This window comes from Okeania sp. SIO2C9 (assembly GCF_010672455.1).
In the GTDB taxonomy this organism is placed as follows: Bacteria; Cyanobacteriota; Cyanobacteriia; order Cyanobacteriales; family Microcoleaceae; genus Okeania.
On sequence record NZ_JAAHGO010000042.1, the window covers coordinates 5,996 to 63,666 of the forward strand.

The following is a 57,671-nucleotide window of genomic DNA, read 5'->3' on the forward strand; positions in this document are numbered from 1 at the left end:
AGAATTTTCCCAGAAAATCTGACTAGGGCAATCTTGATTTGAAAATGGTATTAGAAAAAATAATTTGTCTGGTTTTTCTTAAGTCAATTAACTAGAGGAAGCTTTGAGGTTGTAGGTGAGAAAAGTTGGGTAATAGTTAATTCTAGCAATGGCAGTTAATTGAGAATTTTCCCACAAAATCTGACTAGGGCAATCTTGATTTGAAAATGGTATTAGAAAAAATAATTTGTCTGGTTTTTCTTAAGTCAATTAACTAGAGGAAGCTTTGAGGTTGTACAAAAAACTGAGTAATAAGTGATCAATAAAAATAGTAGCTGTATTTCCACCGCACCCTACTAGCATCTATAGCAACTTCCATTACTACTCTTGACTTATGGAATCTCTAAAACAACAGAATATCTAATATGTCTTCTTCCTTCTTCCTTCTTCCTTCTTCCTTCTTCCCTCTTCCTTCTATAATTGCTATAATCAATAAGAATAAAATTAACAACAAGAAAAATCAATAAATAGAGAAAATGATGTTAACAAAAAAACTCAAAGAACTGAAAACAATATTTTCAGAAATGGAGAAAGCTTTGATTGCTTACTCCGGCGGAATAGATAGCACTTTAGTAGCAAAAGTTGCTTATGATGTATTGGGAAATAAAGCTTTAGCTATAACTGCTATTTCTCCCTCTTTATTACCTGAAGATTTAGAAGATGCTCGTATTCAAGCAGCAGTAATTGGTATTTCCCATGAAGAAGTAGAAACTAATGAAATGGAGAATCCCAATTATACTTCTAATCCAATAAATCGTTGTTACTTTTGTAAAAGTGAATTGCATGATACTCTTAAACCTTTAGCTTTAAAGCGGGGTTATTCTTATGTAGTAGATGGGGTAAATTCAGATGATTTACGAGATTATCGTCCTGGTATTCAAGCAGCAAAAGAAAGAGGAGCTAGATCGCCTTTAGCAGAATTAGGAATTAGTAAGTTTGAAGTTAGACAACTTGCTAAAGAATTGGGTTTGCCTTGGTGGGATAAACCAGCTCAACCTTGTTTAAGTTCCCGTTTTCCTTATGGGGAAGAAATTACTTTTGAGAAGTTACAAAGGGTTGGTCGTGGGGAAAGATATTTGCGAGATTTGGGATTAAAAAATTTACGAGTTCGTTCGGAAAAAGATACTGCTAGAATTGAACTTCCACCGGAACAAATTAAAGAATTTGTGTTGACAATAAATTTGCCTCAGTTAGTAGAAAGGTTTAAAGAGTTTGGATTTATTTATGTCACTTTAGATTTAGAAGGATACCGGAGTGGGAAGTTAAATCAGGTTTTGTCGTCGGAGGTATTGGGGGGAAAAGTTTAAAGTAGATTTCCTAGAAATTAAGTTATTTCCATAATTAGGCATATAGTTGCCACCCTCGATCTGCCAAAACTATATTTGCCCTTTATTTCCTAAGCGTCTTAGAGACTGCTATATCTACTCCCCCTCTCTATTGTGTATGTCGCAATAGTCAAATCATTTTGTGAAGCGCATAACTTCCGAGTCTGTTGTAGAGAAATATCTACTTCCTCTCTATTATGTATGCCGCAATAGTCAAATCATTTTGTGAAGCGCATAACTTCCGAGTCTGTTGTAGAGAAATATCTACTTCCTCTCTATTATGTATGCCGCAATAGTCAAATCATTTTGTGAAGCGCATAACTTCCGAGTCTGTTGTAGAGAAATATCTACTTCCTCTCTATTATGTATGCCGCAATAGTCAAATCATTTTGTGAAACACCAGAATTTAAAGTGGGAAAATATCTAATACCAATTTGGAAAAAGAATGTTACGAATAATAAGAGCCATTAAAATACTTTATAGGAGATATCCATTGGACGAAAAAGATAAATTATGACCTAATAAATAGTATCAAAGCGATTCATTCTGACTCCTGAATCCTGACTCCTGACTCCTAAGAAATAACTATGACAATTAAACTAGAAAAAATAGTACCTTGGGGTCGAAATCTTGACGAATATATTTCTATGTTCGACCTTACTCCAGAAGAAAAGAAATTAAAAATTCTCGACTGTGCAGTAGGACCTTCAAGTTTTAATTATGAAATGACTTTTGAAAGATATAATGTCATTTCCTGCGACCCAATATATAAGTTTAATGCTGATGAAATTTCTCAACGTATTCAGGCAACTTCTCAAAATATTATTGACCAAATAAAGGCAAATTATGATACTTTTGTTTGGCAAAATTTACAGTCGCCAGAAAATCTACTAAAGGTAAGAATGGCAGCAATGGAAAAATTTTTATTAGACTTTCCTAATGGATTTCAGGAAAAACGTTATTTAACTGCTGAATTGCCGAAACTGCCTTTTGATAATCACAGATTTGATTTAGCTTTATGTAGCCATTTTCTATTTTTATATTCCGATCGTCTCTCAGCAGAATTTCATCTAGAATCAATTTTAGAAATGTGTCGAGTTGCTAAACAAGTACGAATTTTTCTTTTGCTTAAACTTTCTGGAGAAATCTCACCATTATTAACGCCAATAATTGAAAAATTAACAACTAAAGGATATAAAGCAGAAATTAAACAAGTAACTTATGAATTTCAGAAAGGAGGTAATCAAATGTTGCAAATATTTGTTTGAAGAAGGAAGAAGGAAGAAGGAAAAAGGAAAAAAAGGAAGAAAAAATGGATGGGGACTCAAACCCCGACCAATTGTAAACACTGCGGGTGACAGTGGGGTATTAAATCCAAAATAAAAAGATAATTAATGAAGGAATAATTCAAGAATTAACAATTACCGAAAAAAGGATTTTTTTTCTTCTTCTCTGTTTCCAGTGCCCAGTTCCGGTGTTCCCTAAAAGTTTCCAATATCTCACAACTCAAATCATATTGCTGTATATAGAAATCAACTTTTTCTGAACAGTTTCCTATTTCCAAAAATTGTGGCAAAGTCTATAATAAATGACATCCTCTAATTAGGGCTTACCGATCTAATCTAAAAGCATTGACATATAAAGGCTTTAGCCTTTTTGGGGCCTTTAAAAAGTGCAAATTTTTCAGCTCTTTATGCTCAAAAAGTTAGTATTTTAGGCAAGAATTGGGCAGAAACATCATTCTGACAATTGTTAGCGAATAATGAAGGTAAAAATCCTCTCCTTTCAAAGAGAAACAAGAAAAATTTTTCCTTTGAGTCAATCAATTCCGTTTTCAAGGAGAGGTAATTATTAATTATTAATTATTAATTATTAATTGTTGAATCTTACCTCCTCGCTCATTCCAATTTCTCCTGTATCCTATCTTCTACCCCTACTAAAAGACTTTTTCAGCAAACTCTAATTAGGATGTAAAAATAACTCTAAAAAATTTATGTTACCTTTTATTCGTTCAGAACTGAGTAATCTTAAAGCTTATACGCCTCATCCTGGTGGCAGTTCAGAAATTCCTTTAGATAGATTAGATACTAATGAATGTCCTTATGATTTATCAGATAATTTAAAGCAAAAGTTAGCTGGAAATTATCAAGAATTAATTGAAACAAACCGTTATCCAGATGGCAGTCACTTCCAACTTAAAGAAGCTATAGCTGAATATGTGAATGAAGCAACTCCATCAGCTAATATTTCTGCCGATAATATTTCTGTTGGTAATGGCTCAGATGAGTTAATTCGTTCTATTTTAATTGCTACTTGTTTAGGGGAAGAAGGTTCTATTTTAACTGCTAATCCTACTTTTTCTATGTATTCTATTCTTGCCAAAACTCTTGGTATTCCCATAGTCAATGTTGCTAGAAATGAGGCAAATTTTGAAATAGATATTTCTGCAGCTCGCGATGCTATTAATCAAACAAAAAATTCCACTGTAAAAGTAGTATTTGTTGTTAACCCAAACTCTCCTACAGCTAATGCTTTAACTGCTAAAGAATTAGAATGGTTGCTTAGTTTACCTGAAGAAATTATGGTAGTAATTGATGAAGCCTATTTTGAGTTTAGTCAGACTACTGTAGCTGAACAATTAAAGCAACACCCTAATTGGGTAATTTTAAGAACATTTTCAAAAGCTTTTAGATTAGCTTCCCTCCGGGTAGGATATGCGATCGCTCATCCAGAAGTTATTATTAATTTGGAAAAAGTTCGTCTTCCTTACAACTTACCAAGTTTTTCTCAAGCTGCTGCTAAATTAGTGCTTACCTACAGACAAGATGTATTATCTTTTATACCGGAAATTTTGACAGAAAGAGCTAAGTTATTTGATAGTTTTGCGGAAATTTCAGCTTTACAAGTTTGGGAAAGTACAGCTAATTTCTTTTATGCCAGACTTACGGATAAAGGGTTGAGTTTATTAGGAGAAAATCTGTCTCAGGAAGAAGGTTTAAATAATTTGATGCAGCAGCTTAAAAATCAGGGGACTTTAATTCGCCATACAGGTGGTGGTTTAAGAATTACGGTAGGAACTCCTGAAGAAAATCAGCGTACAATTGAGAGAATTAAAGGTATTTTTTCAACAATTAATAATTAATAATTAATTATTAATTATTAATTATTAGGGCTTGCTGATTAAATCTAAAATCATTGACATATAAAGGTTGAGCGCATTTTTTAGTTAAAAAAAGTCCAAGCTTAGTGGTCCTAATGGTTCAAAAAATTAGCATATTAGGCAAGAGTTGGGCAGATTGACATCCTCCCGACGCTGCTCTCACGAGACAGCGCGGGATTCCCTAGCATCACTGTTAGGGGCTTTCTGTTTCATAGCACCTGCCTTCCGAGATTTACTCCCAGATGGTCTTACAGTCGCTCCACAGACTGACACTGCTCCTCCCGCAGCCTTCGAGCGTGGGCGTTCCCTTGCGTCTATCGCCGACGCGGGTTCCCATCCGCAAAATATTTATACTTGCATTGATGTCCCGATCATGGTGAGCTGCACATTCGGGGCAATCCCACTCTCTAATGTTTAATGGTAATTTTTCTACTATGTGCCCACAACTAGAGCAACGTTTAGAACTGGGAAAGTATCTATCAATTTTGATTAACTCTCGGCCATACCAATCAGCCTTATACTCTAATTGCCTGAGTAATTCTCCCCAGTTGGCATCACTAATTGCTCTAGCTAATTTATGGTTTTTGACCATATTTTTTACTGCTAAATCCTCAACTACAATAGTTTGATTTTCTCTAATTAATTGAGTAGTTAGCTTGTGAGTATAGTCAAGCCTTGAATCTTTGATTTTTGCGTGTATCCTAGCTACTTTTATCCTGGCTTTGTGATAGTTATTAGAGCCTTTGGTTTTTCTCTTTAGAGACTTCTGAGCTAACCTTAATTTTTTGTGTAACTTGTTGAGTTTTTTTGGGTTAGCAATTTTTTCTCCATCACTGGTAGTAACTAAACTGGTAATTCCGCGCGTCAATACCAACTTGCTTGGTTACTGGGTTCAGTTTTAAATCTCTAGGGTCATTGACTCTCAAAGACACTGACCATCTACCACTTGGGTCAAGTTTTACGGTAATTGTCGTTGGTACACAGTTTTGTGGCAGTTGCCTACTCCATCTGATCGGTAATGGTTCAGCACATTTAGCTAGGTAGACTTGACCATCTTTCCACTTAAATGCGGATTTTGTGAACTCTGCACTACCACCATTCCGCTTTTTCTTAAAATTAGGGTATTTAGCACGCCCAGTAAAAAAGTTAGTGAATGCAGTTTGTAAATGCCTCAAGCCTTGTTGCAATGGGACACTACTAACTTCACTCAGAAAATCTAAATCTTCCTGTTTCTTCCAATTCGTAAGCATGGCTGAGGTTTGAGTATATCCTACCCGTTCTTTGTTCTCATGCCAAGCTTGAGTCCTCGCAGCTAAAGCTTTGTTGTAGATGAGGCGTACACAGCCTAAAGTCCTCCGCAACAAGTTTTCTTGTTCTGGTGTTGGGTAGACTCTAAATTTGTATGCTTTCTCGACCATTTACTACTAGCTAATTAACTTTCCACAGTTTAACACAAAGTCTTTGAAATATCAGCATTGATTGCGATTCCCATGCGACGCTCCCGTATCCGGAGAGCGCGGGTCTTCTCGCAACACTTAGATAATCAAGGGATTATTCTTTCTCCTACCTCCTCTATAATTCCCATTTCTCCTGTCTCCTGTCTCCTACCCTTACCCATAATACTAGTGAAGCGCAAACCCTAATTAGGGCTTGCTGAATAAATCTAAAAGTCTTTGCAGATAAAGGTTTGAGCCCACATTCCGCAGGTCAAGAGCGTAACATTAAAAGTAGTATATGAATCTGTAGCTTGGTAGGTATTCATACTATGCAAATCATCTCAATACTTTTTTCGTTCATCAAATTCCAAGTAAAAAATTTACGCATAAATACTTGCAGTATTGATGACTCAATCACGGCAGCTATAATTTTCTTCTAAAATTATGTCTCCTGTCTCCTGTCTCCTTCTTTTATATTACATTTTGTCGTGCGGAATGTAGGTTTTAGCCTTTTTAAGTATCAAAAAGTGCGAGGTTTTAGGTAGTAATGATTCAAAAATTTAGTATTTTAGGCGCATAGTTGTGCAGAAAAATAATTCTTACAATTCTTACTCCTACCTCCTCGCTCATTCCCCGTTCTTCCTGTCTCCTGTCTCCTGTCTCCCGTCTCTACTAAAAGACTTTTGAGCGCAGACCCTAATTATAAATTAAACATATTTTTCAGACGATTTCTGACCCAAACCACAGGATTTTTATCATCTTCTTCTGCATCAACTAATCCCAATCTTCTAAGTTCATTTTGACGTTCAGATAATTCTTCTTGATGTTTACCCAATTCTTGTACAATTACCTCTGCTAATTGTGGATTTTCATGTAATATTTTTTCAAAGCCTTTTTTATGAATAGCAAATAAAATTGTATCTTCAAGTGCCCTAACTGAAGCTGTACGAGGAATACCTAACATTAAAGCTAATTCTCCAAAAAAATTGCCAGCTTTTAGAGTAGTCAGATTTTTATTAATTTTTTCAACAAAGACCTCTACTGAACCGGAAAGAATAATATAAAAAGTATCACCAGGGTCTCCTTCATGGAATAAAATATTTAATGGTCTGAGACGTTTTCTATACCCTACTTCTATCAATTTTCGTAACTCAACATCAGTAAAGTTTTCAAAATAAGCCACTTGTAATAATAAATCTCTAGCTGATAGAGGTTTACTAGGTATAGACTGATGGTCTATTACCCCATGAAGAACAGTATTTTGAGATGATTCTAAGTGTGGTGATTCTTGTGTATTATTCAGATATATCTTAATATGGTCCCAAGGAATTAAAATACCCTGTTTATGTAAATTATTGTAGATAATAAACCGTAAAGAACTCATATAAATTGGTTGATTATAAATTTCCTTTACCCATACCCATAATTGAAACTTAAAGGCGTTATCTTGAAACCCCAGAAACAAAACTTTTGGAGGTGGTTCTCGTAATACTACAGGTTCCATATAAGCTGACATTAGTACCGTTTCTGTAACTAATACTGGGTCACTATCATCAGATACAAAAATATCAAGGTCAATCCTACCTTTAAAACTATCGTAGCTTAAGTTATGTATTTTTCCTTCTATTAAGACACCATTAGGAATAATTATATGACTACCATTTAATGTTCTAATTCTAGTTGAACGCAAACCAATTTCTTCCACAAAACCTAAATCATTATCTAATTCAATAAAATCTCCTATTTTTATGGGTCTTTCTATCAGTACATTCAAACCACTAATAAAGTTTTTAGTAATATTCTGAAATCCTAAACCAATACCTACACCTAAACCCCCGGCTAAAACTGCTAATGAAGAGACATTAAAACCTTGTGTTTGTAAAATAATTATCACGCCTAGGGTACTCACTCCATAGCTGAATATTGTAGATATTGCCTCTCGATTAGCTTCATCTATACCTAGTTTTACTAGAAATACTTTTTTGAGTAAATTTTTGAATATTCTACCGAATATAAGAACTGTAATTAGATATAAACATAGTTTTAAAAGTAAACTTAAAGATATATAAGTATCCCCGACAAAAAGTAGGGGAGTCGTAAACATTTCAGCTAGTTGTAATAATAAATTTTGTACTTTTTGGAGCATAAAGTTTAAATATTTATTCTATAGCAATTAGATTTTGATTTTATGGAGAGATAATCTAAAATTTTTCATATTAATGAAGTAAAACAACTAATATCATGTCCCCTTGAATACTTAAACCTAGGAGGAAGAAAGGCAGAAGGTAGAAGGGAAAGAAAGGTTCCAAGGGAGAAGGTTTTTTGATCACTGATTATCCGGATATGATATAACCTGAAAAGCAAAACAAATAAAGGTAAAACAAAATAAAGATTCTCCCTAATAAATGAATGCTAATAAATTGACAATAATTAGTAACGTAATTAAATTGTAAATTATGTTAATTTATGCTCCCTATTTATCCCCCAAAAAAGTATAAATTACTATCTGAAAAATCAGTATATAGCAATCGAATCAAACACAATATTTGTCCTTTTTCCTTCTCTCCTAGATAACTAAAGTCTTCTTCCTTTTTCCCTCTTCCTTCTGCTATAAAACAATAAACAATGATTATAGCGATGATGAACCTGAGACAGAAAAATATGAAGAATTAATCGGTTAGTTATGGATAAATTTCTCACTCATGTACCGTAGTATCAGGCATTATTGTGCCATGCAAATTTGTATGAGTTAGGTCTACATTCTTTAAATCAGCTTCAGTTAAGTCAGCTTGACTGAGAGATGCCTTATATAAATTGGCCTTGCGCAAAGATGCTTTTTTGAGATTTGCCCCACTTAATGAAGCCAAACGCAGGTCTGTCTCTCGTAACGAAGCGCCCTCTAAACAAGCCTCTCGCAAAGAAGCTTCCCGAAAATCTGCCTCACGAAAGTCAGCCCCACTTAAATTTGCTTTAGTTAAGTCTGCTCTGTAAAAGTCTGCTTCACGGAATTCTGCCGACCCTTTAACTTGAGCCTCACTTAGGTCTGCATCTATCAATGAAGCACGATTCATTCTCACATCAGTTAAGTCTGCTCCTCTGAGGTTAGCTCCCCGTAGGTCTGCTTTTTCGAGAGAAGCTTTTTTTAAGCAAGCATTCCGTAAACATATTCTGTGTAGATTAGCTCTCTCTAAGTTAGCTTTCCGCAAATCTACTCCTGTGAAGTCAGTTTCTCCATTATTGTAGCGTTCAATTAATTCTTTTGAATCCATTTTAATATCCTCAATTACTTTCAAGAAAAATATTCACTTAATCAACTAATTTAAGTCAACTAAATTACTTAATTATTATTTTTATTAGGTTGGCTACCTGTCCAGAGTCAAGTTTTTATTTACTGATAACTTATACCATGGGTTAAAAATAATTTTACAAATGCTGTAGGAAAGGAATAATATCATGTTCGGTTGAATACTTATAAATAACTTAGTGAGGAGTCAGGAAGTAGGGGCGCAATTGCGAAGCCCATGCCGTCAGGCTATATGGCCATTTGCCCGTACAGAAGTCAGAAGGGAAGAAAGAAGGAAGGAACAAAATTCAACATTCATTGTTGAACAACCCGGTCTCTAGGAGAAACCGGGTGTTTTAGACATTGATTATTTAGGGTGAATTTTTAGAGAAAAACTGTTCATCAAAAAAGACAGCCGATTTTAATTTTTCGGAGTCACAATATATTCTGATGAAACCTGTTCTACCCTTCCTAATCTTACTAAAGCCTGATAAAACATCGCTGTAACTTCAGCACGAGTAGCAGGTTTATTTGGATTCAAAATTGTTACATCTGGATGATTTACTACCAATCCAGTAGAAGTTGCTGCTGCTAATTTTTCCTTAGCCCAATCAGGTATTTTTTCTTTGTCTTTATAAATACTTAAAACCTGATCAGGATTTGATGGAATTTCCAGATTTAAGCCACTAGCTAAAGCAACTAATACCTGTAATCTTGGTACTTCTTGTTCTGGACGAAAAATATTTCCTGGATACCCACTCAAAAAACCAGATTTAGTAGCTGTTTGAATTTCTTTTTGAGTCGGTGAATCTGCTGGTACATCCTTATAGTTAACAGCACTTTCTGTTAATTTTTCCTCAAATACTTTAGGAATTTGAGTAGCAAATTCGGCTCGCGTTACAGGTTTATCTGCCTCGAATTTATCGTTATCAACCTTAGCAATAATATCACGTTCTTCCAAAGGTTGAATGAAATTACTGGCCCAAAAATTATCTGGAACATCAGAAAATTTAATTTTGCCAATAGGAGATATTTCAGGAGATGGCGCTGCTGTACCGACTAACGGAATTTCAGAAGTTGCCACCTCTGGAGATGGAATTGTTGCTGTGGGTGATTCAGAAGTTGCCACCTCTGGAGGTGGAGTTGTTGCTATTTCACTCACCTCTGGCGAGCCAGAAGTTGCCACCTCTGGAGATGGAGTTGTTGCTGTTTCACTCGCCCCTGGTGACTTAAAAGTTACCTGCTCTGGAGATGGAGTTGTTGCCGTGGGTGACTCTGTTGTTAAACTAGGAATCGGAGGGGCTAGAGGTAAAGATGGAGTTGCCATTGGAGATTCAGATAACATACTTCCAATACCTAATGTGGCCAAACCCTTTCCAACTTGTGGGACTTTTGGCGGTTTGGCTAATTTGAGTGTTGTCTCAGCCTCAGTATTAGCTCGATCCAAACCTTTAACACTTGTCTCTAACTGCTCAAAAGTATCAGTAATAGGAGTCAGAGTAGCCAAACTTGTTTCTAACTCTTCAGAAGAAGAAAGTGCTTGACCAAAATTTGATGCTGGTTCGCCAGTCAGGGTATTAAGTTGTGGTGAGCCTAAGCTAAAGATTGACTCTTCTGTACTAACATCTGGATTATCAACTGTTTCAGATTCAGATTCAGATAAAGAAAGAATAGGTTTAGAGAATAGATTAAACCCATTATTTCCTTGAGTAGTTGTCCAGAAAAATACACTGCCAAGAGTCGCTAAGGCTACAAATATTGCAATCCACTCATCACGTTCCACTGGCCTTGACCGTGAAGGTGGGTTCGGAGGTATATTTGTCATTGTTATAGCTATATAGTGACCGAAAAATTTGCTCCCAAGTCTCGCCCTTGAAGGGCGATTTTTAGTTGCTAAATGTTTCAATAAATATGTTACAATACTATTAGTTTAGTTGACAGATTATGAAAGCTATATTTAAGTATCGTATATATCCAAAACCAGGAAAAAAATACCGATTAGCCAAGCTATTTGCTTGGGTTTGCTGACGCAACACTTTCCTATCGGAATGCTACCGCAAACGTGAACATGTTGTTTGGAATGATAGCCTAGCTTGCTGTCAATAAAAATATACTTTAGGAGGTAACAAACCCACTAAAGAAAAGCTGCAAAAACAGTTTATTACCAAAGCAAAAAAGACTGAATATAGAGAGTGGCTTAAAGAAGTTTATAACATACCATTGCAGCAATATTTGAATGATTTAAACCAAGCTTATCAAAACTTTTTTAAAGTACGGACGTTGCATGCAACGTCCCTAGGTCGGAGAAAAGGTAGACCTATTAAACCTCCTAAATTCAAAAGCAGGAAATCAAAACAAACTGCAAGATTTACACTCATGAGGGTTTAAAATTGGTCAACATAAAGTTGATTTAGCTAAGATTGGAAAGCTGAAAATTGTTTCGCCTGTGAGAGTTACCTGCTGCTCCATCATCAGTAACAGTAATCAAAGACGTAGGGGCAAACTGCCGTTTGCTTCGCATAACTATCGTTAACGCCCCTACATAGATATTTCTTGAGTTTTGTAGTAGAAATACAACCAGAAATCTTACCTCAAACTGACAATTCAGTAGGTATCGATTTAGGCATTTCTACCTTTGCTACATTTAGCGACGGTACAAAAGTTGATGCTCCTAAACCCCTCAAAAAACGAATTAAGAAGTTAAGAAAGTTAAGTAAGTCATTATCTCATAAAACTAAGGGGTCTAAAAGGTATGAAAAAGCACGGGTAAGAGTAGCTAAATTCCATGCCAAACTGAAAGATACGCTTGACAGATTTTCTGCATAAATTATCTACTGAAATAATTCGTGAAAACCAAGCAATTGTTTTAGAGGATTTGTTTGCGAAGATTAGGGAGAAAAGGAAGAAGTCAAAAGTTAAAAGTTAAAAGTGATATTTTAGTCAATCCTCTTCTTTTCAAGGAGAGGTAATAATTAATAATTAATTATTAATTATTAATTATTAATTGTTCCCTATTCCCTAAAATTATAAAATGACTACTAAACCATTAATTATTGCTCACCGGGGTGCATCTGGCTTGGTGGAATTTGAAAATACTTTAGCTTCTTTTGAAAAAGCTATTGAATTGGGTGTACCAATGGTTGAGTTTGATGTGAGAAAAACTCAGGATAATTTATTTGTTACGTTTCACGATGAATCAATTGATGGGATGAAAATTAGTGATTTGAATTATCAAAAACTTTTGGATATTTCTCGGCAAAAAGGTTTTGATGTGCCATTGATAGAGGATGTGTTGAAGTTGTGTCGGGGGAAAATTAAACTTGATATTGAATTGAAAGAAGTGGGATATGAATTGGAGATAGTTAATTTAGTCAAAAAATATTTAGATTATCAAGATTATGTGATTAAGTCTTTTCTTGATGCTGCTATTATTGCGGTCAAAAAAGCTGATAATCGAATTACAACTGGGTTGTTATTAGGAGTTGGTAAACCCCAAAAATTAATCGCTACTCGATTATCAGAAATCTTTCCTGAATTTCGTTTGTTTACAACTAAAGCTGATTTTGTTTCGCCTAATTATCAATTGATAAAATTTGGTTTTGTCTGGCGCATGAAATTGATTAATCAGAAGATCTATGTTTGGACGATTAATGATGAAAATTTAATGGTTAAAATTGTCAAACAAGGAGTATTTGCATTAATTACAGATAGACCAGATTTAGCTTTGAAGTTATTTGATGGGAATTAGCATTCGTTGTATCCAACGTTCCTACCCACTCCCCCACTCCCCTACTCAATAAAATGTAGAAAAGTTTTTGAGAAATGGTGTTATACCAATTTGATAAATATTTGCTACAAATAGTTAGGCTATTTCTTAGGAGTCAACCCACCTCTAACCCCTCCCAGGAGGCAGGGTCTATTTATTGTCACCAGAGAAAAAAGGAGGGGGGTGGGAAGTGTGGGGAGTGTGGGGAGTGTGGGGAGTGTGGGGAGTGTGGGAAGCACAGGATATCAAAAAAATATAGGGTTGTAAATATTCTCTGACGACAAAGAATTAGCCCTGCTCCCAGGAGGGGAAGTCAGGAGGACCGAGTCGTATGGGAATTGCTTCAATACGTTTTTAGGTCGTAAATTCTTTTTTTCTCTTGGTGCGCGTTCCACAAGCGAGCTGGCGTCGTCGCGGGGTAGCACCGCTCTCTTGGTCGATTGGATATGGCGAGGGGACTAGCTCTTGACAGAGCCGCTCCGCTGTTAGCGTTTGCGGTAGCAAACGCCATCCCACCCTACGGGAAGCTCCGAAGATCGACCGCTTTGTCAAAGGGACATTTCCTGCAAAATCTTTTTATTGCACTTATTATTCATAACATTCTTTTTTCAAATTGGTATTATGTAACCATCCAACAGCACGCGGTGCATGAGACATAAAATTGACCATTATTCCAAAAAATGGTAAGCATACTCTCACACACGTTACTTAATCTTTTGTTTATAGTAGTCGAAGGAAAGGTTAAGACAGATCAAAAGTTTAAAACTCAGGCAACGCAATATTTTTCCTTCTTCCTTCTTTATTCTGCTATACAAACTATTCTGTGACATACTCCCACACACTCGCTGACGCTATAGTGTGGGCTTCTCGTTTCGTAGCCCCGGTATCCCGTCGGGCAAGCGCGTGCTTTAAGGACGGAATGCCCTACCGCCCTATTTTTTATATTTATTGCTGCATTTAAGTCGCGGTCTATGACAATACCGCAGTGTGGGCAAGAATGAGTTCGTATGTTTAATTCTTTCGGGACTTTTCCACCGCAATTCGAGCAATCTTGGCTGGTATTTTGAGGATTCACTGCTATAGTTTTCACCTCCAGCATTTGCCTCTTTCACAGGAGCTGCGCTAACGGCTTTGACAGTTAAAATAGTTAGAAATTGTCCCCAGCCAGCATCATTAATTGATTTACTCAAACGAGTCTTTGCTAGCCCTTTTATATTTAAGTTTGCCTCCGGCACGCCGCTCCGCGTCTACATGGGCGATAACTTCTGCTTTTAATAACAATTCATTGGCTGTTTTGAAATGAAAGTCTTTACGTTTATCGGCTACCTTTTTATGTTGTTTAGCTACAGCTTTAACAGCTTTTAACCATCTTTTGCTTCCTTTCTTTTTACGGGATAAACGTTTCTGTAGAGTTTTTAATCGCTGCTGAGATTTTCGATAGTATTGAGGGATGGGGACTGATTCTCCTTCACTTGTTACTAAGAATTCTTTCAACCCCATATCAATTCCTAGAGTGTTTTTTAATGTTGGTTCAACTTTAGTTGTTAAAGCTGGAACAGATTTTTCTTCTAGGGATAAAGTTACATAATAACCATCTGCTTTACGACTAATTTTTACTGTTTAAGAGTGAAAACCATCAGGTAACGGTCGATGTTTAATCAACTTAATGTTGCCTATTTTTGGCAAATTAATTTGATTTCCTTCAATACAGTTTTGTTTGATTTGAGGATAAGTAAAACTACGATAACGTCCAATTCCATTAAACCTTGGTTTTCCTAATTTCTGCCCATTTTTGTTTGCTGTCAACCATCTATCAAAGGCAAGTTTAACCCGTTTTATGCAATCTTGGCATACCTGAGAGTGAATTAGTTTGTACTCAGGAAACTTGTCTTTGGTATTGACCAAATCTCGTTTTTGAGAGTAATAATTTGGATTATCTCTTAGTTGAGGAATTGGCATCACTAAAGGGCAAGTGTTAACTGGACAACGGTTTTCTGACCACCATGAAAACCTTTCACCCAACCGATAGTTGTACTGCCGACGCAACAATTCCAACCACAATTGAATAGTGGCTATTTGATATGATTTGGGCCTTAATTTATATTGGTAGGCAGTGCGCATGGTGGAAATTTTCTGGGGTTATTGCAATATCATAATACAAGTTTTTCAACTAGGGCGAAGGTTTTTGCTGAGATATCATGCAAATTGAATCGGCATCGAACCCATTCAATTGGCCGCCGATTCATCTGGTCGCCAAATCACAGATTATGGCGTGAGGCTTCTCGGCGCTCTAGCTAAACAAAAAGAACCTCTTAGTTGTGAGGCTCTCTTTTTACTAATAATTTTATTTTTAATTGAATTAATTGAATCGTGATTTTTGAAGCGGTGGAAAATTATCAGGAGTTTATTCTGAATAAACTTGTTTGATTTAAGCTTTATTGGTTCCCTTCATTTTTGATAAAAAGCCTGCTCCAGCAAATAAACCTAAACCTAGTATTGCAGAAGGTTCAGGTATGTCTTCTGCTGCTTCAAATTCGTATGTCACTGTAACACTTGCTCCAGCTTGTGTAGAAATAATAGAAGCAATGTTAGCTGCACCTGTTACCGTTGCATCAGTGGAAGCAGAGAATAAAAACTCTACATTACCAGGACCAGTGAAGAAGTTTAATGCAATTTGGTCATCATAGATGTTCTCTCCAGTGAATGTACCTGTTAGTCCGCTAAAGACTTGACCAGAAGTACCTGCAAAATCTATATTACGATCATGAGCAGTTGCATCAAATGAATCTGATGCATTCACTGTTTCCTCTAGAAACAAAGGGTTTGGGAGAGTATCAGTAGACTCAAGTAACTCTAAACCACCAGAAAGATTAAAAGTTAGAGTTTGAGCTTCTGCATCCAAGCTTTCTACTAGGGCATCGCCAACGATCTGTCCATCAAAGCCGATCGTGACGTTTTGAAGTTCACCAAGACTACTATCGAATTTTTGAACTGATAAAATGACTTCAGTAATATCTGTTGGTGCTAGCTCAAAGACGTCTGTATATGTCTTAACCAGGGCATTAGCAATGCTAGCATTAGTCATTACGCCAGTAAATGCGGCTGTAGCAGTTAGACCTGCAAAGAATTTAGAGTTAATTAGATTGTTAATCATAGTTCGTTAGGTATGTGTGTGTGTAATTAGCTACTATCAAATTTATTAACAGGCCATGTTTTAGTAATACTCTACTTTTGTATTCTAGATGCACTGCCTGCGTTCCTGTATCTATTTTTATTCAACTTGAAAGTTTTATACTGTGATTAAAATCATTTTAATAAGTGATATCGATCGCTGTTTTTTAAGCTAAATAATGCATACATTATAGTTAAATATCTTATAACGTTTATTATTAAAGGCTTTTAGAGAAATAAAATTTAATCCTAAATCTGTACTGAAAGTGTAAAAAAACAGTATCAATCGTGCAAGCACTTAAGCAATATGTTTTATTTTTTACTTAAATGTAAGTGATATTCAGTAGAAATCAAAAATCTTGTCCCAGTTTAAGTACGGAATATAAAATAGTAATATTTGTTACATTAATCCCAAAATAAGCGATCGCATATCAGACATTTATCTCAACGTTGGTTGAAGACCCGCGCTCTCCCGAAGGGGAGCGTCGGGATGTTTGCGCAGCATTCCGCAGGAAAAACCAATCAATTTTGCGGTTTTTTCAATAGAGTTGTCGCTAAATAAAGGGAAAAAATAACTCTAACCTAGACAGAGCAATAATTCCAAGCATTTTTGCTATCCAATAGCTACAATCCTTACAGAACAAGGTTTTTGGGGATTTTTTAAGTTATAAAGCGACAAGTCTAATAGTGTGTTAGACTTAAAATATGGCTGCTGGACTAGCAGTGTCAGTCTGTGGAGCGCGCTTTTAGACCGAAAAGAGGCTCGACCTTGGAGGCTGGTGCATTGAAACAGAAAAGCCTAATCAGCGATGGTTAGGAATCCCGCGCTGTCACGCAAGTGCAGCGTCGGGAGGATGTCAAGAATGTGTGCATTGCATATATAGCAGAAGAAATAAAAAGGAAAAATCTGAGGTTGTCTGAGTTTTACAGCGCTTTTGCTGATTGATGACCCACATCTTCATAACCAAAACCCTATAGAGGCGTTTTGCTCCGCGACATATAAAGCGCAGCTTTGCCTTAGCAAATGGCCATTAGCTACGCACAACTACGTTATAGCGCTGCGCGCAGGCAACAGCTCCGGAAGGCAATAGGGGGAATAAAAAGCTGATCATATAAGACTTTTAGCTATTGGACAATTCCTGCAATTTGTAAATATGCCAGCGCACATTGCTATAACGCCCCTACTGTGGTCTACCGTGCAGGAAAACCGCTGTAAGCTTCTTCCTTCTTTCTTCCCCTATATAGAATAGAACCCATTTGAGATCTGTATAATTATGGTAGCCAAGTCTTTTCGCGCATCAATGAGTGAGGAAAAATCTGAAAAGGAGTGTTGAATTTTTTGTATTATTTCTCCCCACATCTTTCCTCTTCCCTCTTCCCTCTTCCCTCTTCCCTCTTCCCTCCTGTCTCCTGTCTCCTAGCTAAAAAAATTTAATATTTATGAAGATACGCTTAGGGGTTCTATAGATATCTCCACAACAGAATTTAGGGACATTTGATGAGATGTCCATACTCTACAGCACAGCGGTTCGATCAAATATGTAATTTCTGGAGATGTCTAATATAGAGACTGCGACTTAATTACTCAGTTGAGCAGGAAAATAATCTATGCTTTGGCTTTTTTTAGCTACTTCAGTAGCATTTCTTCAATCTGTTAAAGATGTTTATAACAAGACACAACTAAAAAATTTTGATGAATATATTATTGGATGTAGTCTGACATTTTTTACTGCTTTATTTTTAAGTCCCCTATTATTTTTTATTGAAATTCCTCAGTTAGGAAATAATTTTTGGTTAGCTCTATCAGTCAGTTCCTCTTTGAATGCGATCGCCTATACAACTTATCTCAAAGCTATTAAGATTTCTGACTTATCAATTATTGCCCCTATTACCACTTTTACTCCCTTATTTTTATTAATAACTTCGCCATTAATTGTGGGAGAATTTCCTAACCGGCTCGGTATAATAGGCGTATTATTAATTGTAGTTGGTTCATATTTGTTAAATATCAAAGAGAAACAGCGAGGATATTTTGCTCCCTTTCTAGCAATTATTACAGATAAAGGTTCACGACTAGTTTTATTAGTTGCTTTTATTTGGAGTCTTAGCAGTAATTTTGATAAGGTAGGTGTGCAAAATTCTTCACCTATTTTTTGGGGAATTTCTGTATTTTTCACCATATCAATTTTGCTATTACCAATTGTTTTATATAAATCCCATCATAATCTATATAAACTTAAAACTGGTGGGTGGAAATTAGTTATATATGGTATGATTAATTCCGTAGCTATGGGATGTCAAATGATGGCTATAAATTTAACTTTTGTGGCTTATGTAATTTCTGTCAAAAGAACCAGTGCATTATTTAGTGTTATTTTGGGAAAAATAATTCTCAAAGAAAAAGGCATTACAGAAAGATTTTTAGGAGCTGCAATTATGGTATTTGGAGTATTTTTAATCGGTATTTCACAACTTAATTGAAGAAGGAAGAAGGAAGAAGGAAGAAGGAAGAGGGAAGAAGGAAGAAGGGAAAAAATAAAAATAAGTAGTGAAGCACAATTAATTGTATATTTGACTCCCTACTTCCTACTCCCCATTCCCTATTCCCTTATATTTTTTATTCCCTTTTAAATAATTAGGGCTTGCTGATTAAATCTAAAAGCATTGACATATAAAGCCAAGTGCCTTTTTGGGGCCTTTCAAAAGTGCCTGGTATCACGTCTAAAACGCTCATGCATGTTAGTATTTTAGGCGCATAGTTGGGCAAAAAAAATCATTCTTACAATTGTTACCGAATTATTAATAATTAATAATTAAATAATTATGGTTTAAAGCCTCCCCTTTTAAGGGGAAAAAAGAAATAATATCTCCTTATATTCAATTCCGTAGCGGTTTTAACCAGAGGTAATTATCAATTATCCATTATCAATTATCAATTAATGAATCCTATCTCCTCTAAATTCCCTGTTCCTCCTGTCTCCTGTCTCCTGTCTCCTGTCTCCTACCCCTACTAAAAGACTAGTGAAGCGCAAACCCTAATTACTTATGACATTTAATTTACAAACAAGATTAGAAAATCATCTGAATGAAATAGTACGCGATCGCGACCCATATTTAGCATCAGGAGGACATTTTTATGTCAGACAATATATTTCTCAGCAGTTGTCACAGTGGGGAAATGTAGAAATTGATGAATTTAAGGTAACAGGCAAAACTCATCAAAATTTAGTGTTAAATTTACCTTCTATTAATAATAGTAAAAAACAGAACTTAGCACCAATATTAATTGGCGCTCATTATGATGCAGTGCCAGGTACACCAGGAGCAGATGATAACGCAACTGGTGTAGCAGTTTTACTAGAATTAGCCAGAGAATTTTCATCTCAACCATTGAAATATCCAATTAGTTTAGTTGCATTTGATATGGAAGAATATGGATTATTAGGTAGTCGTCATTATGCCGAAAAACTCCAACAAAAACAACAGCAACTTAGACTAATGATATCCCTGGAAATGCTAGGTTATTGTGACTATACTCCTGGCTCCCAAAGTTATCCTAAAGGATTAAAATACTTTTATCCAAACCAAGGTAATTTTATTGCATTAATTGGTAATTTATTGACCATTATTGATATGTTCCGAATGAGTAGAAAATTTAATAAAATAGGAACTAATTGTCAGTTTTTGCCAGTACCAAATCGAGGTTTAATTGTGCCTGATACTCGTCGCAGTGACCATGCTCCATTTTGGGATAGAGGATATAACGCTATAATGATTACTGATACTGCCAATATGCGAAACCCGAATTATCATCAACAAAGTGATACTCTTGAAACTTTAGATTTAGATTTTATCACGGGAGTTTGTCAGGGATTAATTGTCGCTATTAGAAATATTGTGTAATGTGAAATACTAAAATTTTTGCTACAAATAATTAGGTTGTTTCAAAGAGTCAGGATTCGTAGGGGCGAATGGCATTTGCACGCCCAAGAATCAGTATAAATAGCCTATATATCATTATAGCTAGAGTAAAACTCTGTTTTTAGTAAAATAAACTTTCTAGGTAAAATATTTTAAGTAGAAAAATTATTCGTACCATTCTTTTTGATCTTTCAAATAAATTATAATTGTGCCCAAAAAATCTACAATAAAAATCTCCAGAAATTAACATAAATCCTTTTGAACAAGCTTTTTAGAGACATTACATGGAAAGTCCTGACCTCAGAGATGTCTAATAGATATGAAACATGGTTTAACCAAGTCAGAAGTCAGAAGTCAGAAGTTAACCCATCCCTAGCCCCTCCCCCTCCCAGGAAGGGAAGTAGGGGATTTGAGCTTCGCTCCAAAAATATTTCGCCTTAAAAGGCGGGGTTTTAGACCCATGTTATTTTGATAAATGACCAAAACCTAAGAATACTGAATCTAGTTATACAAATTAAAGAATTAACTAGAAATTGGAGGAAAATTGTACAAAATGAAACGCTCTCTATATTTATTTATAAGTCTAGCTATTTTAGGGTTAACATCCTGTAGCGCCGTCAAAGAAATTCAGGAATTAATTGATCCACCCCCACCACCAACCCCCACAGCATCGCCTGTCAAAAAAAAAGTCAGAAAATTATTTCAGATTCAGCAAAATGGAAAATATGGGTTTATTAACAAGACGGGTAAAATAGTTATCCCTCCAAAATTCGAGCGGGTAAAAAACTTTTCAGAAGGATTAGCAGCAGTAAAAATTGCAGAAAGGTGGGGCTATATTAATGAACAAGGAGAAATAGCTATCAAGCCAGAATTGGATTCTGTTGTACGTTTTTCTCAATCTTTAGCACCAGTCAAAAAAATTGGTCAGAGATGGGGTTACATTGACAAAGGTGGACAAATGCTAATTCAACCGCAGTTTGAAGAGGCGGTCTATTTTTCTGAAGGTCTGGCACGAGTTACAATTGATGGTAAGTGGGGTTATATCGATCGAGCTGGCAACATAGTGATTCAGCCAGAATATAGAGGACAAACAGGACGCGGGTTCTTTGTTGATGGATTAGCTGCAGTGAGAATTGGCAGTGTTTATGAATATGGGTACATAGACCAGACTGGAAAAGTGGTAATTGAGGCAAAATATGATTTTGCTGGAGATTTTATCAATGGTTTAGCGAGGGTCAAAATTGGGGATAGGTGGGGGTATATTGATAAAACTGGTAGAGAGGTTATTAGACCACAGTTTGTTTTTAATCAAGAATTCTCCGAAGGGTTAGCAGCAGTAAAAATTGATGACAAGTATGGTTATATAGATATTTCTGGCAACAGAGTAATTCAACCGCAATATGATTTTGCTGGCAACTTTTCAGAAGGTTTAGCAGAAGTCAGAATTGATGACAAGTATGGCTATATCAATGCTTCTAATGAGATGATTATTGAGCCAGAGTTTGATAATGCTTTTGGGTTTTCTAATGGTATTGCAGAGGTGTGGGTAGATGGAAAAAAAGGTTATATAGATAAAATTGGTAGATTTGTCTGGAATTTAAGTAATTAGGGTTGGCGTTCAAAAGTCTTTTAGTAGGGGTAGGAGGTAGGAGACAGGAGACAACCCACCCCTCGCCCCTCCCCCTCCGGTGGAGGGGAAGACAGGAGAAATGGATTGGGAGCGAGGAGGTAGTCAGAAAAATTTTCCCTTGATTTTTCTGCCCAACTATGCGCCTAAAATACGCTTATTTTTGAGCATTTTAGACTGAAACAGGCGTACTGTTTTCGACCCTAAAAAGCCTAAAGTCTTTATAGGTTAATGCTTTTAGATTTAATCAGCAATCTCTAATTAAAAGGCTTGTTGGGAATTAATCTACAAAAGTAGCTATACCCTTTAAGTGATAAAGGGTATACCCCTTTCAGGGTTTAAATGACACAAAGACTTATATATAGCAAGTATATAGCAAGGAACGAGTTGGTGTTTGATATAGACTAATGATAAATCTTAGATTAGGCAATGTTTTTCCCACTGTTACCAGATGAGCTGTTGCCTCCTATAGTAAGCTTTTGAGTAGTTTCATTTTTGATTTCCCAACAACTCTAAATTAATACTATGTTATGGCTTTGTTGCATGACAGTAGCGTTCTTAACATCCATTCCGCAGCTTAATCGCTCTGTTTCGCGATTATTGATGTTCTATTGATCTATTGTCCAATAGTTATTACTCTGCTGAGAAAGCGTACGCTCTGTTTCGCAATTATTGATGTTCTATTGATCTATTGTCCAATAGTTATTGCTCTGCTGATTAAACCTCAAAGCTTTTACAGGTAAAAGTTTTAGCCTTTTTATGTCAAATATTGATGTTCTATTGATCTATTGTCCAATAGTTACAGCAATTTCTGCACGTTATGAAGTACATATGCACAAGCAAGAAGGTTGAAGTTAAGCAAGGTCATTTTAGTCCCTGGTATTGGATTGTAATTCACGGTAAACATCAAGGTGTTGGGGTCGAAGCTGAACATTTTCAGTTGGCACTTGAAGCTCTTGATTTAGTTGCAAAATATAGAACTGAGTCAGATAGGGAAATTCAAAAATTGGCTTTACAAGGTTTTTCAGAGTTTGTGGCTATTCAACAAAAGCTTTTTCAGGAAATTTCGCAAGAATGTTCTGAGTTCCTGAAACAGAAAAACAGGCGCTCAGAAGTTAGCCGGGGTGTTTTAACCCCTGGTTGAATAACGACACACGGATTTTAACTCGTAGTTACTTTCCGCTGTGGAGTAAGCTACAGAGACGTTGCTGAATTGAAGTATGAATGTGCGATTGTTTGGTTCTGGTAAAGCCCCCGCGCATCCCCCAATTTTGGGGGACTTTTAGAGTTTTATTCCCCCCAATTTTGGCTTGCTCGGGGGGGCTTGCATCATACCCAGAATCAGCAACGCCACTACAGAGAGTCATTTGACTTGATTTGCTTACTCTTTTTTATACTCTGGGAAATATTAAAGCCGTTATACATCTAACTTGCAAGTAATAAATATATTATCTCTTTTATTAGCAGTAGTTTTTAATATTTACCATGGAAAAAACAATGTTTTTTTAGTATAATTATGTTAATTGATTATCAATTTTAGATTGTTTTGTGCTTAAAATGATATCGAAAAAACCTATTTTTGTCAATAACGAAATGAGCTTTTTTTGAAAGTAAACAAAAGTAACTCTTGATACTAAAACCCTTTTAAAAGTTGTGATATTTTGAAAATAAGGTTGCAACATAACGACCATTAAAGGCTAAAAAAAGTCACTATTATTAAAAAGCGTTTCCTAGCGGAATGCGGAGCTAACAGCAGTTCAGCAGTTCAGCAATCAGCTTTGCGCGGAAAGCAAAGTATTCCGGAACGAAAAGGGGATTTAAACCCTTCCCAAAATTAAGCGACAAGCTAGAAGTAGGGGACGTTTTACCCAAGCTTTTCAGTCCGGAATTTTACGCAAACAGATGGCTAATTGCGCAAATTTTTAGGCTGATAACTGATAGCTGATAGCTAGTTAAATAGTAATTACTAAGTCGAAAGAGGGAAATAACTATGAGTCTAAACAAGGAAAAACATCAATCTCCTCATCATGTTGTCATCGTTGGAGGTGGATTTGCAGGGCTAGAAGCAGCTCTAAAGCTAGGAAAAGCACCTGTCAAAGTAACCTTGGTTGACAAAAGAAATTTCCATCTATTTCAACCATTACTTTATCAAGTAGCTACAGGTAGTCTTTCTCCCGGAGATATTGCTTCTCCCCTTCGCGGTGTAGTTGCAGAACAGAAAAATACCCATGTTTTGATGGGTGAAGTTGTGGATATAGATCCCGAACAGAAAAAACTATTTTTGCGAGATAACGAACTAGATTACGATACATTAATCATGGCGACCGGTGTTAGCCAGAATTATTTTGGAAACGATTGGTCAGAAAAAGCTCCAGGACTAAAAACAGTAGAAGACGCATTAGAAGTACGTCGTAGAATATTCGCCTCCTTTGAAGCTGCAGAAAAAGAATCAGACTTAGAAAAAAGAAAAGCACTGTTAACCTTTGCGATCGTAGGCGCAGGTCCAACAGGGGTAGAATTAGCAGGTGCTTTAGCAGAACTAGCTCACACTAAATTAAGAGAAGAATATCGTTCTGTTGATACCAGAGAAGCTCAAATATACTTAATTCAAAGCGGAGAAAGAATTTTACCTACTTTCAAACCTGCTTTATCCGCTAAAGCAAAATTAGAACTGGAGAAGTTGGGAGTCACTGTGTTGACTAAAACACGAGTGAGTAATATAGAAAACAATATCGTCACTGTTCGCTCTGGAGAAACAACCCAAGATATTCCCGCTCACACAATATTGTGGGGAGCAGGAGTTAAAGCATCAGCAGTTTCTCAAGCAATATCTAATCGCACCGGAGCAAAATTAGACCGTGCAGGTCGTGTTTTTGTTAATGAAGACCTGACAGTACCTGGTTATCCCAACATCTTTGTGATTGGAGATTTGGCTAACTTCTCTCATCAGGGAGACTCACCAGTACCTGGAGTTGCACCAGCAGCAATGCAGGAAGGAGATTATGTAGCAACTCTGATTAAAAAGCGGTTGAAAAATCAGACTTTGCCTCCATTCCACTATACTGACTATGGCAGTTTGGCGGTTATTGGCCGTAACCAAGCCGTTGTACAATATAGAAAAATTCGTTTTTCTGGTTTCCCAGCTTGGATAGCTTGGTTGTTTATTCACATTTTCTATATGATTGAGTTTGACAACCAACTCATTGTAATGATTCAGTGGGCCTGGAGTTACTTTACTGGTCAAGGTGGTGCTCGTCTGATCACTGAAAAAGGAAGCAATAAAAATAACGAAGGCGATGGTCGCTATACTCCTCTTGTGACGAGTAAATCATCTGCTGAAGCTTAACTAGCTATCAGCTATTAGCGCTTCCCTACGGGATGCTACGCAAGCAGCTATCAGCCTAAAAAGGCAGTGCGGCCGATAATTGTATCTGGCAAGCGGAGCATTCCGGACCGAAACGCTTTTTAAGGTTATATAATTTAGCGATCGCCTTTCTATCGTTCAGAGAGGAGAGAGGGGCGATCGCTCTTGTATTTTGTTTTCTAACTAAATAGAGGGACGTTCCATGGAACGTCCCTACTGTGTCCTACCCAAATGAAAACCGCTGTAATTTCCATTTCTCCTGATATCAAATCCGGTTAATTGTACATAGAATCTGGTTATATAATATCTGTTTATACTTTCTTAAATTACTTCAATATTTAATCTTCCCTGCTCCCCCACTCCCCTACTCCCCTACTCCCAAGTATATAGAACCCCTAAGCGGATCTATTTAAAAGGGAGTGTGGGAAGTGTGGGAAGGGTGGGGAGTGTGGGGAGATGGAAGCATTATTCTACCTGCTTGGTGCGCATTCCCGAAAAGGAGTCAGCATTCCCCAAGGGAGCTGACGGCAACGCGGGGTCTGACCGCTTGTGACTTGCCTCCTTCAGAGGAGCTGCCCTAGCGTCGTCGCGGGGTCGCATCCGCTTTTTCTCCTATCCTATTTCTGGAACTCCTGATATAGAATCCGGTTATATAGTATTATGTTCATTATTCAATCTCCCCATCTCCCCATCTCCCCATCTCCCCCAACAATACAATTAAGTATTCAACTGGATTTGATATTACTCGTTACTCGTTACTCGTTACTCGTTACTCCTTACTCCTCAGTAATACGATAACTAATTACCCGGATTCTATATGACTCGGTCCTCCTGACTCCTTTGCCAAAAACTTGTACCTTTGCAAAGATACGGTTAGGGATTCTATAATAACAACCGGATTTGATATGACTCGGTCCTCCTGACTCCTGACTCCTAAATATAAGTTTGAAGTTCCGACCGTAGGAAAGTGTCAACCCGCTGATATTCTGCCTGTGCCTGAGATAAAATCTTATCCGCTGCTTCTGTTGTACCTTCATGCCCAATATATTCTAACTCTTTGCAAAGCTCAGACAAATTAGTGGCTCCCACAGAAGCACTACTAGATTTCATACTATGAGCAGATATTTGTAGTAATTTTGCCTGTTGTTGTTTAATTGCTTGACTCATTTCATCTAAAAGTTTAGGTGAATCTTCCAGATAACAATCAATTACTTCTACTAAAAGCTCTGAGTCACCTCCAGCCATTTCCTTCAACTCTTGCAGCACTGCTAGATCGACCACTCCTTCTAACTCTGCTTGAGGTAAAACATCTTTTTCAGTTGTTGTTTCTGGGAGACCATATTTACTTAAAACTGTAGTCAATGCTTCTAAGCGAACTGGTTTACTAATATAATCATCCATACCAGCAGCTAGACAATTTTCCCGGTCGCCCCGCATTGCATTAGCTGTCATCGCGATAATATGGGGGCGTTTTTCTTTTTCCCATTCAGTACAAATTTGGCGTGTAGTAGTCAAACCATCCATTTCTGGCATTTGTACATCCATCAGTACCACATCATAAGATTGACGACGTAAAGCTGCTAATACCTCTAAACCATTAGCGGCAACATCAGCTCGATATCCTAAATTTTTGAGAATATTAATTGCTACTTTTTGGTTAACGACATTATCTTCAGCTAATAGAATTTTCAGAGGTAATTTTTCTGCTAACTTGACATTTGATTGAATTTTAGATTTTTGGGTACTATTAACTATACCCCCTGTCAGGAGACCTACTAAAACTTTTTCTAGTTGAGATTGTTTAATTGGTTTGTTGAGATAAGCAGTAGCATTGATATTAACGTTCTGAGTAGAGTATTCTAGTTGACTTAGAGAGCTGAGAAAAACTAAAGGTAATTTTTGACAATTCGGTAACTTGCGAATTTTATTAGCCAGAGTGAAGCCATCCATTTGAGGCATTTGTACATCTAGAATAGCAAGATCAAATTTCTTTCCTGACTGTAATAAATTTATCGCCTCTTGCCCACTACCTACAGCTTGAGAAATCATACATAAAGATTCTGCTTGAAGTGTTAGCACTTGCCTGTTAGTAGCATTGTCATCTACAACTAACAAATGTTTATTTTTTAATATTGTTTCAGTTTCTGATTTCTTACCAAGACATGAATTTTCAGCAACAGCAGTAGCTACTACAGTGAAAAAGAAAGTCGAACCAACTCCTGCTTCACTTTCTACCCACATATTTCCTCCCATGATTTCACTTAACCGCTTGCTAATAACTAACCCCAATCCTGTGCCACCATAGTGACGAGTTGTAGAAGCGTCAACTTGACTGAAAGGTTTGAACAGACGATCCATACGATCTTGAGGAATACCAATACCAGTATCTTTAACCGCAAATTGTATTTCGTAGACAGCAGAGCAAGGAATATTTGATTCTAGACATTCTGTTTGATTGGGAATGGGACAATCCCTTTTTTGGGAAGGGTTTAAATCTTGATTTTGAAGTGAAGCTGTTACTGATACTATCACTTCCCCAGTTTCTGTAAATTTAACTCCATTGCTGAGGAGATTAACTAATACTTGACGTAATCTAGTTACATCTCCTACTATAACTTCAGGAGTTTGTGGTTGTATTAGATAAGCTAGCTCTAATTTTTTTTCGGCTGCTTTTGGAGCTAACAAATCTAGACATTCTTCTATACAGCTTCGGATATTAAAAGGTTGTTCCTCTAAATCTAGTTTACCAGATTCAATTTTAGAGAAATCAAGAATATCATTAATTAAGATCAATAAAGCATCTCCACTGTTGCGGATAATTTCTACAAAATCTTGCTGTTGTAGGTTTAGCTCTGTGTCTAAAAGTAAACCTGTCATCCCAATGACTGCATTCATTGGAGTCCGGATCTCATGGCTCATTGTTGCCAGAAATTCACTTTTGGATCGGTTAGCAACTTCTGCTTCTTCTTTCGCAGCTCTGGTTCGATCTTCTGCTTGCTTATTCTCTGTGATGTCTGTTATTGTGCCAACAGCGCGATAGGGTTGACCTGATTCGTCACAAATACGTTGTCCTTTGGTAAATATCCAGACATAATGTCCATCCCGATGTTTGATGCGATGGGTATTTTGATAACGTTCTGTTTCTCCTGCTAAATGTGCTTCTACATCTCTGACGGTTGCTTCTAGATCGTCTGGATGTATATTATCTGACCAAGTAGATAAAGTATGGGGAAGTGGATCGTCTTCATGGCCAATAATTCTCATCCAGGTAGGTGAGTAGTAAACCTGATTTGTTTGTATATCCCAATCCCAAATACCATCGTTTGTACCAGAAATAGCAAGTGCATAGCGTTCTTCGCGATCGCTCAAAATAGATTCTATCCGGCGACGTTGAAGAATTTCTGCACTGAGGTCTTGATTTTTTTTATGTAGTTCTTGAGTTCTTTCCCTGACTCGGTTTTCTAGAGATTCATTTGTGTGCTTAATTTCAGTAAACTTTTCCTGTAGAGCTAATACCATTAACTGAAAGTTAGCAGTAAGAGTATTAATTTCTGAGATTCTACTCTTCTTTGGCAAACCTATAGGTACTTCTTGATATAGCAGTTTTTGAGATAAGTCTGTGGTTACTTGTGTTAGTGTCAATACTGGCGCTACTAATCTTTTGCTCACTAAGACTGATATAATTAATCCTACCAATGCGATTATTTGCATTGTCACCAGATTTTTAATATAACTAGTTTCTAGAAAGTCTATATAGGTTGCTGTTGGTAAGGTGACATATAAATTCCAAGGAAGATCGTCACTAATTTGTATCTTTTTTCCATATAAAGATTTTTTCCATCGTTTCATCTTTGGCATTCCTGGTGTTGTTGGTTGCCACTTAAAAATATCTCTATTGTATTCCACTTTTCCTGTTTCCAGTAAGTCAAAATTTTTCTCCGTAGTTACCTCTGAGTGACTCTCAGCAATGATGTATTCTTTGCTATCGACCAGTATTGTTTCTATTTCTTTTATTTGATTATTTAGTTGCCGGAGTTTACCTAATCCAGCTATGCTTAGAGAAGCATAAGCTATTCCCTGGAAGTTATTATCTTTGACTATTGGTACTATGATACCTATATGGGGTGCAGTAGATGCTCGATCTCTATGAATATCTGTAATTTGTGGTTGCAACTCTTTAGCTAGTTTGCTCCAACCATACTTATCAGATATGTTCAAGTTGAGTAATGATTCTCCAAATTCATTCAATGCAGGTTCGGCAGCAATTATATTACCCCTAGCATCAGTAACATATACTTTTAAAAAAGAGCTAAATGCTTTTTTCATTACTAATGTACTTTGTTGGAGAGTAGATATTTCATCATCAGGTACTTGAGCTGCTATTTTTGCTAACTCTTCAACAGCATACAAGTGTTTTTGATACCAAAACTGTAAATTATTTACCAGAGGAATTGTTGCTGCATTTAGTTCTTTTTGAATATCTTTTTCTACTATTGTCAGTATATGTTGGCCATTAAATATTGTGAGGATTAAAGCGGGGAATAAAATAAATGCGACTAATAAGTTAAAAATAGTTTGTTGAAAAGAGATTTTCTTGTAATGTTTAGATAATTTTAACAGTTGACGTATGGGTAAATAACTGATAATCAAGTTAGCAATTAAGGCGTTTAAAAAGCCATTAATTGACTGCTTCAACATAATTAATACAGTTTGTGTTGTACCTACGTTCAACACTAATCCGTAAAATAAAACTACTAGAGGCATCCCAATCAAAAGCCAATATATTCCATCTAGTAAGACTATATTTTGCAAACGGCGACGCTTTAACATTATTCCCACAAACATAGCTTCCAGAGTAAAGATAACGATTGCATAGGGATGGTGCCAGAGGAAGTATGTGTGGCTACTGACGATTAAAGCGGCTATTGTTCCCCATATAGCTCCATAGAGTTCGACTATCATCAAAACTGCAATACTACCAAAGAGAAAATCTACCCCAAAGAATAAAGGTAATTTGAAATAATTGCCTAAATAACCTAAGATGATTAGTAATATCAATCCGAGTTGGACTGTGAGGCTAGTATTTTTTACAAATTTGTTATGTTTATGGAAAAAGTTCATTTTTTTTTAACTTTAGTTTGTGGAAATTCTCAATATTCATTAAATTACATTGAACTTGATGGCATTCAAGTCGTCTACATTGGGATAATTAAACTCCGTAATTATCCAGAAGTTTGAACAATAAATATTATATTAACTGTCTTGATATTAATCTATTAATGAAAAAATAGCTACAGAGATAAGCTGATAATTTGGTTAAGGTTAAGTTCTGATCATCAGTTATAATACTGTAGGTTTGGTTTTGCTGCGCAGCATTAAAAGCTATAGCGCAACCCAATATTATTATTGGGTTATATCAAATCCGATCAGGTTCGGTCTAAAAAAATGTTTCACTTGAGCGCCATTGCCAAATCTTTCTTTATATCCCCATCTCCCCATCTTCTCCTCCTGGGAGTGGTTAGGGGTTGGTCCCCATACTATGAATCTAATTATACCAATGCTACCAGATTTGATATTATTCTGGGGGAAGCAAATTTTACTCAAGCTAATTTACTCTAGCTATGTCAAGCAATTTTTTATTATAAGTATTTAAACGAAAATGATACTAATATCAAATCCGTTTAATATCATGTCCAGTAGCATCGGTATTGTATAGCAAAGGTAGGAAACAGGGAACAGAGAACAGGGAACAGGGAACAGGGAACAGGAGGAAAGCTTAAGAAATAGTAAGAAAAAAACTTAAATTCCCTGTAGATATTCACGCTAACTTTTACACAAACGATTGCCTTCGGACATGATATAATTAGGACTTGCTGATTAAATCGAAAAGCAATGTTCCACCTGAGCGCCATTGCCAAATCTTTCTTTAGAGAACCCATAAGTTTTTTTCTTGCCTGTTGCCTGTTGCCTTCCGGAGCTTTTGCCTACTTACTATACAAGACCGATGCTACCGGACATGATATGACTTCTAATTATATGCTCAAAATAACATGGGTTGCGCAACCCCGCCTTTTAAGGCGATCGGGTTTTTGGAGAGTTGCTCAAATCCCCTACTTCCCCTCCACGGTCGGGGGAGGAGCTAGGGGTGGGTTAACTTCTGTACGTTGCCAATCCGACGGCTCTCCTATCTGACTTCTGACTTGTGACGCGCGTTAAGTCCGGTAGCATCGGAGCGTGTATAGAATTAAGTTTCAATTGAAAGAAACTCTTCAGCATAGCTGTCTTCCTTCCACCAAATTATAAGTATTCAAGCGGAAATGATATTATATAGAATCCGGTTATATAGTATATGTTCATTATTCAATCTCCCCATCTCCCCATCTCCCCATCTCCCCCAACAATACAATTAAGTATTCAACTGGATTTGATATTACTCCTAACTCCTAACTCCTTACTCCTTACTCCTTACTCCTCAGTAATACGATAACTAATTACCCGGATTCTATATTACCACTAAAATCTTACAACTGAAATATGATTGCTATAAATATGTTTATTGTTGATAATTTATCATTTTGATGTTGATGATAAACTACCAACAATAACTCACAAGTATTAACTTCTGAGATTTACTTGAAATTTATCAACCAAAGCATCTCGTACCTTTTGCTGAATTGGATCAATATCTGCATCCGTAAGAGTACGATCGCTCGTCCGATAGATTAACCGAAATGCTAGACTCCTTTGACCTTCAGGTACATTTTCACCCCGATATTCATCAAATAATTCTATTGACTCTAATAACTTCCCAGCAGACTCAGAAATTACCTGTTTGATCTCATTCACAGACACCTCAACTGACACAAAGAAAGCAATATCTCGGTCAGCAGGTGGGAATGTAGAATAACCGCTAAACTTGCGCCTCAACATATCTGCTTGAGTCATCACTGACAAGAGTAGCTCTAAATTAAGTTGAAAAACATAAACCTCATCTGGTAACTCTCGCTCCTGTCGTAGTTGAGGATGCAATTGCCCGAATACACCGAGTGATTTACCTTCCAACCATAATGACGCTGTTCTCCCTGGATGCAATAAAGGATTTTCTGAGCTTTGTTTATATGCAACTGCTAAATAGAGACGTTCAAACACTTGTGTCAAAATACCTTTAGCTTCAAACCAACTTAAAGGTTGTTCCCGACCACCGAGCGTCCAACTTTTGGGAGCATTGCTAATAATTCCGGCGATCGCATCTGCTTCCTGAAATTTTTCTCCCTGTTTCCAGAAAATACGACCTATTTCAAACCCATTTAATGCTCCATTTCCTTGTTCGAGATTATATTGAAAAGCATCAATAAGTCCAGTTAGTAACTCTGTACGGAGAGCAGAATATTCCACAAATAGAGGGTTAGCGATCGCTATTTGATTTTCCCCACCTTGCTTAACCAAAGAATAATGCATCAATTCTGTTAACCCTGCTCCGCGGAAAGCTGCTCTGAGATTAAGCACCGCAGACTGTTCCGGTGGTAAATAACCCGCAGCACTTTTGCTGGGTAAAGTTTCACAGAAATTATCATATCCATACAAACGAGCGACTTCTTCTATCAGATCAATTTCCCTTTCTAAATCTCGATCACGATATGGAGGTACTGCAACATTCCAAACTACTTCCTCTGTAGTCTCCGATCTAATTAAACCACATCCTAAAGATGTGAGAATACCTTCAACTTCTTCTGGTAGGAGACAAGATTCATACAAAGTACCTTCTCCGCGCTTCAGCGGTCCTAAAATTTCATTAATTCGGTTGAGACGGAGGGATAATTCACGAGTTACTGTCAGGTGGTCTCCTGCCGTGCTAAAAGTTTCTTGAGTAGTAGCATTTCCGCCAGCTAATTCAGTAATCAACATAATAGCACGACGGCACGCTAATGCTAATTCAGCTTGATTAACCCCACGTTCAAATCTAGTTGATGCTTCTGTACGCAGACCTTGAGTCCGAGCTGAACGACGGATGGCGATCGGAGCAAAAATTGCTGCTTCCAATAATATGTTTGTGGTCTTGTCATTAACTTCAGTTTCTTCACCACCCATTACTCCAGCTAAAGCAACTGGTTTGTCATTGGCCGTAATCAATAATGTTTCAGCTTCCAGGGTGCGCTTTTGACTATCTAGGGTAGTGAGAGATTCATCAGGTTTTGCATAACGAACTCCTATTGTCAACTGCTCATTACCTGTGAGGGTTATTAGCTTGTCTAGGTCAAACCCATGAAGTGGTTGACCCCACTCTAACAAAATATAGTTAGTAACATCTACTACATTATTGATAGACCGGATACCTGCAGCATCCAATCGTTGCTTTAACCATCCTGGTGAAGAAGCAATTTTTACTCCTTTAATAACAGTACCAATATAGATCGGGCAAGCTGCCGACTCTGAGATATCTATTTTCAGACTACTGGAGCTTTCTTGGTCTGTAATCAGAGTGCCAGACGCTTCTGGTATTCTCAGAGATGCTCCTGTCAAGGCCGCCACTTCTCGAGCAACGCCAATCATACTGAGAGCATCAGCACGATTTGCCGTTGTTGTCAAGTCTAAAATTACATCGTCTAGACCAAGTAAAGGCCGAACATCACTGCCTAACTTAGGATTTTCTAACTCAAAGATATGAATTCCTTCAGCATCTTTTGTTAAGCCCAATTCTGCCAAGGAGCAAATCATCCCTTCAGAGGGGACACCTCGCAGTTTACTCTTTTTAATTTTCAAGTCAATTTTCGACAAATAAGTGCCAATAGTCGCTACTGGCACATAAATATCTGCTTTAGCATTAGACGCTCCACAGACAATATTTAATGGCTCTGCTTTACCAATGTCTACTTGGCAAACTTTGAGTTTATCAGCATTAGGATGCTTATTAGCTTCTAGTATTTTTCCTATGACTACCCCGGTTGCCCAGGTACTTCGATATTCTATTTCTTCTACCTCAAAGCCTGCCATTGTAAGAGTTTCGGCTACGTCTTCAGGAGAAATTTTGATGTCTACCAGTTCCCGCAACCAGTTCAGAGAGATACGCATTCTTTAATAATTCCCGATCTTTAGGCGCAGTAGAGCAAGATATTTGCTCTTAGGCCATATTTATAACTTCAAGTAACATTTTATCTCTCTGGTGGGTGGGGTCATAATTTGTCGAACTTTTAATTTATCGTCGGTCTTTATGGTCAATGGGATATGGCAAAGAAAGCGCTATATGTTCTATCATCAATAGAGGGTAGTATTTAGTTAGTAGTTGGCCTTAACCTGCCACTAATTAATTCTGTATGCCAATACTTCCTTTAACGGTTAGATCCTTTTCCTGACTTATAACTTCTTCTTCCAGCATTACAAAAAGTAAAAGTAACATTTGTCACTTTATTAATTACTAATTAACTCAAATAATTATCAGTTAAAATTTTTAACCTATATGTATCTACTTTTGACTTTTGTGGAGGTTGCAGATACAGAACTCAAAAGTCATATTAATGGTTTCGAGTAACTCATTAGTATTACGGATTGCTATTTTTGATTTTTAATATTTGATGCTTCTACTTTTCTGTCCTGGCTAAAATACCTTTTCTGATTCTGGAAATAGTTGATTTAGAGATTAACTTAATCTTAATCAAGAATTTTGTGATTTGAGATAATTTGGCAAAATAACTATAAACTTTAATTATATTATCATCTTACTATTACATAAGTATAATGTAATATATCTAGATTATTAAGTTAATTATTCAAAATCAACCTATTTAAAAAATGTGTAGTATACCTACCTCTTGTTAGGAAATATATATAACTATACTATAACTATATATCTGGACTCATCAAGCCGGGACTACGAGCAATGTATGAAATTTTAGATAATAAGCTTTGTGTAAATCAAAATAAATTGGCCTTAGTTTAGTGAAATTAGTGTGAAGAGATTGATCATTCAAAGAAAAATTCAAGTTAATATTTTTGCATAATATGAGCTACTGTATAAATCCTGCCTGTCCTCAACCTCAAAACCCAAATAGTGTAAATAGGTGTCAAGCTTGTGGTTCAGAGTTGATTTTGCGCGATCGCTATCAAGTTATTCAACCTCTTGGTAAAGGAGGTTTTGGAGCAACTTTTTTATCTAAGGATACTTCCTTGCCAGGAGATCCAATTTGTGTAATCAAGGAATTGCGTCCATCGACAACAACGCCAAATGTATTAGACATGGCGCGAAGACTATTTGAGCGAGAAGCTGAAACCCTGGGAAAAATTGGCCATCATCCCCAAATACCTAGATTATTGGGTTATTTTGAGTGGAAGAAACATTTTTATTTAGTTCAAGAATATGTAAGTGGCTCAACATTAAAACAGGAAGTCAAAAAACAGGGTTTACTTAATCAAGAACAAGTTAAACAATTTTTGCTCGAGATATTGCCAGTAATAAGTTATATCCACAGTCAGGAAGTAATTCACCGAGACATTAAACCTGCTAATATCATTCGGCGGAGTCAGGATGGTCATTTAGTTCTGATCGACTTCGGTGCAGTGAAAGATCATGTTAATCAAACTCATCTTGCCAGTGGTGGTACAGGAGAAACTGCTTTTACAAATATTTCTATTGGTACTTCTGGTTTTGCTCCACCAGAACAAATGGCTTTGCGACCTGTATACGCAAGTGATATTTATGCCCTAGGAGTAACTTGCATTTTTCTGCTGACAGGAAAAACTCCAAATAGCCTTGGTTACGATCAGATAAATGGTGAAATTCTCTGGCGCCCTCTTGTTAATATTAGCGACTGGTTTGGGGAAGTATTGCAGAAAATGCTAGAAGTTTCCGTGCGACATCGCTTCCAGTCAGCAGAAGAACTTTTAAAAGCATTGAAGAAAAAAGAATCTGAGAAAAAACAGGTTGAACCAACTCCAGATAATAATCTAAATACAGTATTTAGAGAAGAGGAAACAGTTTTTCATGACAATGAAAATGATTTTTCCTGGATGTCTCCTAATACTCAAATTGCTCAAAAAATTCGAGAACGCAAAACTCGTTTAGAAAAAAAACCTGCAGCTCGAACTCGACCTCAGATGAAGATGAGGAAAGAAGTTACTAAGGGATATTTGACAACAGTTTCTCCAAAAAAGACTACACCATTAAATTCTAAAACTCCCGAGAAATGGACTGCTGCAACGTTGCGTAGTGCTTATGCTAAAGGTAGAAGAGATTTTGCTGATTGTAATTTAAGTCGCTTGAATTTGCGTAATGCCAAGTTGTCTGGAGTTAATTTTTATGGAGCTAATTTACATCAAAGTAATTTGCAAGGTGCAGATTTGTCCGATGCTAATCTTGGTCATGTTAATTTAACTAATACTACTCTCAAAAATGCAAATTTGACTAAGGCTTATTTAAGTACAGCTAGTTTGGCAGGATGCGATCTGCGGGATGCAGACTTGACAAATGCTTATTTGAATGGTGCGAATTTACGAGGAGCAAATCTGTGTGGTACTAATCTTAATCATGCAATAGTAAATCAGAAACAACTAGATATGGCAAAAACTAATTGGTGGACAATTATGCCCAACGGTAAAAGAGGTTCGGGATTCTAAAATAGTGCATATTTACTAATATATATAATATAATAGTGGCCGAAAAATTTTCAGGAGTTGCTTCATGCTCGAAAAATTTTTTTATGCCACGATAATTACGTTATTACTGCCTATTTTATTAGGTATATCACCTTTTTCCAAACCTCAAAGTTTGAATTTTAAGGAAATAATATCATGTCCGCTTGAATACTTATACTGTGGTGGAAGGAAGGCAGAAGCCAAAAGGCAGCTATGCTGAAGGGTTTCTTTCAATTGAAACTTAATTCTATACACGCTCCCATAGGACCGGACATGATATAACATGGAAAAACCTAAAAAATGACGGGAGGAAGTACGCAGCGCCTGTTTTAACGGCTGGATGAATAACGACTGGAGTTTAGACTAAATAGTTGAATATAAAATCAAGTAAAGGATTGAAAAAATCTGGACTATCAACAGACGTGAGAAACAATTTTTGATCTCAATTAAGCAGATTTGACATTTTTTGTGTCTTTTTTGTGACTTTCAAACTTGCCACTACCTTTTTTGACTATCGGATATCGTTTTCTTTTGTGACGAAGTTGACCTTTATTCCAGCCTGGAGATTTTCCACGGGGTTTGGGATGTGCAGAAAATATTTTGGAATTAGGGAGAAAGAATGACTGGGAATACTAGAAACCCACGTCGAATGGCGTGGGATCTTTTTAGTAATATCAAATCTGTTTAATTAGGTATAAAAATATTGTCCATCTTCACCATTAGGAAATCTTGATATAGCGTTTCTCAGACTACTGAGGTACAGTTGTTTTTCTTCTTTTCTCACAGGAGTGCGCGTCTCCTTGCGACTGTCGTTGTCGCGGGGTCGCACCGCTATTCTCTGTTTTTCCTCTTGACTGCTCTATAAAACTGATACAAAGCGTTACATAACGTAACAACCCGATGTTTACTTCCTGCTTCTTGTGAGGCCGTCGGCGGTTACTCATCCACAGGCATTCATGCACAGGCATTCACGGTCGAGCCGACCGCATGTCTTGAGTGCGTCTTACATTCTGAGGAAACCTCGCCAATTAGCACTCGCTTTCTTAAATTTATACTGGCGTTTAAATCTCTATCTATTGACCACCCACAGTCGGGGCAGTCATAAGTTCTCAGATGCAAGGGCATGTCTTGAACATGACCACAGTTAGAACAAGTCTTTGATGATGGAAAAAATCTGTCTACTACTACTAATTCACAGTCGTACCATTGACACTTGTATTCTAGCTGTCGCCTAAACTCATAAAATCCTTGATCGGCTATAGATTTCGCTAGCTTATGGTTGGCTAACATACCAGACACATTCAAATCTTCAATCACAACAATGCCGTGGTTCTTGGCTAAATATGTTGTCAATTTATCAAGTGCATCTTTGCGGATGTTAGCTATTCGTCTATGTTGTTTGGCTAGCTTGACTACAGCTTTGTACCAATTGCTTGAATGCTTAACTTTCTTACTCAGTTGTCGTTGTAACGCGCGCTAATCTGTTTTGCGCTTTTTTGTAAGGCTTAACACTCTCGAAGACTTCACCTGTACTTAGTGTTGCTAGTGTCTTAATTCCTAAATCTACACCTACAACTTCTGTAGTTTTTGGTGTTGAAGTCGGAGTAAATTCAAAAGCTAAACTTAAATACCAATCACCAGCTTGTCTGCTGATAGTTATTTTTTGAGTTGTTGCTTCACTCTTGTTCATAAGTTTTGACTATACCAATAAAAGGTAACTTGTGACTCCATCCGTTTAATTCTATTGGTTTTCCACTGGTTTTCAATCGTGAATGAATCAGACTTACCTTTCTTCTTATATCTTGGATATTTACCCAACCCTTGGAAGAACCTCTTAAATGCTTCACCCAAGTTAGTAAAAGCATATTGATAAACTTTAGATGACAAGTTTTTCATCCAAGGATAAAGTGGTTTTGTGTGATTGGTAAAAACCTCTCTGAGCTTACGGACGTTTGGTTTATAACCATCAATATATGCAGCATTCCACAGACCTTTTACCCCAGTTATAACACCAGCGTGAATAGCCTGCGTGTTGAGCCATCAGAGTCTTCTGTTTATTATTAAGTTTCAGCTTTGTTAATCATGGATTTCATTCCTGAGTGAGTGCAGCCTGTCTAAAAGTATGCTTAAGAGCGTATTATATCGTTATTCTCTGATTAAGTCAATGCTCCTGACTCCTATGTCCAAAAGATTTTATATCAAATCCGTTTAATTCGGTATACAAAAATGTTCCATCTTCCACCATTACCAAATATTTCTCTCACTCCCTATCTCCCCATCTCCCTATCTCCCCATCTCCCCATCTAATTACACCGATGCTACCGGATTTGATATTATACTGGTGCTACCGGATTTGATATAACCTCAAATTTTATACTTTTTAATAAAAATCTAATGGCTTCCTGCCCATGTCACCCATTTGCGAGAAACACCTAAATGAGAGCTAGCTGCACTTAATTCTGCTTGATTAACATTTGCTGCGGTCAAATCTGCGCCACTCATTTCTACTTCATTCAGGTTTGCTCCAATTAAGTCTGCACCAGTAAGGTTAGTACTGCGCAGATCTGCTCGATTCAAATTAGCTCGTGCTAGGTTTGCTCCTGTCAAGTCAGCACCGATTAGATTAACATCACTTAAATTTGCGCTACGTAAGTCTGCATAACTAAGATCGGCACCAGATAAATTTGCTTGACTTAACTCAGCTCCACTTAGTTTGGCCCCACTTAAGTCAATCCCGCTTAAATCAGCTTGATTTAGATTAATCATAGTCAGTTTTACCCCACGCAGATTTGCATTACTGAGACAAATTCCTCGGAAATAACGTTTTCCTATAGAGTAGCGACTTAGGAATTTTTGAGCATCCATATTTTTCAACTCCGTTTGATAAAATTAGTTTTTTAAAGATTGTTTGTTTTTTCATGGTGGCAGAAACATAAAAAAATGTAGCTAAAACTACACAAAAGTTTAAAATTTTATAAATTTGTATGAAGCTCAATTTATATCATGTCTGGTTGAATAGTTATAAATAATAGACATCTCCAGAAAATAGGGAACAGGGAACAGTGGTGCGACCCCGCGTCGGCAACAGACGCAACGGAACGCGCACCAAGAGAGAGAACAGGGAACAGGGGGAAATAATTGATAATTTATGGATAAGAATTGATTTTATTTTTGATTTTCACTCCTATGTCTAATAATGGAGGAGTCAGAAGTCAGTAGTCAGGAGTTATATCATGTTCGGTTGAATACTTATAAATAACTTAGCGAGAAGTCAGGTAGGGGAATCGTCGGATTGGCGGCGTACAGGAGTCAGAAGTCAGGAGGGAAGAAGAGAGAGTTTTAATGCCAAGGGTGATAAATGTTTGCTACATTTTCTTGAGCGGGGGAGTAGGGGAGTAGGGGCGTTAACGATAGTTATAGCAATGAGCGCTCAGGTATTTACAATGTCCAGCTCAAAGTGCAGTAAGCGAAAAGGTGTACAAAAAATAATGTGTAATATCATGTCCGGATAAGAGCTATCTGGAAAAAACTTATCATGAGTGCTTCAACAGTAAATCTTTCGGCGTTGCTGATTCTGGGTATGATGCAAGCCCCCCTAGCCCCCGAATTTTGGGGGGAATAAAACTCTAAAAGTCCCCCAATGCGCGGGGGATGCGCGGGGGCTTGGCCAGAACAAAACAATCGCACATTCATACTTCTATTCAGCAACGCCAATCTTTCTATTTTCCCTGCCTCCCCTACTCCCCTACTATCTTAATTATAAGTATTCAACCGGACATGATATAAATATGCCAGCGCACATTGCTATATGCGCAAGCTAAGGCCCTTACAGGAGGTTGCATGCAACGTCCGAGAACGAGAAGTAAACATAGGAACAAGCAATGCCTAGCATCCTGCCCGCGAGGGAGCAAGATGCTCCCACTACCGTTTCTGGTAATAAAAATAGGTTGTCCTGCTCGCTAACGTGTGAAGATATATTTTTTTTAATTTTTTCCCACACTCCCCACACTTCCCACACACTCTCTACCATTACAATGCACCACCACCACTTTTTTTACCTTAATTTCAATCTCCACCAATCTTCTAATAAGGTGTACAAAACGGGAACTACAATTAAACTCAACAAAGTAGAAGTAATTAACCCTCCAATAATTGCCACAGCTAGAGGTTGTCGTAATTCTGCTCCTGCTCCTAATCCCAAGGCGATCGGCAACATTCCTAAAACTGTCGAACTTGTTGTCATTAAAATGGGTCGCAGTCGCACTAACCCAGTTTGCAAAATAGCTTGTCTGCGGTCTAACCCTGACTGACGCAGTTGATTAATATAATCCATCAATAACAGAGCATTTTTATCAAGTAAACCGAGGAGAAAAATTAGACCGAGTAGGGAAATAACGCCAAAATCACTCTGAGTAAATAATAATCCTAACATTGCCCCCACAATAGATAAAGGCAAACACAAACCTACTACCAAAGGTTCTAAAAATCTACCAAAAAGTAACACTAAGACTGTCAACATACATACAATAGAGAAACCTAAGGTCACAAAAAAACTACCAAAGACTTCCCCTACTCTCAAAGAATCTCCACCTAAGTCCAATTTGACACCAGGAGGTAAAATTGGTTGAGCTATTTCTACTGCTAAATCTATAGCATTCCCTAATGCTATACCATCAGAAAGATTAGCCGTAATATAGATAACCTGCTTTTGAGCGCGGTGAGTTATTTCCATGGGGTTATCGAAATTATTATACTGAGGCGCAATAGTTAAATCAACAAATCCTGGTATTTTGGCAATTTGAGTTTGAATTTTTTGAGCTGTATTGTAGAGAATTTCTAGATTATCTCCTAATAACATTACTTCAAAAGGTTTTCCAGCACCAGTCTCAACAAATGGAATATCTTCAACACTAACACTAATATTTTTTAACTCAGATAAAGCTTTACGAGTTTGCTCTTGTATTTGAACAGTAGTGAATGATCGCTCTTTTTTGAGTTTTACATATATTTTACCGCGATTTGGTTCGCTCTGGAAACCTGCAATACTAAAGACTGATTCTACTTCTGGGGAGGATAAAACTTTTTCCTCGATCTGTTGCGCTACTCTACGAGATTTTCTTAATAAGATTCTAGTGGGAGATTTGGTTAAATCACTAATCCAATTAAATGCTCCTTCAGCAAAAAATGAGTTATTGGCAGGTGCTTGAGTTGCTTGGGGAGAGGGAGCATTTTCAGTATTACTAGCAAAATTAGGTAGAGGGTAAGTGTAGGTAATATTAAATTCTCCTCGGTCTAGTTGTGGTACTAAACCTTTAGGAATTAGAGGAATCATTGTCACACCAAGAATGAAACTGAGTAAAGCTATTGCTATGACAATTTTTCGATTGTCTAGGGACCAGTTAAGTAATTTTTGGTATCGATTGGATAAAGTGTTCTCCCACTTTTGTGTTTGATTTAATAAACTCTCTAAGTTATAAAAAGAACTTCTGACTTCATCATAATTTCCTTCTAACTTCTGACTTCTGCCTTCTGCCTTCTGACTTCTGACTTCATTATTATTTTCTTCTAACTTCTGCCTTCTGCCTTCTGCCTTATGCCTTCTGCCTTCTAACTTCTGACTTCTGACTTCATTTAACCACCACACTGCTAATACTGGGGATAAAGTGCGGGCAACTAATAAAGAAATTAGTACTGCTGCGGAAACTGTTAAACCAAAGGGTTGAAAAAATTGACCAAGGGTATCCCCCATAAAAGCGACTGGGAGAAATACTGCGGCAATGGTGCAGGTAGAAGCAACAACGGTTAAACCTATTTCATCAGTACCATTTATGGCAGCTTGTTTGGGAGTTTCTCCTGCTTCGAGATGTCTGGCAATGTTTTCCACATCTACAATAGCATCATCAACAATTATTCCAATTATTATTGCTAAGGCGAGGAGGGTAATAGTTTCTAGGTTAAATCCAAATATTGCCATGACAATACAGGTACCTAATAGAGAAATAGGTATTGCTAAAGCTGTAATTATGGTGGCTGAAAAATTCCGTAAAAATGGAAAAATGACTGCTACTGCTAGAATAATTGCCAATAATAAGGCATCAATAGTAGCTTGGGTTGCTTCCTGAATATAGTCTGCTTGAGTTTCTGCTAGGACGAGTTTTATTTCTGGCAGTTCAGACTGCATTTTGGCTACGGTTGCTTCTACTTTACTTACAGCTTCTAAGGTATTAGCATTGGCGCGTTTAACTACTTGGAAAGCTATGGCATTTTGATTATTGAAACTGACTAAGGTTGGGAAAGTGTTAGGGAGTGATGTGTCAGTGTCTTTTTGTTTTAAGGAAGCGTCACCAAGTAGGTTAACTTTTAAAACTTCTGGTAATTCTGAAATAGTAGGGATAATTTGATTTTGAGCAATGGCAGTTAATTCTCTGAGAGTTTTACTGTTACTGATAATGGCGTAGCTAATTGCTGCGGACTCGTTTAGGTCAAGACTGATTATCTCTAAATTAGTTTCTGGAGGGAGGGGTACTTGTTTGAGAGCAGTTTCCACATCTGCTGTTGCTGATGTTAAATTGCTTAGGGTGGTAAAAGCTATGTTGATGACTGCTTGACCTGGATATGTTGAGGAGCGCAATTCATACATTCCTTTTGTTTCGAGGATTTTAACAGCTTTTTCGATGGGAGTTGTAATTTGCGTTTCTGTTTCGATAGTATTGTCAAAATTTGCTGTTGCTTGTACTACCACTACTGGAAAACTAACTTGTGGAAATAAGCCATATTTGAGACTACTAAAGGCAAAAAAACCTGCTATTACTACAGTTAACCAAAAACAAATAGTTAACCATGGTTGAGCGATCGCCCATCTGGAAATATTCCAGCGTTGTCGTAGATTTTTTGCTTTAGATTGTTTCATTATGATTCAGGTTTTCAACTTCTTCTTTTTTGAATAAAAAAACATCCTATTCGTTAATTTGATAATTAATTTTCCGGAGAAGTAATTATTAATTATTAATTATTAATTTTTTCATCACCACTTACCATCTAATCTATCAATTTTTCAGCACAAAACTCTCCGACTTCTATTAATTCTTCTGGCGTTTCCTCTTTTGCTGCTTTGTTAATTAATTTCCGAAATTTTTCTAAGGTATATTTAGATTGAAACTGATTCAGGGTACAATCACATAGTGTTTTAGCTTGTTCTGTTGATAATCCTTTTGTCACAGCATTAATTTTACAACTTGCCTGATAAGCTTCTGTAAAATTTTGAGGATATTCGTTTTGAGATAGTAATTTGGGAGTTTGACTTTTTGCTTCACTCACCAGTAAACTACAGTAAGCTATACTTACCAAGGTTAATAAAAAAACAGTAATTAAAGGTTGTTTTTGACAGCTAATTTTCATTACTAATAATTAGTTTTTTATTGGGCCAGCAAGAGAGAATAAAATATAAAATTGAGACATAAAAGAGAGGCTATTTTATGATAACTACTTAAGCTATATTGTGTAAAAATTGATAATTAATAAACAATTTATTGATATTTTATATATATTAAGTAAACTCAATCAATTATTTATTATTGCTGTATTTTTATCCATAAACTGACAATTTTTTAGAGTAAATTTTAATTATAAAATGGGGGAGGCGATCAGGTAATAGAAAAAATAAAATATTTCTCAACTCTCTTAACCTCATCCCTAAATTATAGTCATTAGCACTAAGATATTAGCCTTTAATTTTTTTGCTCTATTTTAAGCAAAAATCAAATCTAGTTAATGTACTTAATCAATATGTGAAACTCTATTAAATTGTCAATTTATATTTTTTTGTGTTTAATAACCCGCCCTCTACACGATGTTTACAATTGCTTGGGGTTTGTAGACACGAAGTAGCTTGTCGAAGACTATCCCCATCCACTTTTTCCTTTTCCCTTCTTCCTTTTTCCCTCTTCCTTCTTCCTTTTTCAATACTTAATCTAACCAAATTTCCCACCAAGAGCCAGACTTAGATTCCGATGACTCTACCTCTTTGATTCTGTTAATTTTTTCCCCTTGATGAATCTTACCTGCTGCTTGTTCGGCTGCCTCTTCTTTACTTCCTGCTTCAACTATTATATCCCTACGATTAAGAGTGACACGATATTTCATATTTTTTTTACCTCATATAATCTACAATAAGAACTTTACCATAATTTTATAACATCATATAGATAAACCGGATTTATGTCACCAAAAACCCGGTTTTCCAATTTTTTTAAGTTTGTTCTCTGAAATTTTTTCTATATCTGAGATAGGGGCAGATTTAAGCATAAATATTTCTGTTAAGTGGAACATTCTTTAAATATACCCCTATAGTTTTTTATCTTTTCTTTTGCCGGTTAAATACCCCACCGTCATTTCAGTTATCAGTTATCAGTTATCAGTTATCAGTTATCAGTACCTCTCTCTGGCTGTTTGCGCAGCATGACCTAGGAAAGTCAGAGACTTGAAATATTGAACTTTATTTTTTTGTCCATGGGAGTGCTTAAAATTGCTTGGGGTTATAAGACACGGAGTGGGGTGTCGAAAACTATCCATGAGTAATTATTTTCCCTTCTGCCTTCTGCCTTCTGCCTTCTGCCTTTTTCAAGAGAATAATCATCTGGACATGATATTAAACAGGTTTAGTTAAGTTAGAACAATAACTATCATTTACTACTAAAGAATTAATATTTATAGGCTCCATATCTGATGATTCTGGTATCCACCTATTTGTAGGATGAAATACTACTTTTTTACAAACGATCTGAGTATTACTTAAAGATGCATAATCCCAAGTGAAAATTTCTGGGTCTCTAATATTTGCATTAGCTGGCACTTTAACTAATGCACTTAGCAAGACTAACTCCAGGGTAACTAGAGCAACAATTGCATATTTTAACATACGACCTCCTAAGCTGATTTTGTGAATAATTAATTTTCAGATAATAGTTTGATTATCATTTAGATTATCTCATAATTTTTCTGAGAGTGTCAAGTCAGTTATCAGTTATCAGTTATCAGTTATCAGGAGAGAATAAAGAAGAATAACAGAAGCAAGAATCAAGAAAGAATCAAGAGGAAGAAAAGGATTTTTTTTATCGCTAATTATCCGGACATGATATTACTGAATAATTAAGGTTTAAAGGTTATTATTTGAAGAAGAAATAAAAACAAAAAATATTTTCGCTAGTCCTATCCGTTTTCAGGAAAGGTAATTGTTAATTGTTGAATTTTAATTTTTAAATTCCCTGCCCACACATACCCACGCACCCCAAAAATAACGTGCTTGTAAAGGATAATTTTGTGCTTCCCATTGTGGCAATAATTCAGGAGATTTATTTTGCAAATTTGCTCGAATTTCTTGGATAATTTTTTTACCTGTAGGTAAAGCTTCCAATTCTGTTCTTGTGATTGTTTTGATATAAATTTGTGCTTCTTGTAAAGCTTGTTGACTAGATAATTGTTTCTGCTGCATATTAGTAAGAAAGCGGTTCATTAATAGAATCGAAACTTGAGGTGGAACAAGCCATAAACTCATAATTAAAAGTCTAGCTCCGGCTGCGGTAAATGCACTGCGTAATCCTTTAACTCCTTCTCCAATTTTCACATCTCCGACTGCTGTTTTACAGGCAATTAAAATGATTAATTCATTTGCCCATAAATCTAAACCAGCTACATCTAAAGCAAATAGAATTCCTGACTCTGCTTCTGGGGGAATTTCTCCTCCGAAAAGCCAAGTATTTGCTCCTGCTAATGCTAATCCGGAACGCCATAATGGATTTTTTTCAGCTTTTATTTGATGTAAACGAAAACCCGATCCAATAAACTCTCCCCTTTCTAAGGAAGGTTGGGGGGGGATAATCTTGTTCTAAAAAGAAACCATGAGTCGCCAGAACTAATTTTTTCGGACATTTACTATTTGTTAAATGAGTTTTTAAGGCATCATTTTGTAATAGAGGTTTGACTTGAAACTCGGCAGCAACAGCTTGGGCAATTTCTCTAGTCATCGGAACAGGTAAAAATGGTTTTTATCCTCTTGTCCGAAAGTTTGAATAATTTCACCTTTCAGGGAATTTAAGTTAATAGATAAGTCTGTTTTTTCCTCTAAGTCTCCGTTACTAAGGGGAGTTGGGTGGATTTCTTCCTTACTAAGAGAAGTTGGGGGGATTTCTACAGATAAATCAAAATTCGGATCGGCAATAACTAAAGATTCAGAGGCAATACGTTTCGGTTGATTTTTATGTCGTAATAAATCTCTAGCTGCTGTTAAATAGGTAATTTGATATTTGTCAATAAATAAGTGATTATTTTCTCCATCTATGGGTAAAATTTAAAACGGAATTAGAGTTAATTTGCCGTCGGGACAAATAAATAATTGTTCGCCTTGTAAGTATTTTTTTAGAGGTTGGAAAACTGTGGTTGTTAATTCAACAAATGGATTTGATGGTTTAGATATTCCTAGTTTGACTTTTTTCGTAGCCAAACCCATATTTTCTAGATTTACTGGGGAAATAGATTGACGCACCTGGCTAATTAAATTATCAATTTTTTCTGCTTCTCCTAAGTCAATCATCAGCACTTTTTCTGGTTCTTTAGCAGGTAAGATAAAGGCAATATAGCGAGGTGTTTGATATTCATTGGCAGTAAAGTCACAAACAGGAAAATAAGCAAATTCAATTAAGGTACTATTTTCCGGTAATTCTGAAGCAATCTCTTGGCGATCGACTAATTGATTTTCCAGGTTCATTTCTGGTACTTCAGCAGAGAGCTTTTTTTGTAAATTTTCCACTTCAACATATAGTTCCTCCAGGAGTTTTTTATTAGCTTCGAGGCGAGATGAATTTTCGGGTAGGTAAACAGAAGACTGTAAATTAACAATTTGTTTCCACAGAGAACGATATTTTTCAAAAGAGTCTTGGAGGTGGGGGTAGCGATCGCTATTCATTGCTGCATTGAAGGCTGCATCAGCGGTGTTACTGATGGCTTTACGTTTTAAGACTAAATCTAAAGCGGTGTGAATAGCATCTGATTTTTCTGGAGATTTTTTTAGGGGATAAAAGTGTTGATAGATGAGAGAAAGTAAGTCATATTGTGTTTTTCTAATGTTGTCTAGAAAAAGCATTCTGTCATTTTCTGAACTGCCTAAAAATTCCTGACTCATCAAGCGATGTTCTACTTCTGTAGCTTCTTTATAGCATTTTAGGGCTTCTTGATGGCGGTTAGTTGTAGCGTAGAGTAAAGCTAGGTTGTTTAAGCTACGAACCAATTCAGGATGGTCTCCAGTAAACAAACACTTCTTCATAGCTAAAGCTTCTTGTAAAAGAGGTTCAGCTTCACTATATTTTCCTTGAATAAAGTAGAAGGACGCTAGGTTGTTTAAGCTCTCAGCAACATGGAGATGGCCTTCTGAAAATAAATTTTTTCTCATGGTTAAAGCATCTTGAAGGTGAGCTTCAGCTTCACTATATTTCTCCTGATTACCGTAGACTATACCCAAGTTATTTAAGGTAGCAGCAACCAAAATATCGTCTCCTAGAAATAGACTTTTCTCCATAGCTAAAGCTTCTTGAACAAGAGGTTCAGCTTTACTATACTTTCCTTGATTATTGTAGAATGAAGCGAGATTATTTAAGGCAGTAGCAACATAAAAATTGTCTCCTGGAAATAAACGTTTCTTCATGGTTAAAGCATCTTGAAGGTGAGCTTCAGCTTTGCTGTATTTTCCTTGATTACTGTAGACCATACCTAGATTATTTAAGCTATTAGCAACATAAAAATTGTCTCCTGGAAATAAATGTTTCTTGATGGCTAAAGCCTCTTGTAAAAGAGGTTCAGCTTTGCTGTATTTTCCTTGTGCATCGTAGAATGAAGCGAGATTATGTATCTGAGAAACAACATTAGGATGCTTTCCTAGCAACAAATATTTCTTGATAGCTAAAGCATCTTGGAAAGGAGGCTTTACCTCACTCTCTTTTCCTTTATTGCAAACTAGACCTAGATTATTTAAGATATCACCAACATCGATTTGCTCTTCTATAAACAGACGCTTATCCATAGCAAAAGCATCTTGAAAAAGGGTTTCGGCCTCACTATATTTTCCTTGATTCCAGTAGACTGTAGCGAGATTATTTAAGCTATCAGCAATAAGAGGATGATCTCCTGAAAATAAATTTTTTCTCATGGTTAAAGCATCTTGAAAAAGGAGTTCAGCTTCACTATATTTTCCTTGATTCCAGTAGACTGTAGCAAGATTATTTAAGCTATCAGCAATAAGAGGATGGTCTCCTGAAAATAAATTTTTTCTCATGGTTAAAGCATCTTGAAAAAGGAGTTCAGCTTCACTATATTTTCCTTGAATAGAGTATAGTATACCTAGATTATTTAAGCTTTTAGCAACATCAGGATGGTTTTCTAGAAACATACATAGACGTTTCCTCATAGCTAAAGCATCTTGAAAAAGGAGTTCAGCTTCACTATATTTTCCTTGAATAACGTACAATGAAGCGAGATTACTTAAGCTAGTAGCTACATGAGGATAGTCCGCTTGAGGTAGACGTTTCCTCATGGCTAGAGCATATTGAAAAAGGGGTTCAGCTTCGCTATATTTTCCTTGGTTATGATAGAGGTTAGCTAGAATATTTAAGGTCAGATAATAATTAACATAATAGTATAAAGTAGCTGGATTGGTTAAGTCTACGTCAGTACGAGGGTGTTCATTTTCCCAGAAAATTTCCCTAGCTAAATCTAAAGATTTTTCAGCTAATTCAGTAACTTCATCAAATTTACTAGATAGAATCAAAAAATTAATTCTTACTATTAAAATATGGTAATTTGCTTGTTTTTCTGCATTTGATAAAAAATCACCTAACTGATTAAAGAAATTCATTTTTGTTACCTCTTTTTAGATTCAGATTTTCAGTAATAATATTGTGATTCTAGTTTGATTTGTAGGTTGGATTTCCTGCGTCAACCCAACATTTTTTTGCGGTGGCGATCGCGGGAATTTGCCGAGTATATGGGAAATAAAAAATCCGAGTATAGGTCAGTTTACTAATTTAACTATTTCTGGTAATTTCTCCAATACAATACTCTGGAATACGGGAAATAATTAGTTGGGTTTTGTTGCCTCAACCCAACCTACAATTTAAGTTAATTCAAATTAGCAATAGCTTGTCGCACTTGCTCAACTTCTAATTCTAAAATTTCCGCAATTTCTTCAACAGAAAAGCCTTTTCTTAATAAACTAGGAATAACTTCCAATTTTCCTTCTATTTTTCCTTCCAATTTTCCTTCTATTTTTCCTTCAGCTTTGGACTCTGCTATTAATTCCTGAGCAAAACGAGTTTTTTTCAAATCATCAATACCAAACATAGCTTCTAACTCCTGACGACTCATTTCTGGTAATTTTTCTAGAACAATAACTGACAATAAGTTCAAAAGTTGTAACCGATAATTTTCCTCGGTAAACTGCTGTTTAACTCGATTAATTAATACGGTTACTCTCTCCAAAAATCCTTTCTTCTTCGCTACAACTAATTGAATGATTTGTACGCCTAAAGGAGTTGTTTCACTCACTTCTAATTCATTCAAATAGATGCGCTTGACAAGGGGAGAATCTAAAAAGGGTTGAACTGATTCTCTTTGTCTTTCTGTCGGTTCCATACTACGACTTTTAAATATAATCATAGCACGCCACCTTAAGTCCGGTTCGTTGTCTCTAAGATATGTAAAAATCTCAGAAAACAAACGTAAATAAATTTTGGTGTCTTTTTGAAATTGTACCTCCGTAAAATAAATTGGGTTCTCAGTATCTTGAGGTAAAAATACCCCGTCTATTCTAAAAGCTGTCTGTTTTAATTCTACTGAATCAAAACGATAATCGTTGGGGTTTTCTGATAATTCTCCCCACAATTGAAAGAAGGTTTCGGGTAAGTCTTGGAAAATTCGATAAAATATATGGTCTGTTTTCATTCAGTCAATATTCTATTTATCGTTCTAGTTTTTAACAGTTAATAATCTGCCTTGCACAGATTCTAATATAGAATCTCTAATAAAAGCACTGGCATTAATAATTTCTATACCAATTAACTCCCCTGTTTCATTCAATTCTGCCGTAATATTAGGACTAATTTCTACGCTTTTTACTTCTGATTCATTAGTCAGAGTTAAATGCAGAATATCCTCTTTTTCAAAATAAGTCATTTTGGCTTTATTCATAAATTGTAAATCTCCCATTGTTTAAACGAAATTTTATTTGTTGACGAGTTGTAGCATGAACAGTTATCGGTGTAATAGAATTTTCAGAACTTTCATAAGGAATTACAACTAAATCCCGATTATGTTTACCTACAACTATTTGGTTTCCTGTTACTGTATCGTAATATCTTTCTCCAGAAAATCGGACAATTCTTTCAAGCTGCTGTAATTCAAACCCTCTTAAATTAGCTCGATACTTCATATAATCTGTCCAGATAATTTCTCTCATAAAATAGTTGAGCCTACTCCTTAATTCGATAAAATATATGGTCGGTTTTCATTTTGTATTAAGTTGAGTGAGAAACCGGGTTTCTCGGAAATTTAGGCTGTAATTAAATATTTATATCGCATCAATTGACAATTATTTTTATTGACATGATTCAATAAACTTGCTAGATGTTCTGTTTGTAATTCTAACGGCTCATCTTCAGGTTGAGGTAGCCAATCTAACTGGGGTTCTTCTTTACTATAAACAGCAATAATTTCTTCATATCCAATAGGTGGTTGAACAACAAAAGGATCGTCTTTATCTTTTGGTAAAATTAATGTTCCCCAACCTACAGGAAAAGGCGGACTTAAAACTGAAGGGGCAATACAATAAATCTCCCCAGAAGCAAATTTTTCAGTCACAATTAAATAACCAGAATTATTTAACCTAAACTGATAATTAATTTTACTACCAACTGAAAATGACTGCCAATTAGGTTGTGGTTTTGGATTCCATTTACTACTACTTATTCCTAGATGAGACGCATTAATTTCAGAGGCAGATTCTTCAATATAAATATTGGTACTATCTTCTGACGAGTCAATTTTTTCAATGGAAATATTGGTATTATACCCAGATTTTTCCCATTCTTTCCATAATTTTTCCCAAATTTCGCTCATAGCAATTATCCTTATTTCCCAACTATAATTATTTATTTTTGTCCTGCTATTTCTAGTGAAATATCTGAATTATTTTCAGCTTTAGTCGATAATTCTTGCCAAAGTTCAATAGTTGTTCGGGGTGCAATATTTTCAATATATTCAGGAAACATTTCCTCCCGTAACCATTTTATGACACCTTCCCAACTTTTATCATATTTTCCATTGGGATTTTTCTTGTCTTGATAATCAAAACCATGTTTCTTTAGCACAGGATATATTTTTTTATGCCAGCAATCTCTCAAAGTATTAGATGAAAATTCACATTTTTCATTTTTTTCATTCTTCTGTAACTCCTGATTTAATTGCGACTGATTTTTGAGAGAATTATCTAATAGTAGTCTCTGTTTAAAAGCAACTGCATCATTGCCAGAAAACTCGAACTTAATCACCATATCGTCAAGAAATTGACTTTCCCAGTGTTCATAAGATTTATTCATAGGTATCATTTCAGTTATCAGTTATCAGTTACCAGTTATCAGTACCTCCGGCTGAAACATCCGGATTGAAATACTGAAGTTTACTTTTTTTATCCCCTTGAAAGGGGAGGCTTGAGACCCTTTTTTTGGTCAGTATTGGTTAAGTTATTTTCAGCCAAATATAACAAATCTATTTATTGAACGTCAATATCTATCTACAAAAATCTACATTTTTATATCTATCTAATTCTATTTATTTCTACACACAGTCACCCCATCTAATTGTTAATCTAAAAAAGATAGTAATTGAAGCAAAATATTAGTAATTTTCCGAGGATTTATCTGATGGGATTTTTAATCGCAGTCTGGGTTTGTTGTGGTGTTTGTTGTGCCATTATTGCTGAAAAAAAATATCGAGACCAAACATTGTGGTTTTTCTTAGGTATTCTATTTGGCGTATTTGCTTTAGTAGCGATCGCTTTATTACCCACAGCTTAAAAATTATGTAGAGTCGGCAAAGATTTAGTGATTAATATCAATCTTAAATAAAGGCTATATTTGCCCACTTTACACCTAGATTTTGAAACTATTTGGCATATTTACTTTAGTAGTGATCGCTTTATTACCGGCAGCTTAAAAATTATATTGTAATGTAGGTAAATTCCATAGAACGTCCCTACAAGAATATATTTTATTATAGAGACGTTCTAGATAACGCCTCTATTTTTGGTGGCAAATTATCTCTAATAACTTAAATTTTTCTATCTACATTTCTCTACATTTTTCTATTCCTAACGATGAATTAACTTGCTAATCTAAAAATATAGAGAAAACAAACCAATCTGGAAACAAGCAAACGTTTATTTAATTCCAAGGGTCAGATAAACAACTATTATTTTCTACATTTATCTAACCCACTATTAAATAAATCAAGCTAGGATTTATCCAGAGATAAAAAATCTCTACGCACCTTGAAAATTAAAGAGAAAATAAACAGGAGAAAATCATCATGCAATCTTTGTCTCCAGAACAAATTGAACTGTTGAAAAAACAGGCAATTGCAAGTTTTGTGAAAGCTGCAAATGCACCCTTTATTGTAGCTGTTATTGGTCAAACTGGTGTTGGTAAAAGTTCATTAATTAATGCTTTGTTCAATACTAATTTAAAAACTGATGCAGTTAAACCTTGTACGATGAATGTGGAAAAAGTTGTTGTGAAGGGAAATAAAGGAGAATTATGGTTTTATGATTTGCCTGGAATTGGAGAATCTGAATCAGCAGATGCACGATATATTGAGGACTATAAACAAAAGTTATTTGAAGCTGATGTTGTTCTCTGGTGTCTCCACTGCGATAACCGTTCTGTTACTTTTGATGTGACAGCTTTAAACAAAATTTTAGTCTCATTTAGTGCGGAGAAAAAAGCTCAATTAATGAGTAAAATTACTTTTGTTTTAACTAAAGTTGATACTATTAGTCATCCCGCTTGGTTATTGGCAAAAATGGATAAGAATTGGGGAATGTTTGCACCAAGCAAAGTGACTCGTGAAATTCTCGAAAAGAAAGCTCAATATTATCAAGAAACTTTCTTGCTCCCCTATGGAAATGGAATTATTTCTCGTACCTATAATGATGGGAATTTCAAAATAGACGACTCGCGTTTTTCTTGGGATACCTATAGTATTGTTTTTCAAGGATTTATGAATGCAACAACCCTCGCTCAACTTCAGGCAAAATATCCCCACTATCAAGAAGTATTTCAGCGACTTTATCAAAACTATCAAGTTGTTCCCTGTTCCTCTTCTTTTCGATTTAATTTGAACAAGTTGATGTTGATAATAGTAAACAAAATGGGTAAAGAAGCGATCGCTCGTTTCAACAACTTTTTAAACGAGCAATTAGATAAACTTCCTTTTGCTAAAGCTAAAGAATATTCCAATCTTATTGTGGTCGATCCAAACCGAAATCGGAAATTATTCGATTTGACTGAAATGCGAATTTAATACCAAGCATGATAAATGTTTGTTACATAAGGACGTTGCATGCAACGTCCCTACGGAAGATAAACAAAGAAAAAAATGATATAGATAGCTGTCTAAAATACATTTGAACGGATCTTTTTAAGTATCTCTAACCGAGATGCACTTTTTGAGTTAATCCTTGTTTCGGACTGCTATAATTCAACAATTAATAATGAATAATGAATAATGAATAATGAATAATTACCTCTCCTCTTTTAGTAGGGGTAGGAGACAGGAGACAGGAGACAGGAGACAGGATAAAAGAGAATGAGCGAGGAGGTAGGAGTAAGAATTGTAAGAATGATTTTTCTGCCCAACTATGCGTCTAAAATACGCTCCTTTTTGAGGGTGAAGAGCTGAAACAGGCGTACTTTTTTCGACTCCAAAAAGGCTAAAACCTTTATCTGTAAATACCTTTAGATTTAATCAGCAAACCCTAATTATATAGCAATCAAATTGGTTCTATAGTAGAAGGAACAAGGAAAAATCTTACGTTGTCTGAGTTTTAAGTTTTTGATCTGTTCTAACCTTGGCTTCAACTATTATACTTATGCAAGACTTCAATAATTAAGTAGTTAGTAGAATTCAATACAGTTAAGAGCGATTATTAGGCATTAAGTGTATATTATTATTCTTTTTACTACTCCCCTACTACTGGGCGAATGCCATTCTCTCCTGCTACCGGGCGAATGCCATTCGCCCCTGCTACCCTACTCCCCCTTCTTCCTCTAATACCTACTATTAATTCTATCTCTAGCACCTATTCCTAAAAAATATTCTATAGGTTGATCTGAATTAGAAACAACTACAAATTGATAATAACCAGAAGTTAGAGTTTGACCCCTCCATAGATTTATATTTCGATCTTCTATTAATGCTCTAGACCTATCACGATACTTTTCAGGAGGATAAATAGATAAGAAAACTTCTGGAGAATTAACTCGTAACCTGACGCGTAAAATTTGGTCTGCTTGTATCCATGCTAAATAAATTTTACCTTCTCCTGGTTGTAAATTACCATTGATAACTTCTCTAAATGAACCTGGTGTAAAACGAATTTCTTCTAAAGATTTTCTACTTTGTAAACCTTTCATTGTATCAGTAGCGATCGCTTGCCAAATTTGACCCATTGGTAAACCTATTATGTTTTTTCCACGGGGTTGTTCTGAGAATAAATGAAAAAATCTAGCATCGGTCAAATCGTTAAAAGCTGTACTACTAATATTTAATCTACTAAGTTGAGATTTCCATCGATAAATGTCATCTTTACTATAGTTTCCTAATCTACGACGAGCATCTAAACTTAGTGTTTCTAGTTTGTTAAGTAATTGGTTTGCTATTTCATACCACCGCCATTTCCATAATTTATCTTCTGAAGTTTCATCACTCAAAGTCTGCCCTTTTTTTTGAGGATATTTAGTGTAGAAAAAATCATCTACTAAAGGAAAAAAGAAAGATTCTTCAATGCCTGCTTTTTGAAGACGATCGCTCAATTCTTTGGGTTTCTCATTGACAATTTTATCTTTTTGATCGGGGTTGTATTCTAACCAAAAGTTACCAGCTACCCAACCTATTCCTCCCATACTAAATATTGTTACTAATACTAATAAAATTGTTGACCAAATTGAAAATTTTTGAGTGTTATTAGTTGTAACTGGAATTTGGGAAACTGGTGTTGTTGTGACATTGGAGATTTGATCTGCGGTAATAGGTTGAGTAGGGATAACATTTGGCGCTGCTTGAGTAGGTGCTAGGTCAGTGCTAGAAGCAAAATTTTCAAGCTCTGCTATAACTTGACCAACTGTGGAATAGCGATCGCTTGGTTTAGGAGCTAACATTTTATCTAGCACGTTACCTAAATTTGGACTAATGCTAATTTTCTTGCGCCAGTTAAAGGTTAAATTGCGAGGATCTATTAAAAAAGAGGGTTCTTTTCCTGTCAGCAATACTAAGACTGTTGCTGCTAAAGCATATAGGTCGCTGTTAGCATTAATCATTCCTAGTCGCATTTGTTCGTCTGGTGCATATCCGACTTTTCCCAACCTTGTCGCTTGGAGCGATACACCATGAGCATATTCAGAGACTACTTTTGTTGCTGTTTCTTTGACTCCACCAAAATCTATTAATATTGGCAGTTTATCGGAGCTTCGCAGAATGATATTATCTGGGGAAATGTCGCGGTGAATGACTCCCAAGTTATGAATATATTCTAAGACTGGTAATATTTGGAGTAAAAATTTTGTTACTTCTGTTTCACTAAAAAAAGTGCCTTGACGTTTGCGGTTTTCTAACAAAGCACGATAAGTTTTACCTTTTACATAATCTTGTACTAAAAATAGATATCCTTCTCCATCTAATTTAAAGCGAAACATTTCTCGGAACCCAGGAATTTGTGGATGTCGCAATTTGTAAAGTACCCCTGCTTCTCGTTCAAATAGTTCTTGGGATTTTTGCAAGGCATAACTACCCTGTACTTGGGGGGCAAATTCTTTGAGTACACAGGGTTCTTGGAAACGATGGTTATCTTCTGCGAGGTAGGTGCGTCCAAAGCCACCATGTCCCAATTGTTTGACTATTTTATAGCGGTTAGTGAGTATAAGTCCGGGATATATGGGGTTATTCATAAACAGGGATAATGGCTAATTTAGGACCAAGTTAGGGTTATTTCATTATATATATTGGGTTCCTACCGTTACAAAAATCGAATTTATAAATTTAGGGGTCATTTCAGTTATCAGTTATCAGTTATCAGTTATCAGTACTTCTACAAATAAGGAGGCAAGAAAATACGGAATTCTCTTTTCTCTTGGTCGATTAGATATGGTGAGGAAACCCGCTCTTATCAGAGCCACTCCGCAACATATAAAGCGGAGCAAAACGCCATCTCTCGACCGCTTTTTATACCCTTAAAAGGGGAGGCGCATACCCACAATTTCTCGGTAAAAAAGTTAGGAATAATTTAATTCTGTTAAATATCAGAGGTTATATTTAATTTAATCTATTATCTCTACAGGGTGGCTGATGATGTGACTGTGATAGTGGTTTTAACTAATTACCTTAAGTTCTGTAATTTTGATTTATTAATTATTGGGATTTATGAATTTATGAAAATAGTTGAAAAGTAAATTTATTGATTGACTGTTTTGTTTCTTCAACTGGTGAGGTATGAAAACAATTTATCGGCTTTTCCCATTTTGTGAAGCACTCCGAATGTGAGTGGTTATATTTTCAATATGTTGCGACATCCGCAATAGTCATTTTATTTTCTGAAGCTTCTGAATGACTGCTTTGTTTCTTCAACTGGTGAGGTGTGAAAA

At 36.1% G+C, this 57,671-nt stretch carries 40 protein-coding genes and 2 pseudogenes; 13 read left to right on the forward strand and 29 right to left on the reverse strand.

Annotated features, from left to right (window positions below):
- The first annotated feature begins 518 nt into the window (after positions 1 to 518).
- From larE to F6K23_RS25935, 3 genes are all read left to right on the forward strand, one after another.
- Positions 519 to 1,346 carry an ATP-dependent sacrificial sulfur transferase LarE gene (gene larE, locus F6K23_RS25925; protein ID WP_293161243.1) on the forward strand — a complete coding sequence of 276 codons (828 nt, stop codon included), beginning with the start codon at positions 519 to 521 and terminating at the stop codon, positions 1,344 to 1,346.
- A 605-nt stretch (positions 1,347 to 1,951) separates the two neighbouring features.
- Positions 1,952 to 2,632: an SAM-dependent methyltransferase gene (locus tag F6K23_RS25930; RefSeq protein ID WP_293161162.1), complete on the forward strand. Its 681-nt coding sequence runs from the start codon at positions 1,952 to 1,954 to the stop codon at positions 2,630 to 2,632.
- A 725-nt stretch (positions 2,633 to 3,357) separates the two neighbouring features.
- On the forward strand, positions 3,358 to 4,506 hold the full coding sequence (locus F6K23_RS25935; protein ID WP_293161164.1) for a histidinol-phosphate transaminase: 1,149 nt from the start codon (positions 3,358 to 3,360) through the stop codon (positions 4,504 to 4,506).
- Positions 4,507 to 4,683: 177 nt separating this feature from the next.
- Here F6K23_RS25935 and F6K23_RS25940 read toward each other — a convergent pair.
- From F6K23_RS25940 to F6K23_RS25955, 4 genes and pseudogenes are all read right to left on the reverse strand, one after another.
- Positions 4,684 to 5,942: pseudogene (locus F6K23_RS25940) on the reverse strand (RNA-guided endonuclease InsQ/TnpB family protein).
- Between the two features lie 718 nt (positions 5,943 to 6,660).
- A complete protein-coding gene (locus F6K23_RS25945) occupies positions 6,661 to 8,106 on the reverse strand; it encodes a cyclic nucleotide-binding domain-containing protein (protein ID WP_293161166.1) in 1,446 nt (481 codons plus the stop codon).
- Positions 8,107 to 8,656: 550 nt separating this feature from the next.
- Complete coding sequence (locus F6K23_RS25950) at positions 8,657 to 9,229, reverse strand: pentapeptide repeat-containing protein (protein WP_293161168.1); 573 nt, start codon at positions 9,227 to 9,229, stop codon at positions 8,657 to 8,659.
- A 435-nt stretch (positions 9,230 to 9,664) separates the two neighbouring features.
- Positions 9,665 to 11,068 carry an S-layer homology domain-containing protein gene (locus F6K23_RS25955; protein ID WP_293161170.1) on the reverse strand — a complete coding sequence of 468 codons (1,404 nt, stop codon included), beginning with the start codon at positions 11,066 to 11,068 and terminating at the stop codon, positions 9,665 to 9,667.
- A 728-nt stretch (positions 11,069 to 11,796) separates the two neighbouring features.
- On the opposite strand from F6K23_RS25955, the gene F6K23_RS25960 reads away from it, so the two are divergent.
- Both F6K23_RS25960 and F6K23_RS25965 read left to right on the forward strand, forming a co-directional pair.
- Positions 11,797 to 12,069, forward strand: coding sequence for a transposase (locus tag F6K23_RS25960; RefSeq protein ID WP_293161172.1), 273 nt, complete (start codon positions 11,797 to 11,799; stop codon positions 12,067 to 12,069).
- A gap of 205 nt (positions 12,070 to 12,274) precedes the next feature.
- Positions 12,275 to 12,991: a glycerophosphodiester phosphodiesterase gene (locus F6K23_RS25965; protein ID WP_293161174.1), complete on the forward strand. Its 717-nt coding sequence runs from the start codon at positions 12,275 to 12,277 to the stop codon at positions 12,989 to 12,991.
- Between the two features lie 817 nt (positions 12,992 to 13,808).
- On the opposite strand, the gene F6K23_RS42145 is transcribed toward F6K23_RS25965, so the two are convergent.
- The 4 genes from F6K23_RS42145 to F6K23_RS25975 form a co-directional block, all read right to left on the reverse strand.
- Positions 13,809 to 14,108 (reverse strand): zinc ribbon domain-containing protein, encoded by a 300-nt coding sequence (locus F6K23_RS42145; protein WP_367267819.1) that lies wholly within the window; start codon positions 14,106 to 14,108, stop codon positions 13,809 to 13,811.
- Positions 14,109 to 14,191: 83 nt separating this feature from the next.
- Positions 14,192 to 14,620, reverse strand: coding sequence for an RNA-guided endonuclease InsQ/TnpB family protein (locus F6K23_RS42150; protein WP_367267823.1), 429 nt, complete (start codon positions 14,618 to 14,620; stop codon positions 14,192 to 14,194).
- 9 nt (positions 14,621 to 14,629) lie between these two features.
- Positions 14,630 to 15,130, reverse strand: coding sequence for an RNA-guided endonuclease InsQ/TnpB family protein (locus F6K23_RS42155; protein WP_367267820.1), 501 nt, complete (start codon positions 15,128 to 15,130; stop codon positions 14,630 to 14,632).
- 307 nt (positions 15,131 to 15,437) lie between these two features.
- On the reverse strand, positions 15,438 to 16,094 hold the full coding sequence (locus F6K23_RS25975; RefSeq protein WP_293161176.1) for a choice-of-anchor E domain-containing protein: 657 nt from the start codon (positions 16,092 to 16,094) through the stop codon (positions 15,438 to 15,440).
- A 1,694-nt stretch (positions 16,095 to 17,788) separates the two neighbouring features.
- On the opposite strand from F6K23_RS25975, the gene F6K23_RS25980 reads away from it, so the two are divergent.
- The 5 genes from F6K23_RS25980 (at position 17,789) to F6K23_RS26000 (ending at position 25,074) form a co-directional block, all read left to right on the forward strand.
- Positions 17,789 to 18,661 (forward strand): EamA family transporter, encoded by an 873-nt coding sequence (locus F6K23_RS25980; protein WP_293161178.1) that lies wholly within the window; start codon positions 17,789 to 17,791, stop codon positions 18,659 to 18,661.
- A gap of 564 nt (positions 18,662 to 19,225) precedes the next feature.
- Positions 19,226 to 20,083 (forward strand): M20/M25/M40 family metallo-hydrolase, encoded by an 858-nt coding sequence (locus F6K23_RS25985; protein WP_293161180.1) that lies wholly within the window; start codon positions 19,226 to 19,228, stop codon positions 20,081 to 20,083.
- A 571-nt stretch (positions 20,084 to 20,654) separates the two neighbouring features.
- Positions 20,655 to 21,710, forward strand: coding sequence for a WG repeat-containing protein (locus F6K23_RS25990; protein ID WP_293161182.1), 1,056 nt, complete (start codon positions 20,655 to 20,657; stop codon positions 21,708 to 21,710).
- An 838-nt stretch (positions 21,711 to 22,548) separates the two neighbouring features.
- Positions 22,549 to 22,872, forward strand: a complete 324-nt coding sequence (locus F6K23_RS25995) for a hypothetical protein (protein ID WP_293161184.1) — start codon at positions 22,549 to 22,551, stop codon at positions 22,870 to 22,872.
- Positions 22,873 to 23,718: 846 nt separating this feature from the next.
- Positions 23,719 to 25,074: an NAD(P)/FAD-dependent oxidoreductase gene (locus tag F6K23_RS26000; protein WP_293161186.1), complete on the forward strand. Its 1,356-nt coding sequence runs from the start codon at positions 23,719 to 23,721 to the stop codon at positions 25,072 to 25,074.
- A 483-nt stretch (positions 25,075 to 25,557) separates the two neighbouring features.
- Here F6K23_RS26000 and F6K23_RS26005 read toward each other — a convergent pair whose 3' ends face one another.
- From F6K23_RS26005 to pheT, 3 genes are all read right to left on the reverse strand, one after another.
- Positions 25,558 to 25,692: a hypothetical protein gene (locus tag F6K23_RS26005; RefSeq protein ID WP_293161188.1), complete on the reverse strand. Its 135-nt coding sequence runs from the start codon at positions 25,690 to 25,692 to the stop codon at positions 25,558 to 25,560.
- A gap of 333 nt (positions 25,693 to 26,025) precedes the next feature.
- Positions 26,026 to 30,213 carry a response regulator gene (locus F6K23_RS26010; RefSeq protein ID WP_293161190.1) on the reverse strand — a complete coding sequence of 1,396 codons (4,188 nt, stop codon included), beginning with the start codon at positions 30,211 to 30,213 and terminating at the stop codon, positions 26,026 to 26,028.
- 1,494 nt (positions 30,214 to 31,707) lie between these two features.
- Positions 31,708 to 34,161: a phenylalanine--tRNA ligase subunit beta gene (gene pheT, locus F6K23_RS26015; RefSeq protein ID WP_293161192.1), complete on the reverse strand. Its 2,454-nt coding sequence runs from the start codon at positions 34,159 to 34,161 to the stop codon at positions 31,708 to 31,710.
- Between the two features lie 927 nt (positions 34,162 to 35,088).
- Here pheT and F6K23_RS26020 point away from each other — a divergent pair.
- Positions 35,089 to 36,699: a serine/threonine-protein kinase gene (locus F6K23_RS26020; protein ID WP_293161193.1), complete on the forward strand. Its 1,611-nt coding sequence runs from the start codon at positions 35,089 to 35,091 to the stop codon at positions 36,697 to 36,699.
- Between the two features lie 706 nt (positions 36,700 to 37,405).
- Here the strand turns inward: F6K23_RS26020 and F6K23_RS26025 are convergent.
- The 17 genes and pseudogenes from F6K23_RS26025 to F6K23_RS26105 all read right to left on the reverse strand — a co-directional run bounded on the left by F6K23_RS26025 (position 37,406) and on the right by F6K23_RS26105 (position 52,355).
- On the reverse strand, positions 37,406 to 37,546 hold the full coding sequence (locus F6K23_RS26025) for a hypothetical protein (RefSeq protein WP_293161194.1): 141 nt from the start codon (positions 37,544 to 37,546) through the stop codon (positions 37,406 to 37,408).
- Positions 37,547 to 37,671: 125 nt separating this feature from the next.
- Positions 37,672 to 38,758 (reverse strand): annotated as a pseudogene (locus F6K23_RS26030) (RNA-guided endonuclease InsQ/TnpB family protein).
- A gap of 350 nt (positions 38,759 to 39,108) precedes the next feature.
- Positions 39,109 to 39,582 carry a pentapeptide repeat-containing protein gene (locus tag F6K23_RS26035; protein ID WP_293161195.1) on the reverse strand — a complete coding sequence of 158 codons (474 nt, stop codon included), beginning with the start codon at positions 39,580 to 39,582 and terminating at the stop codon, positions 39,109 to 39,111.
- A gap of 961 nt (positions 39,583 to 40,543) precedes the next feature.
- Entirely contained in the window at positions 40,544 to 40,747 is a 204-nt protein-coding gene (locus F6K23_RS26040) for a hypothetical protein (protein WP_293161197.1), read from the reverse strand.
- A 24-nt stretch (positions 40,748 to 40,771) separates the two neighbouring features.
- Positions 40,772 to 43,627, reverse strand: a complete 2,856-nt coding sequence (locus F6K23_RS26045) for an efflux RND transporter permease subunit (protein WP_293161199.1) — start codon at positions 43,625 to 43,627, stop codon at positions 40,772 to 40,774.
- A gap of 128 nt (positions 43,628 to 43,755) precedes the next feature.
- Positions 43,756 to 44,115: a hypothetical protein gene (locus tag F6K23_RS26050; RefSeq protein WP_293161201.1), complete on the reverse strand. Its 360-nt coding sequence runs from the start codon at positions 44,113 to 44,115 to the stop codon at positions 43,756 to 43,758.
- 400 nt (positions 44,116 to 44,515) lie between these two features.
- Positions 44,516 to 44,695 carry a hypothetical protein gene (locus F6K23_RS26055; protein ID WP_293161203.1) on the reverse strand — a complete coding sequence of 60 codons (180 nt, stop codon included), beginning with the start codon at positions 44,693 to 44,695 and terminating at the stop codon, positions 44,516 to 44,518.
- Positions 44,683 to 44,859, reverse strand: coding sequence for a hypothetical protein (locus F6K23_RS26060; RefSeq protein ID WP_161564687.1), 177 nt, complete (start codon positions 44,857 to 44,859; stop codon positions 44,683 to 44,685). Before F6K23_RS26060 ends, F6K23_RS26055 begins: the two co-directional genes overlap by 13 nt.
- Positions 44,860 to 45,364: 505 nt before the next feature.
- Positions 45,365 to 45,634 carry a hypothetical protein gene (locus tag F6K23_RS26065; protein ID WP_293161205.1) on the reverse strand — a complete coding sequence of 90 codons (270 nt, stop codon included), beginning with the start codon at positions 45,632 to 45,634 and terminating at the stop codon, positions 45,365 to 45,367.
- Between the two features lie 330 nt (positions 45,635 to 45,964).
- Complete coding sequence (locus F6K23_RS26070; RefSeq protein ID WP_367267824.1) at positions 45,965 to 46,594, reverse strand: CHAT domain-containing protein; 630 nt, start codon at positions 46,592 to 46,594, stop codon at positions 45,965 to 45,967.
- The gene (locus F6K23_RS26075) at positions 46,518 to 46,739 is read right to left on the reverse strand and encodes a hypothetical protein (protein WP_293161207.1); all 222 of its coding nucleotides are present in this window, start codon (positions 46,737 to 46,739) and stop codon (positions 46,518 to 46,520) included. The genes F6K23_RS26070 and F6K23_RS26075 overlap by 77 nt, the downstream gene beginning before the upstream one ends.
- Positions 46,740 to 47,062: 323 nt before the next feature.
- Positions 47,063 to 49,618 (reverse strand): tetratricopeptide repeat protein, encoded by a 2,556-nt coding sequence (locus tag F6K23_RS26080; RefSeq protein ID WP_293161209.1) that lies wholly within the window; start codon positions 49,616 to 49,618, stop codon positions 47,063 to 47,065.
- A 263-nt stretch (positions 49,619 to 49,881) separates the two neighbouring features.
- A complete protein-coding gene (locus tag F6K23_RS26085) occupies positions 49,882 to 50,703 on the reverse strand; it encodes an Rpn family recombination-promoting nuclease/putative transposase (RefSeq protein ID WP_293161211.1) in 822 nt (273 codons plus the stop codon).
- Positions 50,704 to 50,727: 24 nt separating this feature from the next.
- Positions 50,728 to 50,949: a DUF2283 domain-containing protein gene (locus F6K23_RS26090; RefSeq protein ID WP_293161213.1), complete on the reverse strand. Its 222-nt coding sequence runs from the start codon at positions 50,947 to 50,949 to the stop codon at positions 50,728 to 50,730.
- On the reverse strand, positions 50,942 to 51,217 hold the full coding sequence (locus F6K23_RS26095; RefSeq protein WP_293161215.1) for a hypothetical protein: 276 nt from the start codon (positions 51,215 to 51,217) through the stop codon (positions 50,942 to 50,944). Before F6K23_RS26095 ends, F6K23_RS26090 begins: the two co-directional genes overlap by 8 nt.
- A gap of 92 nt (positions 51,218 to 51,309) precedes the next feature.
- Positions 51,310 to 51,876, reverse strand: a complete 567-nt coding sequence (locus tag F6K23_RS26100; protein WP_293161217.1) for a DUF4384 domain-containing protein — start codon at positions 51,874 to 51,876, stop codon at positions 51,310 to 51,312.
- Positions 51,877 to 51,908: 32 nt separating this feature from the next.
- Positions 51,909 to 52,355 (reverse strand): hypothetical protein, encoded by a 447-nt coding sequence (locus F6K23_RS26105; protein WP_293161219.1) that lies wholly within the window; start codon positions 52,353 to 52,355, stop codon positions 51,909 to 51,911.
- Positions 52,356 to 52,679: 324 nt separating this feature from the next.
- Here F6K23_RS26105 and F6K23_RS26110 point away from each other — a divergent pair, with 324 nt between their 5' ends.
- Positions 52,680 to 52,832, forward strand: a complete 153-nt coding sequence (locus tag F6K23_RS26110; protein WP_293161221.1) for a hypothetical protein — start codon at positions 52,680 to 52,682, stop codon at positions 52,830 to 52,832.
- A gap of 511 nt (positions 52,833 to 53,343) precedes the next feature.
- Positions 53,344 to 54,336 carry a GTPase family protein gene (locus F6K23_RS26115; protein ID WP_293161223.1) on the forward strand — a complete coding sequence of 331 codons (993 nt, stop codon included), beginning with the start codon at positions 53,344 to 53,346 and terminating at the stop codon, positions 54,334 to 54,336.
- 746 nt (positions 54,337 to 55,082) lie between these two features.
- Here the strand turns inward: F6K23_RS26115 and F6K23_RS26120 are convergent.
- On the reverse strand, positions 55,083 to 56,978 hold the full coding sequence (locus F6K23_RS26120) for a serine/threonine-protein kinase (RefSeq protein WP_293161225.1): 1,896 nt from the start codon (positions 56,976 to 56,978) through the stop codon (positions 55,083 to 55,085).
- Between the last annotated feature and the right edge of the window lie 693 nt (positions 56,979 to 57,671).

Excerpts from the sequence above, each read along its gene's own strand:
- larE (WP_293161243.1), top strand. The coding sequence starts at position 519 with ATGTTAACAAAAAAACTCAAAGAACTGAAAACAATATTTTCAGAAATG.
- F6K23_RS25930 (WP_293161162.1), top strand. The coding sequence starts at position 1,952 with ATGACAATTAAACTAGAAAAAATAGTACCTTGGGGTCGAAATCTTGAC.
- F6K23_RS25935 (WP_293161164.1), top strand. The coding sequence starts at position 3,358 with ATGTTACCTTTTATTCGTTCAGAACTGAGTAATCTTAAAGCTTATACG.
- F6K23_RS25945 (WP_293161166.1), bottom strand. The coding sequence starts at position 8,106 with ATGCTCCAAAAAGTACAAAATTTATTATTACAACTAGCTGAAATGTTT.
- F6K23_RS25950 (WP_293161168.1), bottom strand. The coding sequence starts at position 9,229 with ATGGATTCAAAAGAATTAATTGAACGCTACAATAATGGAGAAACTGAC.
- F6K23_RS25955 (WP_293161170.1), bottom strand. The coding sequence starts at position 11,068 with ATGACAAATATACCTCCGAACCCACCTTCACGGTCAAGGCCAGTGGAA.
- F6K23_RS25965 (WP_293161174.1), top strand. The coding sequence starts at position 12,275 with ATGACTACTAAACCATTAATTATTGCTCACCGGGGTGCATCTGGCTTG.
- F6K23_RS42145 (WP_367267819.1), bottom strand. The coding sequence starts at position 14,108 with ATGCTGGAGGTGAAAACTATAGCAGTGAATCCTCAAAATACCAGCCAA.
- F6K23_RS42155 (WP_367267820.1), bottom strand. The coding sequence starts at position 15,130 with ATGCGCACTGCCTACCAATATAAATTAAGGCCCAAATCATATCAAATA.
- F6K23_RS25975 (WP_293161176.1), bottom strand. The coding sequence starts at position 16,094 with ATGACTAATGCTAGCATTGCTAATGCCCTGGTTAAGACATATACAGAC.
- F6K23_RS25980 (WP_293161178.1), top strand. The coding sequence starts at position 17,789 with ATGCTTTGGCTTTTTTTAGCTACTTCAGTAGCATTTCTTCAATCTGTT.
- F6K23_RS25985 (WP_293161180.1), top strand. The coding sequence starts at position 19,226 with ATGACATTTAATTTACAAACAAGATTAGAAAATCATCTGAATGAAATA.
- F6K23_RS25990 (WP_293161182.1), top strand. The coding sequence starts at position 20,655 with ATGAAACGCTCTCTATATTTATTTATAAGTCTAGCTATTTTAGGGTTA.
- F6K23_RS25995 (WP_293161184.1), top strand. The coding sequence starts at position 22,549 with ATGAAGTACATATGCACAAGCAAGAAGGTTGAAGTTAAGCAAGGTCAT.
- F6K23_RS26000 (WP_293161186.1), top strand. The coding sequence starts at position 23,719 with ATGAGTCTAAACAAGGAAAAACATCAATCTCCTCATCATGTTGTCATC.
- F6K23_RS26005 (WP_293161188.1), bottom strand. The coding sequence starts at position 25,692 with ATGCGACCCCGCGACGACGCTAGGGCAGCTCCTCTGAAGGAGGCAAGT.
- F6K23_RS26010 (WP_293161190.1), bottom strand. The coding sequence starts at position 30,213 with ATGAACTTTTTCCATAAACATAACAAATTTGTAAAAAATACTAGCCTC.
- pheT (WP_293161192.1), bottom strand. The coding sequence starts at position 34,161 with ATGCGTATCTCTCTGAACTGGTTGCGGGAACTGGTAGACATCAAAATT.
- F6K23_RS26020 (WP_293161193.1), top strand. The coding sequence starts at position 35,089 with ATGAGCTACTGTATAAATCCTGCCTGTCCTCAACCTCAAAACCCAAAT.
- F6K23_RS26035 (WP_293161195.1), bottom strand. The coding sequence starts at position 39,582 with ATGGATGCTCAAAAATTCCTAAGTCGCTACTCTATAGGAAAACGTTAT.
- F6K23_RS26040 (WP_293161197.1), bottom strand. The coding sequence starts at position 40,747 with ATGGTAGAGAGTGTGTGGGAAGTGTGGGGAGTGTGGGAAAAAATTAAA.
- F6K23_RS26045 (WP_293161199.1), bottom strand. The coding sequence starts at position 43,627 with ATGAAACAATCTAAAGCAAAAAATCTACGACAACGCTGGAATATTTCC.
- F6K23_RS26050 (WP_293161201.1), bottom strand. The coding sequence starts at position 44,115 with ATGAAAATTAGCTGTCAAAAACAACCTTTAATTACTGTTTTTTTATTA.
- F6K23_RS26060 (WP_161564687.1), bottom strand. The coding sequence starts at position 44,859 with ATGAAATATCGTGTCACTCTTAATCGTAGGGATATAATAGTTGAAGCA.
- F6K23_RS26065 (WP_293161205.1), bottom strand. The coding sequence starts at position 45,634 with ATGTTAAAATATGCAATTGTTGCTCTAGTTACCCTGGAGTTAGTCTTG.
- F6K23_RS26075 (WP_293161207.1), bottom strand. The coding sequence starts at position 46,739 with ATGACTAGAGAAATTGCCCAAGCTGTTGCTGCCGAGTTTCAAGTCAAA.
- F6K23_RS26080 (WP_293161209.1), bottom strand. The coding sequence starts at position 49,618 with ATGAATTTCTTTAATCAGTTAGGTGATTTTTTATCAAATGCAGAAAAA.
- F6K23_RS26085 (WP_293161211.1), bottom strand. The coding sequence starts at position 50,703 with ATGAAAACAGACCATATATTTTATCGAATTTTCCAAGACTTACCCGAA.
- F6K23_RS26090 (WP_293161213.1), bottom strand. The coding sequence starts at position 50,949 with ATGAATAAAGCCAAAATGACTTATTTTGAAAAAGAGGATATTCTGCAT.
- F6K23_RS26095 (WP_293161215.1), bottom strand. The coding sequence starts at position 51,217 with ATGAGAGAAATTATCTGGACAGATTATATGAAGTATCGAGCTAATTTA.
- F6K23_RS26100 (WP_293161217.1), bottom strand. The coding sequence starts at position 51,876 with ATGAGCGAAATTTGGGAAAAATTATGGAAAGAATGGGAAAAATCTGGG.
- F6K23_RS26105 (WP_293161219.1), bottom strand. The coding sequence starts at position 52,355 with ATGAATAAATCTTATGAACACTGGGAAAGTCAATTTCTTGACGATATG.
- F6K23_RS26110 (WP_293161221.1), top strand. The coding sequence starts at position 52,680 with ATGGGATTTTTAATCGCAGTCTGGGTTTGTTGTGGTGTTTGTTGTGCC.
- F6K23_RS26115 (WP_293161223.1), top strand. The coding sequence starts at position 53,344 with ATGCAATCTTTGTCTCCAGAACAAATTGAACTGTTGAAAAAACAGGCA.
- F6K23_RS26120 (WP_293161225.1), bottom strand. The coding sequence starts at position 56,978 with ATGAATAACCCCATATATCCCGGACTTATACTCACTAACCGCTATAAA.